Raw genomic sequence first — 41,564 nt, forward strand, 5'->3', positions numbered from 1 at the left:
CCGCCTGCGAATTGACAAAGAACGACCCGTCCATCTGCGGGACGTCGCGACCGCGACTCCCCCTCGGCCCCTGATTCCTGCGTCCTGATTTTCCACGTCTCGCTCGCCCCGACAGGGGGAGATGACGCTCATCCCCTCCCGGATGGCTGTGGCGGCGAGAAGCCTCCCTTAGTCTTCCCGATTTGACAGGCACGAGTCGCCTGGAGCATCATCCCACTGGCACGGACGCTCAACGAGGATCTGCCAGGGGAGGCTGTAGGTGGAAGCTCGCGGCGTCACGCCTGCGGCGGGCCGCTCATGTCACGGCGACGGATCGCTGCCGTTCTGATGGGGTGATCGATGAAGGACGACGCGAACGACGTGGCGAAGACGCTGATCGAGGGCGCACTGACCGCCTTCCGCTCCAGCAAGAGCCTCGCCGACAAGGCGGTGGCCCAGCTCACCGACGAAAAGCTGCACATCGCCCTCGACGAGAACACGAACAGCATCGCCGTGATCATGAAGCACGTCGCCGGGAACCTGCTCTCGCGCTGGACCGATTTCCTGACCTCGGACGGGGAGAAGCCCTGGCGGGACCGGGACGACGAGTTCATCGACTCGCTGAAGACCCGAGACGAATTGATGGCCTGCTGGGAGTCCGGCTGGCAACGGCTGTTCGATTCCCTGTCCGCCCTGACCTCCGATGACCTGGGCAAGTCGGTGGCGATCCGGGGCGAGCCGCATTCCGTACCCCTGGCGATCCAGCGCTCGCTGGCCCATTGCAGTTATCACACCGGCCAGATCGTCCAGATCGCCCGCATCCTGGCCGGGGACACCTGGACCACGCTCACCATCCCTCGGGGGGCCTCAGCGGGGTTCAACCAGCGGGTCTGGGGCCAGGGACACTACCAGACGCCGGGGCCCGACGCGCGATGACGGTACAGGCCACGAAATCCTCAACGCCATGGCGGCCTGAGATGGTTCATCTCAGCTCCCGCGATTCGGCTCCGCTCCCCGGAGCGTCCGGCATTTTGATGCGGAAGAGCCCGCCCCGGATGACGGCCCGGTAGACGATCTGGACGACCGCCCCGACGAGGTGCGTCGCGGCCACGATGACGACTTGCCAACCTTCATATCCCGATCGCCGCACTCGCCTCTACGAGTGCGGCCTTGCTCATTCGCTTCGGAATCCTTTCTGCCCGGCTCATTGCCGCCGGCGGGATCGTCGGGTTGCTCGCATCCACCTTGCCGGCGGGTTGACACCGGCCATTCTTACCCATGCTCACTTCTTGCTTTCAGGGCCCTTTTCGTTCTCGATTGGGGTCTCGCTCGCGTTCCCCCAATCCGACCAGCCGAGGTAGTAATTCCTCGTCTTGAAGCCCAGCCGTTCGAGGACGAACGCATCGACGGAGGCCCGACCACCGCCCTGGCAGTGAGCGATGACGGGCTCTCCCGGCTTCACTCCGGCCTGCGCGAGCTTCCGGGCAAGGGCCGCATCGTCGAGAAACCGGCCATCTTTGTCGACGAGGTTGACCCATTCGATGCTGCATGAGGCGGGAATGTGACCGACTCGTCTGGCTCGCCTGTCCTGCCCCGCGTATTCGGCGTCGCTCCGAGCATCAACGATGGCATCGGACTTCGAGCCGACCGCCGCGAGCACCTCGTCCCGGGTTGCGTGCCGGTCGCCACGGAAGACGACCTTGAACGCTCTCGGCTCGACGGCCGGAACGTCGGTCGTCACGGGTCGCTTCTCCGAAGCCCAGAGGGAGAAATTCCCGTTGATGAGTCCCACTCGCTCGACGCCCAGGTAACTCAGCAGCCACCAGAGCCGAGCGGCGTCCAGTTGCCGTCGAGCGTCGTAAACAAGCACATCCGACTTCGGGCCGATTCCCAGGGGAGCGATCCACCGCTCCCACAGAGCTCGGTCCGTCAGGGCCCCGGGTTTTGCCGCCATGGCCTCGACCGCGTTCGCATCAACCCAGACCGCCCCCGGGAGGTGGCCCCTCTCGTAATCCGCCCTCGGCCGAGTATCGAGGATGCGAAGGTCTTCCTCTCCGAGACGCTTCTGAAGCTCGTCGAGAGTCACGAGCCGTGCGAGATTCGCCCCCGACGCGGGGGTCGCGGATGCGAGCACGGGAAGAAGGACCAGGGGAACCGCCAGCCGGAAACTGAACACGATACTGATCCTCCGTAACGAGAATCACGAAACGCCTCATCCGTGGCCCGAGGCTGGCCTTGGTCGAGTGCCCAGGTCTCTCTGCAACGTTCTCATCAGAACATATGCAATCTCGAGTCCGGTTGAGCCTCTATCCCGCCAGAGGTGGAAACGGGCACCTTGCCCGGATGTTAGCTGAAGCCTCTAATATTGGCTACCGATATCGGAGCGACAAGGCGTGAGCGAATTGCTGACCAGGATGTTCTTCGGGGGGTTCGTGCGGTTGCACATCCTCTACCACGCGACGAAGGAGGACATCTTCGGCGTGGAGATGATGGAGGAGCTCGCCCGTCACGGATACGAGGTCGGTCCCGGCACGCTCTATCCGATGCTTCAGAAGCTCGAAGAGGCCGGTTACCTCACCTCGCACGCCGAGGTCGTGGGGGGTAAGACTCGGAAGTATTACCGGGCAACTCGCGAAGGGGCCGCCGCGCTCGAGGCGACCAGGGCCAAGCTTCGCGAGCTCGTCAAGGAGGTCCTGGAAGACAGGCCTCCAAGACCGTCCATCGAATCAAACCGGCGAAAAGGGTCCTCCTGAGGGGCGTTGCCCCAGAGAGCCAACATGAGGCGACACGCCGCAGTCTTCGCGAGTTCCCTTCTCCTCGCCGCAGCGGCATCGGGCTGTGGTGGACCCGTTCCGGCCGCAACCACCGATGACGCGAAGCGCTCGGAGGACCTGGCAGCGGAAGTGAAGGCTCTCAAGGAGCTCGTGCCCGACCAGGCCCACATCATGGCCGACGTCGGCTATCACTTCACGAACCTCTGGTTCGCCGGCGGGGCCGAGAACTGGCCGCTCGCCGACTTCTACCTCAACGAATCGAAGTCTCATCTCCGGTGGGCGGTCCGGGCGAAACCCATCCGCAAGGATTCGGCGGGCCGGGACGTCAATCTTCCGGGCATCCTCGAGGCGTTCGAGAATAGCCAGCTCACGCAGCTCAAGGGGGCCGTGGACAGGAAGGACCGAACGGCATTCGAGGCGGTCTATCGCGAGAGCCTCACGGTCTGCTATGCCTGCCACAAGGCATCCGACAAGCCGTATCTCCGCCCCCAGATCCCGACGCAGCCCGTGGCGGGCATCATCAACTTCGACCCCAAAGCGAATTGGCCGCTCTGATTCGAGCCGCGACGTCGGTCCGTCCCGAAGGGAACCCGTGTCATGAACCCGATCGTCTTCGCCATGAGGCGGCCGCTCACGGTCATGGTGGCCGTGGTCGCCGTGGCCATGGGCAGCGCCCTTGCCCTCACGCGGATGTCCATCGACATCTTCCCGAACCTCAATCTGCCGGTCATCTACGTCGCCCAGCCTTACGGCGGCATGGACCCCGCCCAGATGGAAGGGCTGCTCACGAACTATTACGAATATCACTTCCTCTACATCTCCGGGATTCACCACGTCGAGTCGAAGAACATCCAGGGCATGGCCCTGATGAAGCTCTTCTTCCACCCCGGCACGAACATGCCCCAGGCGATGGCAGAGACCATCGGCTATGTCACGAGGTCGCGGGCCTTCATGCCGCCGGGGACCGTCTCGCCGTTCATCACCCGCTTCGACGCCGGGAGCGTGCCGGTCGGCTACCTCGTGCTCTCGAGCGAGACGAAGAGCATCGGCGAGATCCAGGACCAGGCCCTCTTCAAGGTCCGCCCGATGTTCGCGGGCCTTCCCGGCGTCTCCGCCCCGCCGCCGTTCGGCGGCAGCGCCCGGACGGTCGTCGTCCGGATCGACCCCGACCGGCTCCGCTCCTACCGGATGTCACCCGACGAGGTGATGAAGGCCCTGGTCTCCGGGAACTCGATCAGCCCCTCCGGCAACGTCCGCATCGGCGACGAGATGCCCATCGTCCCCGTCAACTCGCTCGTCAAGCAGGTGGACGACCTGAAGGCCATCCCGATCCGGCCGGGCGTGACCCCGACCGTCTATCTTCGAGACGTCGCCACGGTCCAGGACTCGACCGATACCACGACCGGCTACGCCCTGGTGAACGGACGTCGTGCCGTCTACATCCTGGTGACGAAGCGGGCCGACGCGTCGACTCTCACGGTCGTGAATAACGTGAAAGCGGCCCTCCCATCGATGCAGGCGGTCCTCCCGGACGATATCAAGGTCAGCTTCGAGTTCGACCAGTCGCCGACGGTCACGAACGCGATGACGAGCCTGGCCACGGAGGGTGCCCTGGGAGCCCTCTTCACCGGGCTCATGGTCCTCGTCTTCCTCCGCGACTGGCGGAGCGTCATCGTCGTCGTCCTGAACATCCCCTTCGCACTCTGCGGCGCCGTGGTCGCCCTCTGGCTCACCGGCCAGACCGTGAACCTCATGACCCTTGGCGGGCTCGCGCTCTCCATCGGCATTCTCGTCGACGAGGCAACGGTCGAGATCGAGAACATCCACGCGAAGATGGAGCACACGGCGAACATCCCGCGTGCGGTCCGACAGGGGAACCTCGACACGGCCGTGCCCCGGCTCCTGGCCATGCTTTCAATCCTTGCCGTCTTCATCCCGTCGTTCTTCATGCAGGGAGTGGCGCAATCCCTCTTCGTGCCGATGTCGCTCGCCGTCGGCTTCGCGATGGTCTCCTCCTACTTGCTCTCCAGCACGTTCGTCCCCGTGCTCTCCGTGTGGCTTCTCAGGCACCGTCACGAACCCGGGGAGCAGGCCGCGAGGCGGTCTCTCTTCGACCGATCCCGCGACGCCTACGGTCGCGGATTGGGATGGGTGGTACAGATCCGCTGGCTCGTGGTCCCGGCCTATCTCGTCCTCACAGGGCTCGTGACCTACGGCGTTGGAAGCCAGCTCGGCCTGGAGATCTTCCCGAGGGTTGATGCGGGACGATTCCAGCTTCGCATCAAGGCCCCGGCGGGGACTCGAATCGAGAAGACGGAACGGATCGCCAAGTCGGCCCTCGAGGCCGTGAAGCAGGAAGTCGGCGAGAAGGCCGTCGAGATTTCCGTCGGCTATGTCGGGGTCATCCCGTCGAGCTACCCGATCAACGCGATCTACCAGTGGACCGCGGGACCCGAGGAGGTCCTGCTGCGAGTCGCCCTCCGCGAGGATGCGGGCACCGATGTCGAGGCCCTGAAGCGAAGGCTCCGGGAGAAGCTCAACCGCGAGATGCCGACGGTCAGCTTCTCCTTCGAGCCCGCGGACATCGTGAGCGACGTCATGAGCTTCGGCTCGCCGACGCCCGTCGAGGTGGCCGTCAGCGGCTCGAACTACGCCGACGACCGGGCCTTCGCGGCGAAGGTCAAGGATGAGCTCGCGAAGGTCCCCTCGCTCCGAGACCTCCAGTACTCGCAGTCCCTCGACTACCCGACCGTGAACGTCGACATCGACCGCGAACGGGCGGGCATCAGCGGCGTCACCTCGGATGACGTCGCCCGCTCGCTCGTGACCGCGACCTCGTCGAGCCGGTTCGTGGTGCCCAACTACTGGCCCGACCCGAAGACCGGCATCGGCTATCAGGTGCAGGTTGAAATCCCCGTCGCCGTGATGGACTCGGTGAAGCAGGTCGAGACCGTCCCCGTGCCGCGTCCCGGCGGACCGACGCTCCTGCTGAGGGACGTGGCCAAGGTGCGACGGGGGACGATGCCCGGCGAATACGACCGATACAACATGAAGCGGTCCATCAGCCTCACCGCGAACGTCGTCGGCGAGGACCTGGGGAGGGTCGCGACCCGGGTTACCCAAGCCCTGGAACGAGCAGGGACCCCGCCCAAGGGCGTGAACGTCGATATTCGCGGGCAGATCGTGCCCATGAGGGAGATGCTCACCGGGCTCTCGGTCGGCCTCGTGATGTCCATCCTCGTGATCCTCCTCCTGCTCACGGCGAACTTCCAATCGGTTCGGCTGGCCCTCGTCACGGTCTCGACCGCCCCCGCGGTCGTTTGTGGCGTGGTCGTCGCCTTGTGGCTCACCGGGACCACGATCAATATCCAGTCGTTCATGGGGGCGATCATGGCCAACGGCGTCGCGGTCGCAAACGCCATCTTGCTCGTCACCTTCGCCGAAAGGCACCGCCGGGACCACTCGGCCAGGGCGACCGACGCCGCGGTCCTCGGCGCGAAGGGGCGGCTTCGCCCCATCCTGATGACGAGCTGCGCCATGACGGCCGGGATGATCCCGATGGCCCTCGGTTGGTCCGAAGGGGGGGAGCAGACAGCCCCACTGGGCCGAGCCGTCATCGGAGGGCTTGTCGCCGCGACACTCGCGACCCTTCTCGTGCTCCCTTCCCTCTTCGCCCTGGTCCAGGGGCGGGCCGGCCGGGACTCGGCCTCGATCGACCCCGACGACCCGGAAAGCCGCTACTACGACCATCCCGGCGGGGCGGCTCGCCCGGCCCCGGCAAACGGCGATCCCCACCAGGCGGCAGCCGTCGAGACTCGCGTATAAGAAAACGTATGACTGAAAAAAGGACGTCGAGCATGTTGATGAGAGTCCGATTTGCTGAGGCAAGCCTGGCCGTCCTCGGCGTGCTCGCGCTGCTCAACGCGGGTTGCCGCAAGCATGCCGGCGAGGTGGCCTCGAAGGGGGGGACGGCGGAGTCCTCGCCGGTGACCCGAGTCGCGACCGCAACGCCCGAGCGAGCGACCGTCCGGCGCACGACGGAAGAGCCCGGGCAGATCGAGGCGGCCGAAACGACCCCCATCTACGCCAAGCTCGGGGGCTACGTCGAGAGCGTTGCCGCGGATATCGGCGACAAGGTGAAGAAGGGCCAGGTGCTGGCCGTCCTCCGGGTGCCGGAGACGGAGGCCGACCTCAAGCAGAAGCGCGCGATGATCGAGCAGGCCGAGTCCGAGAAGAGGCAGGACGAGGCGAGCGTTGACGTTGCGCAGGCCGGAGTCGCGAGCGCCGAGGCGAAGGTCGCCGAGATTCAGGCGGGCATCCGGAGGGCCGACGCCGATTTCGCTCGCTGGCGGGCGGAATTCGCCCGCATCGAGCAGTTGTTTCGCGAGCGCGCCCAGACGGGGAGTCTCCTCGACGAGACGGAGAACAAGCTGAAAGCCGCCGAGGCGACACGCGAGGAGGTCCGGGCGCAGGTCAAATCGGCCGAGGCCGCGCTCGCCGAGGCGAAGGCTCATCTGGTCAAGGCCCGCTCGGACGTCCAGACCGCGACGTCCCACATCGACGTCGCTCGTTTCGAGGCCGAGCACGCCGAGGCGATGGCCGGATACATGAAAATACGCGCCCCTTTCGACGGGGTCATCACCAGGCGGGCCGTCGATACGGGTCACCTCACGACACCTGGAGCGAGCGGAGAGCTTCTCTTCATCATCGTCCGTTCCGACATCGTCACGATCACCGTCGGGGTCCCCGAGAACGACGCCCCGTACGTGAACCCGGGCGACCGTGCCCTGGTCCGGCTGCAAGCGATGGAGGGAAAGACCTTCCAGGGGGAGGTCACCCGGACCGCGTGGGCCCTCGATGCGACGACGAGGACGCTCCAGACGGAAATCGATCTGCCGAATGCCGATGACGTCTTGCGACCGGGACTCTACGCCTACGTGACCATCGTCTCCGAGGAGCACAAGGACGCGCTCACGGTGCCCGCGACGGCCATCGTCGCGGAGGGCGGGCGGAATTTCTGCGTGATCGTCGAAGGCGGCCACGCGACGCGGCGAGAGGTGAAACTCGGGCTCAGCGACGGCAAGCGGACCGAGATCGTCTCCGGCATCCGCGAAGGCGAGCTGGTTGTCGAAGCGAACGCGGGTTCGCTCGCGGATGGTCAATCGGTTGGACGCATCGAGCCCCCCGGTCAAGCTACCAGGCCGAAGAGCTGACGCAGTCGGAACAATCGGAGCACCCCTGGCATTCCCGGTGAACCCCTCTCAAGCCTTCCAACCGCCAAAAACGAACATAAGGACACCGGAACGCTGTCACTGGCCACGGAGGGCCGCATGACCCCCAGCACGCGGAGATCGGTCGGGCTCATCGCGGCCTCCGTCATGCTCCTCGTCCCGAGTGCCGCGGAGGCCCAGGAGGGGCAGCAACGCGCACTCCCGGCCACGGAGGCACCGGCGAACGCTCGCCTGCAGACGGGCGCACTCCCTCAGGCCCTTCCCGACCATGAACCGCTCCCTGCCCTGACGACGGACGCTCAACCGGCGGCGAAGGCCATGGAAGCGCCTCTCGTGCCGGGGCAAGCCATTCAGCCGATTGACCTTTCCAGTGCCCTTCGGCTCGCAGGCGCTCGCGACCTGGACATTGCCACGGCCCGGCAGCAGGTCTTGCACGCCCTTGGTGAACTGGACGAAGCACGGGGGCTCTGGCTGCCCAGCCTTTTCACCGGCCCCACCTACTACCGACTTGATGGGCAGGTCCAGGCGATCGACGGACGGATTCAAACCGTCCATCGCGATTCGCTGTCGCTCGGCAGCACGGCCACCCTGGCCAACAGCTTCCCTGCCCCGCCTCCGGGGAGCGGATACCCTCCCCTGAACAGCCTCAGCGGCGTGCTGAGACTCTCCGACGCGCTCTATGGGACTCGGGCCGTGCGGCGTGTCATCGCCGCGAATGAGGCTGGCGTCGAGGTCGCGACCAACAACTCGTTGCTGGCCGTCGCGGAGACGTATTTCGACCTCCAGCTCGCCGCGGGAAGCCTGGCCATCGCCCGCGAGGCGGCGGGCCATGCCGAGGTGTTGGAGGGCCTCACGGGCACGTTCGCCCGGTCCGGGGCGGGACTGGAAGCCGACCACCGCCGGGCTCGGACCGAGCTACGATTGCGCTCGGGAGCGATTCGCTCCGCCGCCGGCCGGTTCGAGGTCGCATCCGCTCATCTCGTCCGCCTGCTCCTGCTCGACCCCCACGTCGTGGTCGCGCCGGTGGAGCCGGCGGAGCTGGTCATCCGGCTCATCGCGGACGACATCCCGCTCGACGACTTGATCTGCCAGGGCTGGCGGAGCCGGCCGGAGCTGGCCCGGGCCAAGGAGCTCGTCGAGGCGTCCGTGCTCAGGCTCAAGCAGGCGAAGCTTCGCCCGTTCGTCCCGAGCCTCGCCGTTTCCTACTCCGGGGCGGGATTCGGGGGCGGTCAGAACTCGACGATGGCCAACATGGGTGGCCGAGGGGACCTCGCCGCCAGCCTGTTCTGGGAACTGCGCGGGCTCGGCCTTTCGGACAGGGGCTTCCGCCGAACCGCGGAGGCCCAGCGGCAGACCGCCGACATCGACTTCGTCCGGGTTCGAGCCCAGGTCGCCAATGACGTAGTCGCGTCCTACAAGGAACGCGTCGCGGCATCGGGGTGGATGGAGGAGGCGAAACAATCGGTCACCGAGGCGAACGAGTCGTTGAGCCTGAACGAGACGAGCATCCGCCGTGGAGGCGGACTGCCCGGAGCGACCCGCCCGATCGAGGTACTCCAGCCCATTCAGGCTCTCGCCCAGGCACGGGCTGATTACCTCAACGCCGTCCTCTCCTACAACCGGGCCCAGTTCCGCCTGTATCGCGCCCTCGGCCGCCCGCCGATGTCGGCCGGGGTTTCACCGCCCCCGGCCCCCGATGCCGCTCCCGCCCAGAACCCGGGTCAATGAGCTCCTGGCCAGGTGATGCGCTGTGCTCGTCCCTGGGACGTTCGGCCAGCACTCCCAACGGACGATCGTCCCCACCGCGAGTCGCAACGATCGAACATCGTGACTCTCTCGACGGGCACGTCGACCGGGCACGTACCACGTCACCGGGATCGTCGGCTTTGAGCAACATCCGGGACATCTGACCGCGGCGAGAGCCGACGAGAATCGCAGGACGGAAGTTGGAGACGGTTGGCCTCCAAGACTCCGTGAGAGGAATCGGCCGACGCCAGGATCGCGAGAACGGTGCGCTCGGGCAAAGTGGTCCAGGCGTCGCAGGCCCGGGATTGATGACAGCCGACCGGGCGTCTGAGGAGGTCGAGGGTACGATACCCGCCTCCCAGGCTCTTCGGTAGCAAGGCCGGACCGAGTCGAGTTCGGCCGCCGTGCTGGACAGCGGCTGTATGATCGGGGACAGTCGTAGCGGTTGTCTTTCCTTCACGGGTCGGCATACGTGCTCTGGCGGGTGGTTCGGGCGATACGGAGGCCGCTCGTGAGCAAGTCTAGGAAATCCGGGGAAATCAAGGGCATCGAACTCACGTTCGAGGGCCTCGTTCGCTCCATCCGTGGTGTCGATGATGACCTCGCCGCCCAGGCCAGCCGTGCTGTTAACCTTGGCCTCACCCTCCGTAACTGGCTCATCGGCTGCTACATCGCCGAGTACGAGCTTCGTGGCAGCGATCGGGCCGCCTACGGTGAGCGTCTGCTCGACACTCTCGCGGCCGAGCTCGGCCGCCTGGCGGTCAGCAACTGCAACCGACGCCAGCTCTACCGCTACTTGAGGTTCTATCGAACGTACCCGGAGATTGTGCGTGCGCTGTCCCCACAATTCCGCGCCCTCCTTCCCACCGGAGCCGGCGACCAGCAGAAAGTGGGGACGCCGCCCCCACGATCAGCGGCGACCGCGGAGACCCTGCTGAGTCGGCTGTCCTACAGCCACCTCGAGCTGGTCGTCGATCTGGACGACGCCGCCAAGCGCGAGTTCTACGTCGCGGAATGCCTCCGCGGTGGCTGGTCGGTGCGCGAGCTGAAGCGGCAGATCGCCTCCCTCTACTTCGAGCGATCGGACCTCTCCCGTGATAAGGCGAAGCTGAAGGAGCTCGTTGACAGCGGCACCGAACAGGCCAGCCAGCGCCTGGAGGTCCGCGACCCGTACGTCTTCGAATTCCTGGGGCTGAAGCCGAAGGAGGTGATGAGCGAGTCGCACCTCGAGGACCAGCTCCTCGACCGGCTGCAGGACTTCCTCCTGGAGCTCGGCCACGGATTCTGCTTCGAGGCGAGGCAGAAGCGGATCCTGATCGGCGATCACCACGGCTTCATCGACCTCGTGTTCTACCACCGAATCCTCAAGTGCCACGTCCTCATCGAGCTGAAGCTCGAGGGGTTCAGCCACGAGAACATCGGCCAGCTCAACACCTACGTCAGCTGGTACGCCCGCAACGTGATGACGGAAGGGGACAACCCTCCCGTCGGCATCCTCCTGTGCACGCAGAAGGACCACGCCCTGGTCGAGTACGCTCTGGCTGGGATGGACAACCGGCTCTTCGTCTCAAAGTACCAACTGCATCTCCCGGACAGGGACCAACTCCGGCTGGAGCTAGAGCGGTCGCTCAAGGTTGAGGACTGAATCCCCAAACCCTGCGCAGGCAGAAGAACCGGCCTGGGACTGGAAGCCGATCCGTGAACGGTTAAGGGGTCTGTGGACGGTTAAGGGATCTGTTTGGATGGTTAAGGGGTCTGGTGGACGGTTAGGGGGTCTGGATCCTTTCTTGCAGACGAGTGACATCCCGGCATGCTCCTCAAGAGCCTGGCGACTTCCTCGTCGGCAGGTGTTCGCGGACGGCGTCGGCAAGCTGCTGGGCGGTCGGGAGGCGGCCCTTCAGTTCGGCGGGCAATGTGGGCTGCAACTGATAGGCAGCGACGCCGATCGGGTTGGACTTGGATTTGAGGGCGAATTCCACGTCGATGTCGTCCTTCTCCGCGCACAGGATGATGCCGATCGAGGGGGCGTCACCGGGGGCCTTCTCCTTCTCGTTCAGGAGGTTGAGGTAGAAGTCCATCTGGCCGGCGTGCTCGGGCTCGAACGGGCCAATTTTCAATTCGAAGGCGACCAGGGCTTTCAAGAACCTGTGATAGAAGAGCAGATCGATGAAGTACTCCTTGCGGCCGGTGCTCAGCCGGTACTGCCGGCCGATGAAGCAGAAGCCATAACCAAGCTCCAGGATGAACGCCTGAAGGCCGTCGATCAGTCGGTCTTCCAGTTCACGCTCGCGGATCGCCCGGCCGATGCCGAGGAATCCGAAATCGTAGCGACTCTTGATCATCTCATCGGCCTGCTCGGCGAAGTGCTCGGGAAGCGCGGTCGCGAAGTTGTGAGTCTTCTTCTCCTTGACGGCGCGCTCGTACGCCTGGGCCTTGATCTGGTTGAGCAGCACGTTGCGGGTCCAGCCGAGCTGAGCCGTGGCGCGGAGGTAGTAAATTTTCGCGGCCGGGTCGGTAACCCTGGCCAGCGCGTTGGCATGATGTCCCCAGGGAACGCGGGCCAGCAATTCTCTCACAGCCTGTGAGAGTTTTTCGTCGTCGACCTCAATCCCCAATTCTCTCACAGCCTGTGAGAGAAATTCGGGAGACGAGTGCGCGAGATAGAACTGACGCATACGCCACAGGTTCTGCACGGAGAAGCCGACGACTCCGGGAAACGCACGGACCAAATCACGGGACAGTCGTTCCACGACGGCGTCGCCCCAGCCGGCCATGGCCTGCTTCTCGGCGATTGCCTGGCCGATATCCCAGTAGAGCAGCACGGTTTCGGATCCGGCGAGACGAATGATCCGAACGCGTGCCAGCTCGATCCGCTCCCTGAGCGACGCGAAAAACGCCGGATAGTCCGCAGGAGCCCGAGTCGGCGTCGTCATGAGTCCTTCTCTCAATCATCGAGAGGTCGGTTTCAGGTTCCTCAAATTCTACCCTCCCAGCATCCCCGGCGTCCTCGTCCCGAGCCACCACAGGAGACCTGCGACCACCAGGGCGTGGTCGATCTGGCCTTCGACGATCAGGCGGGGGATGTCGCGGGCCGGGACGAGGTCGACGAGGAGCTCCTCGTTCTCGTCGGGGTCGGGGGCGACGGCGGGGCGGGCGTTGCGGATGACGACGGTGGAGATCCGCGAGGTGACCAGGGAGGGGTTGGACCAGACCGTGCTGAGCAGCTCGGGCGGGTCGCCGACATAGCCGGTCTCCTCGGCGAGCTCGCGGGCACCGGCGGCGCACGGGTCCTCGCCGGGGTCGACGAGGCCGCCGGGGATCTCGAGGCTGTCACGGCCGGAGCCGGCGCGGAACTGGCGGACGAGGAGGACCTGGTCGTCGGGCGTGATCGCGACCACATGGACGGCGTCGGCCAGGTGGATGATGTAGAAATCATGCTCCTTGCCGGAATGACGGGAACGGAACCGCTCCTTCCTCAGGCGAAAGAGCCAGTTCTCCTCGAGGGTGCGGTCGCTCGAGCCGTCGCCGGGGCGGAACCAGGATGATTGGCCGGACCCGGCGGGGAATGACGATGAATCGGCTGACACCGCGATGAACCTCCCCTTCCCTTCTCTCAGGACGCGAGCAGGACGTCGTTCACGAGCATGGCCACGCCGTCCTCGTGATGATCTCCGGTGATGAGCGCGGCGACCTCGCGGACGGACGGGGGGGCGTGGCCCATGGCGACGCCGAGGCCGGCGTGGCGGATCATCGGGACGTCGTTGACGTCGTCGCCGACGGCGCAGATCTCGGCTCGATCGATACCCCAGAGGCCGGCCAGGTGGAGGACCGCGGTCCACTTGTTGGCGTCACGGCGGAGGATCTCGCACATGGTCCCGACGTACCGCGGGCTCCGCTGGACGAACGTCTGGACCCGAGCGTCTACCCGCGAGTGGACCGCCTGTTCGAAGAGGTTCATCTCCGGGCGAGTCCCCACCGCGCAGAGATGAAAGACCGGATCCGGATCGAGGGTCCCCTCGGTCCAGCCGGGGTTGATCTCGGCGTGGGCGTGGTTGCGCGCGACGTACTCGTCGAAGTGCGGCAGCCCGGTGGGATAGCGCGGGATCACGAAATCGGCCTGGTCGGGAGGACGATCGGTGAAGGCGACCGGGTCGAGCTCGTGCTCGCGGAAGAGGTCGAAAAGGTCGCGGACGAGGGGGCCGTCGAGATCGGCTCGCCAGAGGGTCGCATGGTCCCTCGGGTCCTTCACGACCGCCCCGGAGTTGCAGACGATGGGGGTGTCCACCCCGAGCAGGTCGGCGATCTCGCGGGCCCGGCGATACCGGCGGCCGGTGCAGAGGACGGGGCGGATCCCCGCGGCCTGGGCGCGGGCGATCGCGGCGGCGGTCGTCGGGCGGAGGGTGCCGTCGGCGGCGAGGAGGGTGCCGTCCACATCGAGGGCCAGGAGCCGAAACCTACCGCCGGAAAACCCTGTCATGAGTGGCCCGCCGGCGCGAACTGACCGAGGCTGCGCGCGCGGCGTGCCTGGGTGCTGTGAGGGAAGAGGGAGACCTGGTCGAGCCTCCCCTCCGAGTTGATCGGCAGCGGGCCGTACTCCGTGAGCCGCTTCAGGTGGGGGTGGGCCTTGACCTCGTCCTCGAAGGCCCGCGACACCCAGATCGTCTCGAGCTCGAGCGTGTTCGGGATGACGACGAGCCGGGCCGCCTGGGGGTCGAGCTTCCAGCAGGTCTCGACGGCGGATTCGATCACGGCCCGGTCGGTCGGCAGGGCGATCGGGACCCTCGCCCGTTCCAGGAAGCACGAGGTCAGGACGTTGATGCGGAACGGGGTCGGGTCGGTCTTCGCGACAAGGCGTTCGGTGGTCAGGTCGGCGAAGCCGACGCCGACGATGTTCCCGTGGCTCTCGTCGGAGACGTCCAGGACGCAAAGCCGCGTGACGGCGGGGCGTTCGAAGTCCGACTGGGTCTCCACCATCAGGCGGCCGATGACGTTCGGATCCATGCCGGCGCCCGAGTAGTTCTTGCCGAGCTCGCCGACGATCAGGACGTCGATCTGGTCGAATGGGAGCCGGCCCATCAGCTCCCGGGCGCGATCGAGGAGCTTCGGCTCGGTCTCGAGGAGCGCCTCGGGCTCGACGGGGACCACCTCCGCGGTCCGGTCGCGGGCGTTCTCGAGGATGGCCAGGCCGAGCGCGAATCGGGTGTTCTGGACGAGGAACCGGCCGACGGCGGGGAGGACCTCCTTCATGCCGCGGAGGCCCAGGCGGTGCACCTGGGTGGCCCCCTCGCGCTTGCCCAGGCCGATGACCATCATCTTGAGGACGCCGGACTCGTACGTCGCGTGGAAGTCGGTATGCGGCTTGACGCGGTTGAGGAGGACGATCCCGTCGGCCTGGTGGGCGTTGCGGTCGAAATGGATCGGCAGTCCGACCGGGTTGGTGCCGAGGATCACCGAGTCCATGTCGGTCTTCACGGGCACCCCCATGGCCGGCTCGGTCACGCCGTACCCGGCCAGCAGCTCGCGCTGGCCGTCGGCCGTGGCGCCCCCGTGCGAGCCCATGGCCGCGACGATGAACGGCCGGAAGCCCAGCTCCTTCAGGGTGTCCACCGCAGCCCTGGCCATCCCGGCGATGCCGGCGATGCCCCGGCTCCCCACGCCCACGGCCACGGAGCCTCCGGCGGGGATCCGCTCGCGGATCCGACTCTCGAGGATGCACGTTCGGACGGCCTCGGCCGGGTCCGCCAGCTCGGGTTGGGGGACCGATTGCCGCACGCAGGCCACGTCGGGGAGATCCATGATGGTCTGATTCTCTCATGCAGTGGGAGGCGGGTGCGGCGAGATCGCCCACGGCATCGCCCCTAGACACTCTAAGCCGAGGCCGATCTCGGGGTCAATTCGGCCGACCCTTGCGGCCAGGTGAGACCCACGAGCCGGCGCGATCATGCCTCCATCCTGCCTCAGGAATTGGCCCTGACAGGCTTGAGGAATCTGGTACGATCCAGGGTGGAAAGGAACTCCGAGATCGGCTCCCCGCCGACGGCTTCAACATGGAGGTTGAGCTCATGAACCGGCCCTATGCGCTCGGTGATCTGGTGCGTTTCAAGCTGACGACCGGGCAGTTCACCGAGGGGGTGATCGTCCACAAGATCGTCGAGAAGAGGCAGCCGACGATCTTCCTGGTGGAGGCGGCGGATCGCCGCCGGGCTTTCCGATTCGAGGCCGAGCTGGCCCTGATCGCCGAGGTGGAGACGAGGGGGATCGACGGCGTTTCCGAGGGCTTCGAGGCGGCCATGGCGGCGCCGGTCTTCGCCAGCCATGGGGCGGATGACTGAGTCGCCGGGGCGTTTGACCTCGCATCGCCTCTCCGCGCGTCGGTAAGATGGTGCGATGAGCGAAGGTCACCGAGGCGAGATCACCCTCACCGGACTGCAAGCGATCATCCGCGAGACCTATGGCGCGAAGGACGCGGCACGCGGCGACGCGGCCACGTTCCTCTGGCTCACCGAGGAATTCGGGGAGCTGGCCACGGCGCTCCGGTCCGGCACGAAGGAGGAGCTCGCGGCCGAGATGGCGGACGTGCTCGCCTGGCTGGCGACGCTCGCCAACATCCGGGGGGTCGATCTGGACGCCGCCGTGGCGGCGAAGTACGGCCGGGGATGCAGCTACTGCTCCGCGATCCCGTGCGTCTGCGACCCGGCCGAGAAGCCCTGATCCTCCGCCTTCCCCGCCGGGCAAGGCCGGAGCCCGATCGATCCTTCGACCCCGCTCGGTCGTATTCGGGATGACGAAGCGACCCAGCCGCCAGAGCCGAGTTCCGCCACCATGAGCTTGCTACCCTCGACGAGCCCCCGCCGCAATCGAATCCCCTGCGCCGTCGCGGCCCTGATCGCGACGGCCATCCTATTCCCGAGCCCGGCCGGAGCGGCCCCCGCGGTCGAGATCCAGAACGTGCGCGTGGGCCTGGGGGGCGAGGACACGCACAACCGGAACTCCTTCAAGGTGGGTTGCTGGACTCCCGTCCGGATCCAGCTCCACGCCGGGGCGGAGCGGTTTACCGGCCAGATCGAGCTGCTCGTCCCGGATGACGACGGGATCCTGACGTCCTACCGGATCCCGGCGGAGCTTGCCCCCGGCGCGACGAATACGTTCACGACCTACGCCCGGCCGGGCGGGCGCGAGGCCGAGTTCACCCTGAGGCTCCTCGACGCCCAGGGCAATCGGGTCCTCGAGGCCAGGGAGGAGCAGTTCCTCCGGACGCCGCCGCAGGCGCTCCAGCCCGCCGAGATGCTCCTCTTCACGCTCGGCCAGCCGATGGGGGTGGAGCAGATCCAGCACCTGCCGGGGTTCGGCCCGAACGCGCCGGGGGTTGCCGGAGGGACGTCGAGCCTGGCCATCCAGCGGATCGAGTCGCCGGAGACCTCGCTCCCCGGCCGCTGGTACGGCTACGACGCCGCCCGGGCGATCGTCCTGGATACGAATGATCGCGAGGCGATGAAGGCCCTGGAGGGGCTCCGCGGGGAGTCGCTGGTCGACTGGGTCCGCCACGGCGGGCACCTGGTCGTGGCCGTCGGGAGCAACTGGCAGGCGGTCCGGGACAGCGTGCTGGGCCCGATCCTCCCCGCGACTCCGAACGGCCAGCAGTCGCTCAAGTCCCTGGAGGCCCTGGAAGTCTTCGCGTCCTCGACCCGGCCGTTGATGCCCGTCGGCACGCCCCCGGTGCTCGTGACGAAGCTCGAGGGGGCGGATTCGAAGCGGGGCAAGATCCTGGCCTTCCTGGGCAATCTCCACCTGGTCGTGCGGGGCGCGTACGGCTTCGGCAGGGTGACGTTGATCGGCATGGACGTGGATCAGAAGCTGCTCTCGGAGTGGCCCGATCGGGGGCTGTTCTGGGCTCGTGCCCTCGACCTTCGCAACGAGCAGGTCGGGGGCGAGACGGCCGCCGGCATGATGGGGGGAGGGAGGATTTCTCACTCCGGGGTGACCGACCTTTCCAGCCAACTCCGGATCGGCCTGGAGCAGTTTCCCGGGGTGAAGCTCGTCCCGTTCGGCTGGGTGGCGTTCTTCATCTTCCTCTACATCCTCCTGATCGGGCCCGGGGATTACCTGTTCCTCAAGAAGGTCGTCCGGCGGATGGAGCTGACCTGGATCACGTTCCCCTTGATCGTCCTGGCCGTCAGCCTGGCGGCTTACCTGGCGGCCTACAAGCTGAAGGGGAATGACCTGCTGGTCAACAAGGTGGACGTGGTGGACGTCGACCAGGAGGCGGGGCTGCTCCGGGGCCGCTCCGTGGCGACCCTGTTCAGTCCGCAGAATCGCGACTACGGGGTGGGCTTCGTCCCGATCGCGCCCGACCGCGAGGGGGAGATCGCCGTGGATGCCGGGCCGAGCCCGGCCGACGGGCCGCCGCGGCCGCGGTCGGGGACCGAGCTGGTGACGAGCTGGTTCAGCGTCCCGGAGGCCCAGTTCGGCGCCATGGGGGGCGGCAACCGGCGCTTCAATCTGGTCGGAGGCTCGTACTCGTACGAGCCGGCCGGCATGCTCGAACGCCTCGAGAACGTCCGGATCCCGATCTGGAGCACGCGGTCGTTCACCGCACGGTGGTTCGCCCGGACCGGCCCCCTGGTCGAATCGAGCCTGCGGCCGATCGGGACCGACCGCCTGGCCGGCACGATCACGAATCGACTCGGCTATCCCCTCGTCGACGCGCTGCTCGCCTTCGGCAAGCAGGTGTACCTCCTCGACGAGATCGCCCCCGGCGCCACGGTGAAGGTGGAGTTGATGGGCGACCGGAACCTGGCGGGCGAGCTTCGGAGCCGGGCGGGGAGCTTCATGCCGGAGCGACACGGCAACGACCGGCCCTCGATCAACCGAGGCAACCTGATGCTCTCCGCGATGTTCCACGAGAGCGAGTCGGGGCACGCCAATGGCGTCCACCTGGGGAATGCCCTGCTCAACGAGCTGGACCTCACGGGCCAGCTCGCGCTGGATCGGCCGATGCTGGTGGCGCGGATCAAGCGGCCGGGTGCCCAGGTCGCGCTCGAGAACGTGCCGAACCGGCCCAGGATCGATCAGACCACCTTGCTGCGAATCATCCTGCCGCTGTCCGTGAAGAAGGCCGCGCCGGCCGCCGCGGGCCTCGCGGCCGGCGATGGCGGCTCGATCGCGAACCGAGACTGAGGCGGGCCGGCCGGGCGAGCCCCGCGGCCGCCTCGCCATGATCCAGACACTATCTCCGCACGACCGACACCGAGGCGTCCCGCGATGCTCGTGACCAACGACCTGACGAAGATGTACGGCGACCTCTACGCCCTCAACCGCCTCAACCTGACCCTGAACCAGGGGGACGTCTACGGCTTCATCGGCCCCAACGGGGCCGGGAAGACCACGACGATGCGAATCCTCGCCACCCTGCTCAACCCGAGCTGGGGAGAGGCCACGGTCTGCGGCTACTCGATCTACACCGGGTCGAAGGAGATCCGCCGCGTCATCGGGTACATGCCGGACTTCTTCGGCGTCTACGACGACATGAAGGTCATCGAGTACCTCGAGTTCTTCGCCTCCGCCTATCGGATCAAGGGGGCCGCGCGGCGGAAGATCTGCGAGGAGGTCCTGGAGCTGGTGGACCTGACCTACAAGCGGGACGCGCTGGTGACCAGCCTTTCCCGCGGCATGACGCAGCGCCTCGGGCTGGCCCGGACGCTCCTCCACGACCCGCAGGTCCTGCTCCTGGACGAGCCCGCCTCCGGCCTGGACCCGCGGGCGCGGATCGAGATGCGGGCGCTCCTGAAGGAGCTCAGGGCCATGGGGAAGACGATCCTGGTCTCGAGCCACATCCTGCCCGAGCTGGCGGACATCTGCAACAAGATCGGGATCATCGAGCAGGGGAAGCTGCTGGTCAACGGCGAGGTCACGGAGGTCATGAAGCAGGTCCGCAGCGACATCGTCCTGAACGTCGCCGTGAGCGACCGCCAGGTCGACGCCGCGAACCTGCTCGAGGCCCAGCCGGAGGTCGAGACCGTCGAGGACAAGAACGGGGTCCTGATCGTCAAGCTCCACGAAGGGGTCCACCAGTACGGCTTCCTTGCCAACCGTCTGGTCAACCAGGGATTCGAGCTGACCCTCTTCAAGGAGGATGAGATCAACCTCGAGACGGCGTTCATGCACCTGACCAAGGGGATCACGAGCTGACCGCCGTGTCGCACCAATCGCCGACCGGGAACGACCTCGCATCGCGCGGCGCGGAGACGAAGCGCGCGCTCTATCACGAGGCGGTGAACGCGACCTGGCTGGGGTTCACCGTGAACGTCGCGCTCGGCGTGGCCAAGCTCGTGGGCGGCCTGATCGCGCACTCGTTCGCCCTGATCTCGGATGCCGTGAACTCGCTGGGCGACGTGTTCACGTCCCTGGTGGTCCTGCTGGCCTTCCGCGTGGCCCAGAAGCCCGCGGACGCGGAACACCCCTACGGCCATACGCGTGCCGAGGCGATCGCCGGGTCCAACGTCGCGGTCCTCGTCCTCGTCTCGGCGCTGCTCGTGGGCTGGGAAGCCCTGACCAGCGAACACGACAGCCCGCTCCCGCCCCTGTGGACCCTGTTCATCGCCGGGACCAACGTGGCGGTCAAAGAGCTCCTCTACCAGTACAAGATCCGGGTCGGCCGGCGCACCGGCTCCAGCGCGGTCATCGCCAACGCCTGGGACCACCGGGCGGACGCGCTCAGCGCCCTGGCGGTCTTCCTTAGCCTGGCGGCGATCCGGCTGGGCGGGGCCGGCTTCCTGATCGTGGACAAGCTGGCCGCGCTGTTCGTCGTGTTCGTGATCGTCAACACGGCGGCCAAGCTCCTCTGGTCGAGCGCCCAGGAGCTGATGGACGCCCAGGCCGATCCGGGGTTCGTCGAGGAGATCCGCGATAGCGCCGCCGAGGTCGACGGGGTCCGCCGCGTGGACAAGCTCTGGGTCCGCAAGTCGGGCCTGGAATTCCTCGTCGACATCCACATCCAGGTGGACGCGACGAGGACCGTGGACGACGGCCATCGCATCAGCCACGTCGTCAAGGACCGGCTCCTCGCGCGATTCGGCAACGTCCGCGACGTCCTGGTCCACCTGGAGCCCTATCCGCACGCCCACGAAGCCTAGCCGCCGGAGCCGTCGGAGGCGTGACCGAAGAGGGGCGCGGCCGGTCGACGGGCGTCCTTGCCGCGGCTGGGGCGGTTCCCATGGCGAGGACGGATTGGTAGAATCGGGCCCTGGAAATGGGCCGAAGCTTCTCCGAGGCCCGGCGTCGGCCGGGCCCCGAGGATGCATCCAGGCGGGCCACCGGGGGGTGGCGATCGTGCGAGCACCCGGGAGCCGCGGGCGATGGCGGATGATCCGATTTCGAGTGGAGAGCCGGGGCGCCGGAAGAAGGTCTATATCGAGACCGTCGGCTGCCAGATGAACCTGCTGGACAGCGAGCTCGTGATCGCCCGCCTCCGCGACGAGGGCTATGAGCTGACGACCGACATCGACCAGGCCGATACGATCCTCTACAACACCTGCTCCGTCCGGCAGCATGCCGAGGACAAGACGTACAGCGCCCTCGGCCGGATCAAGCACATCAAGAAGCGAAGGCCGGAGGTCGCCGTCGGGGTCCTCGGGTGCATGGCCCAGAAGGACCAGGGGGCCATCCTCAGGCGGGCCCCGCACGTGGACGTGATCATCGGCCCGGGGCAGATCGGCCGGGTGCCGGAGCTCCTCGAGAAGGCGAAGGCGGAGGGGGCGCCCCAGCTCGCCCTCAGCCTGGCCCGCACCGCCGGGTCGCGAGAGACCATCTCGGCCAGCTTCGAAGGCTACGACCCCGACCGCGAGCCGGCGATGAGGCCCAGCCCCTTCCAGGCCTTCGTCCGGGTGATGATGGGCTGCGACAAGTTCTGCACGTACTGCATCGTGCCGTCGGTCCGCGGCCCGGAGCAGAGCCGGCCGCCGGCCGCGATCGTCGCCGAGGCCCGCCAGCTCGCCGCCCAGGGGGTGAAGGAGATCACGCTCCTGGGCCAGACCGTCAATAGCTACAAGTTCCGCGAGGGGGACGGCCGGACGACGCGGCTGTCCGACCTGCTCTACGCCCTGGACGAGATCCCGGGCGTGGAGCGGATCAAGTTCATCACGAGCTTCCCCAACGACATGACGGACGACCTGCTCCAGGCCGTCCGCGACCTGCCCACGGCCTCGCGCTACATCCACGTCCCCGCCCAGAGCGGCTGCGACGAGGTCCTCCGCCGGATGAAGCGGATGTACTCGTCGTCGTTCTACGAGGAGATGCTGGCCCGGATGAAGGAGACGATCCCGGGCGTGGCGGTCTCCAGCGACTTCATCGTCGGCTTCTGCGGGGAGTCCGAGGAGTCGTTCGAGCGGACCGTGGGCCTGGTGGAGAGGTCCAGGTTCAAGAATAGCTTCATCTTCAAGTACAGCCGGCGGCAGGGGACGAGGGCCGACGCACTCTTCCCGGACGACGTCCCCGAGGAGGTGAAGAAGCGGCGGAACAACGACCTGCTGGCGATCCAGACCGCGATCAGCCTGGAAGACAATCGCAGGCTCATCGGGACCACGGACGTGGTCCTGGTCGAGGGCCCGAGCCGATCGACGGCGCGTCGCGAGGGCTGGGACGGGATGAGCCAGTGGATGGGGCGGACCGCCTGCGATCGGATCGTGGTCTTCGAGGGGAGCGAAGGGCTGGCCGGCCGCTTCGTCCGGGTCAGCATCGAGGACGCGAGCGCCGTGACGCTCTTCGGCCGGGTTTCGGCCGAGGACCGTGCCGGCATCCCGGCGTGAAGGGAGTGGCGATGACGAGCCAGCTCCGAGAGCTGGTGCTCTGCTGGATGGCCTGGGGGGGGATCGACGAGGGGCTCGCACCCGGCGCGGAGGCGCTGGAGGCGGGGTTCGGCGACGTGGACTCTCCCACCCGTGCGGGCGCCGAGCCCAGGGCGATCGACGGCTGGGAGCATCGCCACGCCTACCGGCTGCCTCCCGGCCTGCGCGCCTGGCTGATGCTCTCCAACGGCCTGTACCTGGACGGCCCCCTGATCCACCCGATCTCGGCGATCGGCCCGATGGTCGTCTTCTCGAGGATGGATGACCTGCTGGTCCAGCCCGAGAGCTGGTTCGAGATCGGCAACCCCAACGTGGAGACGGTCTGCATCGACCTGGCCTATCGCTGGCCGGGAGGCGGCTCTCCGATCTTCACGTCGGGCGATCCGGGCTCGGGCTCGCCACCCCGGATCATCGCCCGCAGCTTCGAGGAGTGGTTCCTGGAATTGCTCCGCCAGGGGGGGCGCGAGTACTGGCTGGCCCCCGACTTCATCGGCCTGGGAGACCCCTGGCAGGCGCATCGGCGATTCACCCCGCCGCCGGAGCTGCCGGAGCGACTGAGGCCATTCGCCGGCCCGGCCGCGCGGCTCATGCACGCCCGCGCCGACGACCGCGAGGCCGCCGAGTCCCTGGGGCTGAGCGCCGAGGACGTCGAGCTCCTCTTCCGACACCTCCAGCACGTCTCCCCCGATCTCTCGCCGAAGTGAAATCATGAATCAATGGTCGCCCGCCTATCGTGACGACCCTGAGCTCCTCAGGGGCTGGTTCAGGGCGCTCGGCATCCGCGACACCGAGCATGCCCGCGGCGTCTTCCAGGACCTGATGGCGCACGCCGGCCCCGACGGCCTGGAGCTGGTGGATCGGATCGCCGTCCAGCTCCTGGACGTCCTGCCGCGGAGCCCGGAGCCGGCCATGGCCCTGGCCAACCTGGAGCGGTTCATCGCCGCCCGGTCCGACCCCGTGCCGACCCTCCGCACGCTGGCGGAGAACGCCAAGACCACCGAGGTCCTGCTCCAGGTCTTCAGCACCAGCCAGCATTTCAGCGAGCTGTTCATCCGCGATCCGTCCCTGATCGACTGGCTCCGCCGCGGGGCCGGTCGCCGCGATCGGGCGGCCCTGATCGAGGACCTCTGGAACGAGCTGGGCGTGGCGGCCACGGACCGCGACCGTTCGCTCGTCATCCGCCGCTTCCGGCTCCGCGAGTCGCTGCGGATCGGCTACAACGACATCGTCCGCGGCTTCCCCCTGGAGCTCATCACCCTGGACCTGTCGAACCTCGCCGATGCCTGCACCGAGGCCGCGGTGCGGCTGGCGCGGGCCTCGGCGGAGGAGCGATTCGGTACGCCCCGCCGCAAGGACGGCGCCCCGGCGAGGTTCGTGGTGCTGGGCCTGGGCAAGCTCGGCGGCCGGGAGCTCAATTACAGCTCGGACATCGACCTGATCTTCCTCTACGACGAGGGCGGGAGCACCGACGGCCCCCGCGTCGTGTCCAACGCCGAGTTCTTCGCCAGGATGGGGACCGAGGTGGTCCGCCTCCTCGCGGAGCACACCGAGCTGGGCGTGGCCTATCGCGTTGACATGCGGCTCCGGCCCGACGGCGAACAGGGGGCCCTCGCCAGCTCGTTCGACGCCACCATGGGCTATTACGTCACCCGGGGACGCACCTGGGAGCGGCAGGCCCTGATCAAGTGCCGCCCGGTGGCCGGCGATCTCGACCTGGGCGGGACGTTCCTCGAGGCGATCACGCCATTCGTCTATCGCCGCTACCTGGGGGCCGCGGAGATCTCCGAAATCAAGGCCCTCAAGCGGCGGATCGAGCAGCGGACCGTGAGCGCGGGGCGCGACCGGTTCGAGGTGAAGACCGGACACGGCGGGATCCGCGACGTCGAGTTCGTCGTCCAGTTCCTCCAGCTCCTCCACGGCGGCGAGTACCCCGTCGTCCGTTCCGCGAACACCCTGACGGCGATCCACAACCTGGAGCAGGTCGGGAGCCTGACGACCGACGAGCGGAGCATCATGGACGATACCTACCGCTTCCTCCGCCGCCTGGAACACCGGCTCCAGATCCTCTTCGACCGCCAGACCCACGAGATGCCCCGGTCCCTGGACGCGCTCCGCACCCTGGCCATCCGGATGGGATATCGGCCGGCGGCCCCGTTCGAGGACTGGGGGGATCCGGCCCGGAGGTTCTTCGCCGACTACCGCAGCAAGACCGAGCTCAATCGCCGGATCCTCAATCACGTCCTCCACGATGCCTTCCTCGACGAGGATGACGACTCCGCCGTCGACCCCGTGGTCGACCTGGTGCTGGACCCGGACCCGACCGAGGATCACATCGCGGAGGTCCTGGGGCGGTATCCCTTCCGGGACCTGGCGACGGCCTACCACAACCTCATGGCCCTGGCCCGGGAGGACTTCCCCTTCCTATCGCACGCGAGGTGCCGCCACTTCCTGGCGGCGATCGCCCCCCGACTCCTCCAGGCCGTGGGCCGCACCGCGGATCCGGACATGACGCTGACGAACCTGGAGAAGGTCTCGGCCTCGCTGGGGGCCAAGGCGATCCTCTGGGAGCTGTTCAACTTCAATCCCCCCAGCCTCAAGCTCTACGTGGACCTCTGCGCGACCAGCCAGTTCCTGTCGCAGATCCTCATCAGCAATCCCGGGATGATCGACGACCTGATGGATTCGCTGGTCGTCGACCGGCCGGTACCCGGGTCGGCGGTCAAGGCGGAGCTGGCGGAGCTCACCTCGGGGGCGACCGCCCTCAGCCACATCATCTGGAGCTTCCGCAACAAGGAGTGGATCCGGATCGGGACCCGGGACATCCTGGGCCGCGAGCCGATCCGCCAGGTCACGCGGGAGCTGGCCGAGGCGGCCGAGGCGATCGTCGGCCAGGTGGCCCGCGACCAGTGGCAGCAGAGCGTCCTGAGGCATGGGATCCCCCAGCGGAGCAGCGACGGCCGCCGCGACCGCTGGGCGATCCTGGGCCTGGGCAAGCTCGGCGGCCGAGAGCTGAACTACCACAGCGACCTCGACCTGGTCTTCCTCCACGAGGAGGACGGGAAGAGCGCCGGCCCGGAGCGGGTCATCTCCAACGACCAGCTCTTCGCCGAGGCGGCGCAGCGCGTCCTCCGGGCCCTGTCGGGGGACGCCTCGACCGGCGCCGTGTATCACGTGGACACCCGGCTTCGCCCCTACGGCGCCTCCGGCCCCCTGGCCGTGACCCTCTCGCGGTTCCGCGAGTACTTCGAGGTCTCGGCCCAGACCTGGGAGTGGCTGGCGCTCACCCGGGCCCGGGTCATCCATGCGACGGGGGGGTTCGGCCGGGCGGTCGGCGACATGCTCCGCGGCCTCTTCGCCCGCCGTTTCGACCGCGCGGCCGTCGCGGCGGACGTGATCGCGATGCGACGGAAGCTCGAGCGGGCCAGCTCACGGAGCGTCATGAAGCGGGGCATCGGCGGCCTGGTGGATGTGGAGTTCATCGTCCAGTATCTCATGCTCATCCACGCCGCGGATCAGCCCGAGCTGGTACGGCCGAACGTGTGGGAGGCGCTCGATGCCCTGGGTCGCGTCGGCCTCGTGCCGGACCCGATGCTGGCCCACCTCCGCGAGGCCTACGACTTCCTCCGCACCGTCGAGGGCCGGCTGCGGCTGATCTACAACCGGGCCGGCGCCGACCTGCCCGACGATCACGACGAGCTGCTCGGCCTGGCCCGCCGGCTCGGATACGATCGGCCCGGAGTCGGCGACCCGGTGGCCGTCTTCCTGGCCGATGCGGCCCGGCACGGCGTCCGCGTCCGGTCGGCCTTCGAGGCCCTTGTGGGGCCCGGCACGGCCGGCGGTTAGCTCAGGGCCCCGACGGCCTCCTCGGTCGCCAGTTGCCCCCCAGGTCCAGGATCTCGTGCGGGTGGAAGTTGGCCTTGTAGGCCAGCGAGGCGCATTCGGCCACCCAGTAGCCGAGGTAGACGTGGGGCAGCGCACGCCTCCTGGTCTCTTCGATCAGGGTGAGGACGTTCCAGGTCCCCAGGCCGCGGCGCGAGTCGGCCGGGTCGTGGACGAAGTAGATCGCCGACAGCCCGACGGGCAGCGGATCGACGAAGCCCAGGCCGGCGAGCCGGCCGTCGATGCGGAAGGCCCATTCCTCCGTCGGGATGGGATTGTCCACGAACGACTCGGCATAGCTCAGCGGATCAACCTGGCGCTCCCGCCATCCGCGGGTCTCGGCCCGGTGGTCGTGGAACCGCTGGTACAGGTCGAGCCGTTCCGGCGTGATCCGGGGGGGCCCGATCTCCAGGCTCACGCTTCCTTCGTTGAGCTTGCGGTTCCTCGACTGGCTGCGATTGGGGTGGAACCGGCTCGCGTCCACGCGGAGCGAGCGGCAGGCGTCGCAGAGCCGGCAGCGGGGCCGGAAGAGCATGTGCCCGAACCGCCGCCAGCCGGCGAGCATCACGGTCGCGTACTCGTCGGCCGTCAGCTCGGAGACGTAGTCGTACTCCATCCGGGCCATCCGGCCCGGGAGATAGCTGCAGGGCTCGTCGGGGGCGAGAATCCGGAAAGTCGATGGCAATGGATTGGACCTTCGGTCCTCGTGTGCGGTCGATGGAGCCAGGGTGTCCGCGGGTCGCTCGATTATACGACCGCGATCCTCGCTCCGCCCGATCGACCGCCGCGAAGGCGTCGGGATCCTCGTCCAGGAGTCGCGTCAGCCGGGCGAGGAGCGGAAGAACCGCGCCATCGCGGCCCGGCCGCGCGCCATGCCACCGTCGCGACCGAACAGCGCGTCGCGGAGGCCGCGGGCCCGATTCTGCAGGCTCCAGCCCAGGCTCGCCTGCATCTCCGCGATCGCGGCCTCCTGGTCCCGGACGAGGCCGGAGAGCCTGCGTCCCTCCTCGATCCCGAGCCGGACCCGCTCCTCGGCCCGGTCGAGCTTCTCCTCGAGCTGCCCCTTCTCCGCCGCGATCCGCCCCATTTCGGACGCGATCCGCCCCTTTTCGGACGCGATCCGGACGATCTCCGCGGCGTACCGCCGATTCTCCTCGCCCACCGAGTCGAGCCTCGCCACGAGGTTGTCGCACTCCTCTCGGAGGATCCGATAGGCCTCGTCGGCCGCCCCGAGCGCGTTGATCCCGGTCAGGACCTCGTCGAGGCGAGCATGGACCCCCTCCTGGAGCGAGCGGATCCGCGCGAGCTCGCGGCCCTGCTCCGCCGCGACGGCCTCGACCACGGCCCTGACGGCGTGATCCAGCACCGCCTCGCCGAGCCGAGAATAGGAGGCGCGAATCTCGTCGCGCGCCGGGCGATCCGAGCCCTCTTTCAGCAGGCCCGACAGGCGGTCGGGGACCCGGCCCACCGCGACGACGCCCAGGCCGTAGCTGTGGGTGAACTCGAAGGCCGGATGCCGATCGGAGAGCTCCGAGAAGAGCCGATAGACGCCGAATCCCCGGTCCCGGACGTCCGTGTCGTGGAAGAGGACGACGGCATCCTCGGAGAGCTTGGGGGACCAGGTCTCGAAATCGTGCTTCACGGCCTCGTAGGTGTGCAGGCCGTCGATATGGAGCAGGTCGATCGAGCCGTCCGGGAAGCGATCCACGGCCTCGTCGAAGAGGCAGCGATGGAGGGTGGAGAAGTGGGCGTAGTGGTTCCGATTGCGGCAATCGACCGCCTCGTAGATCTCGTCCCCGTAATGGCCGGCCTGGTCGTCGCCGCGCCACGAATCCACCGAGTGGCAGAGCGTCGGCAGGGCCAGGCGGCTCACCGCCTGACAGAAGGCGAAATAGGAGTTGCCGGAGTGGGTCCCCAGCTCGACCAGGCAGCGCGGGCGGATCGCCTCGACCAGCCAGAAGGCGAAGGGGATGTGGCCGACCCAGGCATGAGGATCGGCGACGTGCTCCGGCGCCCAGAATGAGGCCGGGGAGAGATGGGAAGGGTGCTCCATGATCGCTACTCGACTTTCCTGCCCCGGGCCCTGTCATTTCGATACGTCAATCTTCACGCGATTGATCTTCGGCCTCGTCGCCGACGCTCGGCCCGCCGCCCCGTCAAGATTCGAGGCGACGTGCAACGGCATCGCGGTGCGAGACCGCGTGCGGGCCATGCCCGGCCGCGTCCGCCGCATGTCGCTCGACGCGTGCCGTCCGGCTCCTCCTCGGCGACGCCGGCAGGGCCCTGAGGATCGTCCGCGGCCCCCGCGATCGGGGATCGTCCGCCAGGGGATCGAACGGGTCCCCCCCGGCGATGCGGGCCCGGTGACGCTCGAGGAATCTCAGCTCGTCCTCGCGCGTGGGCCGCCCCAGCACGCCGTGGTGACGCTCCGTCCCCACGCCCGCCATGCCGAGCACCGCGTAGACGTCCAGGATCACCTTGTACCCCGCCTCCGCGGCCCTGAGGCAGTAGTCCGCGTCGTGCAGGCCGGCCTCGAATCGGGGGTCGAATCCGCCCAGCTCTTCCAGGACCGAGGCCCTCGTGAGGAGGCACGCGGCGCTCACCGCGGAGACGTCATGGCTGGCGAGTAGCTCTCCCACGTTGCCCGGGTTGCGGCCCGCGATCCAGTGCCGAAAGGGCGAACCGCGTCGGCAGGCCGTCACGCGGCCATCGCCGCGGATGGAAAGGCCCGCGTGCTCCACGTCCTGGCGCTCGTTGAGGAGTAGCGGGCCGACAACCCCGACGTCGGGGCGGTCGGCGAAGCCGAGCATGTGCTCCAGCCACCCCGGGTCGCTCGCGCGGATCGAGTCGTCGAGGAGGAGGTAATGCGTGTAGCCGCCGCCGAGTTGGGCGATCGCCTCGCTGACGCGGGCGGCCGCCCCCTGCCCCTTCGGCGCGTCGAGCGTGATCACCTCCGCGAGCGACCGGTCGACGGTCCGCTCGAGGCCGGCGAGGCACTCATCCAGCCGCCGCGGATCGGAGGGAGAGACCAGGATCGCGATCCGGCCCCCCGCCGCGGCCGGGTAGCGGATGTCGCGATGATTGAAGTGGATCCGGTCCTGGATCTCCGCCCGCTGCTCGGTCCTGAGGAAATGGCGCTCCAGGGCCGCACGCGAGGCGTCCGTGCACTCGTCCATCTTGCGGTGCCCCAGGCTGCCGGGATGGGTCCGCCAGCGGTAGAGGACCTCCGGGACGTGGCAGATGCTCTCGCAGGCCTCGACGAGCCTGAGGTTCATGTCCACATCCTGAGAGATCGTCATGCCTTCATGAAGGCCGCCCAGGGCCCGGACGATCTCCGCGCGGGCCGCGACCAGGTGGACGAAGTAGGGGTGCCCCAGGTAATGGTCGTACGAGAAGTCGGGCCGGAGGTCGACCCGGATGACCTTCTCGAGCCGCTCGCCGGCGATCGCCTCGTCGCTGTAGAGCATGTCCGGCCGATCCCGGAGGATGGCCTCCGCGAACGCCTGGAGGGCGTGGGGCTCGAGCGCGTCGTCGTGATCCATGAAGACGATGTAGTCCCCGGCCGCGGTCGAGATCCCGCGATTCGTCGCCGCCGCCACGCCCTTGTTCGCCTCGGCGTGGACCACGACCATCCGCGAGTCGCGCGACGCCCGCTCGTCGAGGGTGTGGCGCACGTGGGGCGACGGGCTGGCGTCGTCGACGCAGATCAGCTCCCAGTTCGGGTAGGTCTGATCGCGGACGCTATCGATGGCCTGCCGGAGCCAATCCTCGCGCGGCTCGTAGACGGGCATGACGACGGAGAACCGCGGCGCGTCGCCCGGCCATGCCCGGCCCCGGAGGGCGGCAAGTTGGCCCGGAGACGGCGTGGAGCGGCGGAACCGGAGGGCGGCGAGCCGGGGCTGCAGGTTGAGCGAGGGGATCTGGTCGCAGAGGTCCTGGAGCAGGCCGGTTGCCCCTCCCTCGCGGAAGGAGCGCGCGAGCCGCCGCGCCGCGGCCGGGTCACGCCTGAGATGTCCCGCGATCGTCCGGGCGGCTCGCCCCCCCGCCACCGTCCGGCGTGCCAGCCGGGCGACCCCGGCGGAGGCGGGGCCCAGGACGGGTATGGGCTTGATCGCGAGGCGTAGCGCGGAGTAGACGGTCGCCCGCGAGTTCAGGCGACGGAGCGACTTCGCCGACCGGACGGCCGCCGAGCGGGCGCGACCGTAGGCCGGGCCCAGGAGGCGCTTCATCACCCCGACGACGCTGTCGGCGACCCGATAGCGGAGGGGTGCCCTGCCGTGGTGGCCGGCCGGCACCAGGGCGTAGCCGCCCGGCGACGCCGCGTCCTGGGGCGCCGAGGGCAGCCACGGATGTCCGACCGCGTGATAGAGGTGCCGCATACGCCACTCGGCGATGATCCCGCCGTGGCGCTCGTGCAAGCACGTGAACTCGATGTCCTCGTTCGCCGAGCCGCGTGAGATCGATTCGTGATGCGTCCCCTCGACGCTGCCGAGGTAATAGTGGCGATAGCCCGCCGCCAGGGCCCGGAGGCAGATGTCCGCGTCGCCGAACCCGTTCGGGAAGAACCGCTCCTCCAGCCGCCCCAGGGACTCGAACGTCTCGCGGCGGGTCATGGCGCAGGCGAATGTCACGCACATGCTGACCCGTTCGATGTCGACGAACTCCTCGGCGGCGTTGGCGTGTGCGATCAGCGTGTAGCCGGAGCCGTGGACCCGCTCGATGAACCGCACGCCGCCGTGCTGGATCCCCTGGCCGCCGGGGTAATGGAGCTTGATCCCGACGAACCCGGCGGTGCGGTCCGCCAGGAGCTGCATCGCCATGACCTGGAGCGCGCATGGCGTGGACAGCTCGACGTCGTTGTTCATGAACAGCAGGAGGTCCCGATCGAGGCCGAATCGCTCGATCGCCGCGTTGTTCAGCCGGGCGAAGTTGAACGCGCCATGGTCGTCGAGCAGCTCGTATCGGACCGACCGGCGTCTCGCCAGCCACTCCACCAGGCGGGGGCGGGTCTCCGGCCTCGACGAGTTGTTGTTGACGAGGACCACGAGGACGTCGAGGGCATGCTCCTGCACCTCGATCGACTCCAGGCCCTGGATCGTGGTTTCCACCTGGTCCTTGAAGGGGATGACGATCAGGAGGCGGGGCGTCGGCACGCCCGGGAGGTCGGTGATCCAGACGCTGGAGGCGGCGAGCGGATCGGCCTCGGTCGCGACCTTTGCGGTCCAGGAGGCGCCGGGGAAGGCCCGGGGCACATGATCCTCGAGCAGCCGCCGTCGCCTCGCGGCCAGCGTGGCCGGATTCCCGAGCGCGCGGGCGGCGGAGCCGACGCGTCGGTAATAGCCGAAGAGGGCCGCGTGCCGGGCGTTGAGGCGGCCGCTGCGGGCGATTCGCAGCCAGAGGTCATGCTCCTCGACCCCTTCGAGCGCCTCGCGGAAGGCCGGTCCTCCTCCGGAGCATTCCTCCACCAGGTCCCGCCGGACCGCGACCAGCCTGCCGAGGTAGGGCAAGCGGAGGAGCGTGAACGAGTCGAAGGGGGGTTTCAGCAGGATCCTCGTCGGCGCGACCCAGTCCGAATCGATCTCCATCTCGTTGGTGAAGACCAGATTCACGGCCGGGTCTTCGTGCAGGTGCCTGGCGAGCAGCCCCAGGGCCATCGGGTGGAGGACCCCGTCGCCATCGATCGGGACGAGGCATCCGCCGGTCGCCGCGGAGAGCCCGAGGTTCTTCGCGTGGCTGGCGCCCCGCGCGATCTCCGAGGCGATCACGCGGATCCGCGGGTCGCGTCGCGACCAGGCCCGGGCCAGCTTCAGGTGATCGCGGCGGCTGCTGCCGTCGTCGACCAGGATCAATTCCCAGTCGGGGTACGACTGGCAGCGGCAGGAGAGGATCAACTCCTCGAGGTGACGGGGGGAGGCGTCCCGCAGGGTCGCCAGGAGCGAGAACGTCGGCCGCCCGGCCATCTCCTCGAACCGAGCCCGCTCCATCCGCAGTCCGCGGAGCAGCGACGGGATCTCCTGCTGGTAGGCATCGAAGATCCACGCGTGGGTCCGGAGGAACTTGCCTTCCTCCGCGTGCTCTCCGAGGAGGTCCGCGAAGCCGTCCGATGGGCGTGCCTGGCTAGCCAAGTCTCTCTCCTCATCTGCTGGACTTGCGGCGGTGCGGCCGCCATGGGAGTCCGAAGCGTCCGCAGGGGCCGGGCCGGGCCGCGGGCGGACGCGGCGAGCACCCTGTCGTCCTCCCCCGTTCTCGCCTGCTCCGACGGGTCGGCGGGGAATCTCGCCGGTGGCGCGGCGGCTGGCAAGGTCGCCCCGACGCTCGAGGCGAACCTCGAGCGCGTCGATCATCTGAACATGGCTGTCGCAGGCCCGGACCCGCTTGGGCCGCGCGGCGGGGTCAGTCGCCGCGGGCGATCAGGCGACAGCCCGTGCACTCCATGCCGGGTCCGTCCGGCGGTGAGGTATATTCGCCCGCGGGCGATGAGGCAACCCCGAAAACCGGCGGAGCGGGCCCGCTCTCGCAAGCATCACCTCACGTGATGACCTCGCCCAACCTGTTCTCCTTGACCTGCACGGAAGTCGCGTTAATCTCACCGGATCATCATGTGGCTCGAGACCCAATCGGAGCCACCCTCGCCCCGCTCCCCCCGGTCGCGGAGGTTGCGGGAGGGGAGCGAGGCGGATGCGGGCCGATGCTCCCGAGGGATCCGGCAGGCGTCCGATACGTCATCGGCGCGGGGTCGCCCCGGGATTCCAGGAAGAAAACGGGGCAAGGATGAACGAGAGCGATCAAACCGTCGTGTCGCCATCGCGCCTGCCGGGCCTTCGCGGCCGCGCGGGGACGACCCTGAAGCGAGGAATGAGGAGGCTCTTCCCGGGCCGTTCAGGGCCCGGACCCGACGTGGGGCACACGCCCGCGGTTCCGCCCCAGCCCGAAGCCGAGGCTCCGCCCCAGGTCGCCAATCCGAACCCGCCGGAGGCGGGCATCCTCACCGAGGAGATGCTCCGGCTCAACGGCGAGGCCGCGTCCGCGGAAGGGGTCGTCGCCGCGGTCCACCCCCAGGACTTCATCTACTGGTTCATCTGCCGCCATCCCAACCTCACCCTGCCGGCGGCGACCTCGTACTACTTCTCGGACGGGGCTTCGTCCGCCAGGAAGCTGGACGAGATCGTCTCGGAGCTCGGCTATCCCGCGGACGGGCCGGTGAAGCTCCTGGAATTCGCCTCGGGCTACGGCTGCGTGACGCGTCACCTCAAGCAAAACCCGCGATGGGACCTGACGAGCTGCGACATCCATCGCGAGGCCATCGAGTTCCTGGAAGGGCCGATCGGCGTCCGCACGCTCCAGTCCACCAGCCAGCCCGAGCAGTTCGCCGCGCCGGTGGCGTACGACATCGTCTTCGCCCTCTCGTTCTTCTCCCACATGCCGCGATCTTCATTCGGACGCTGGCTGAAGGCGCTCTATTCCACGCTCAAGAGCCCCGGCTACCTGATCTTCACCACCCACGGCGTGAAGAGCTCCGTGGCCTTCGGCATCACCCCCGAGGATATCCCAGCCGACGGATTCCTGTTCCGGGCCAACAGCGAGCAGGACGACCTGGACACGGTCGAGTACGGGTCGACCCTCTCCACGCCCCAGTTCGTGATCCAGGAGCTCTTCCGATCGGTCGGCGCCCCGATCGCCCGGTTCCGCGAGGCCGCATGGTGGGGCCACCAGGACCTCTGGGTCGTCAAGAAGGTCGACTGACGACGGCTGTCTCTCCGAACAACAAGAGCCGGGTGACGCATCGAAGTGCGTCACCCGGCTCTTCGGCTTTGGGGCCCGAGGGATTTCCTGGCGATCACGCGGACTGGCGAGCCGGCGGCACGTCCGAGCCGGCGGCGGGGGTCGTGGTCCGGATCGAGGCGCGAAGGGCCCGCGAGCAGACCCGGGCGGCCTTGGTGGCATCCAGCCGCCGCTTGAACAGCCGGCTGGCGCGGCGGCCGTGGTCGGCGGCCAGCCCGGGGTCCTTGAGGTATCGCAGCATGGCCGCGGCGAGCGAGACGGTCAGGCTCCCTCCCCCCTCCTGGTCGGAGAGGATGGCACCGGCCCCCTCGGCCTCGACGGAGATCGAGTCGTCGAGCGGCCCGGCCGCGATGATCGGGATGCCGTATCCGAGCGCGAATGCGGCTTCCAGGCGGATCGCCTCCGCCGAGTCGCCCCCCAGCGACAGGAGGACGTCGCAGTCGGCGAGCGCGGCGAGCCGATCCATGCGACCTCCGCGGAGGACCAGGGCTCGGGACTCGCGGATCACCTCGGGCGGGATCGAGCCGGCGGCCTGATCCGCCACCAGGACGAGGCGAGCCCGGCGACCGGACCGGTCCTCGGCCGGGAGGGCGTTGAGGATCTCGGCCGCGACGACGGCGCGGTGCCAGGCCGGATCGGGCGAAGGGGGCCCGACCGTGACGTGGAAGCGGACGTCCCCGTCGTCCCCCTCGTCCCGTCGGCGAGTCGAACCCGGGAGCCGATCCGCGAGCAACCCCATCGGCAGGGGGATCCGCGGCGGGCGATCGTCCGACTCGATCCGGTCCGCGCCGCCGGGGCATGCGTCCGGATCGAAGAAGAGGCCGGACGCCGCGGGGCCGTCCCCGGAAGGGAGATCCGGCGCGGAGGCCGAGTCCTCGGCGCGACCGAACCACGGTATGGCGGCGTTCGCCGCGAGGATACGGGCCAGGCGGCCGGCACCCTCGCCCTGGGCGTGGATCGCGTCGATCCGATGGAACTCGACGAGCTCTCCCAGCAGCCGGAGCCTTCGCTCGCCGCTGTCGGCGAGGAGGGCCTGGCCCTCCGCCCAGGCGGACCAGGTGCTCGGGCCCGGCGTGCCCTCGAGGTAGACGACCCGAGGGTCGATCATCGCCTCCATCCCGGCGTCGATCCGAGACGGGCTCACGTTGCACAGGAAGACCTCGTGCTCCTCCGCGAGCGCGGCCGCGAGGTGGATGGTCGAGATGTTCCCGGCGGTCGCGGTCATGTCGCCCAGGATGATGAGGACCCGAGGCCGGCCGGCCGGGGAGTCGGGGCCCTCCAGGAGTCCCCGCAGGCGCTCCAGGGGCAGCCTCACCGCCGCATGATCGCTCAGCCGCGGGGGCTCGAGCCCGAACTCCCTGGCGAGCGATCCGTACTCCATCATGCTCCGCGCCAGGCTCCCCGCCATCGCGTTCCGGGAGAGCGGGTACATCTCGAAGATCCGCGCCTTCACCTGCAGGGTCTCGGCGGCATACATGTCGCACCGGACCGCCTGGTGCGTCATGGTCTGCTCGTGGCGGCGATAGAGGTTCATCACGTTGGGCAGGTAGGCGATCTTCCCCGACCGGATCTGGAGCGCGTAGAAGAGCCAGTCGCCGGCGAAGCGGTAGCGGGAGAGCTCGTCCGCGAAGTCGAGCCGTTCCGGGCGGCGGAAGACGACCGCGCTGGCGTTGGGCACGGTGTTCTTCTGGCTGAGGGCGAGCTCGACGTCGTCCTCGGCCGTCGCCATGTAGCGGCGGTGCCAGCGGGTCGTCGAGATGTCATCCGTGTGGGCGAGGAACGTGTCGGCCAGCCGCTGACTTTTCGAATCGATCAGGGCGGACTGACAGTAGGCGAGCTTCACCTCGGGGTCGTAGAACTCCGGCACGAGCCGCTCGAGGAAATCGGGCGTGCAGGAATCGTCGGCCTCGGCGATCCAGACGAGGTCACCCGTCGCCATCGAGAGGCCCTTGAGCCACTGGAGGAACGGGCTGCCGTTGTTCTCCTCGTTGACGACGATCTGCATCGGGACCGGGGACTCCTCGGCCAGCCGCCGGGCCACCGCGACGCTGTCGTCGGGCGAGGCGTTGTCGAGGAAGATGATCTCGCAGGGCCGCCGGGACTGGTTGAAGATCCCCCGCAGCCGCTCCTCCAGGTAGGGCGCGTGCCGGTAATTCGGCACGATGACGGAGACCTTCAGCGGCGTCTCGACGTGGTAGCCGTAGTCGTCCCGCAGGGTCCGCACGAATCGGCCCATGAACCGGGGCCAGGTGAACTCGCCGCGGATGATCTCCCGGCCGCGACGGCCCATGGCGGCGGCGCGCTCCGGGTCGCGGAGGAGTCCCAGGATGGCGTCGGCCATCGCCTCCACGTCGAGATACGGCACGCAGACCCCGGCGTCCTGAAGCGCCTCCGGGGCACCGCCGGCCCCCTCGAAGGCCACCGCGGCGAGGCCGCTCTCCATGGCCTCGAGGTTCGCGAACGGGCAAGGATCCTCGCGCGACGTGAGCGCGAAGACGTCCGCCGCCATGAAGTAGGGGACCATGTCGTCGCGGGGGCCGGCGAACAGGAGCCGGCCCGCCGGCAGGCTTCGCTCGATGTCCTGGATGAGCCAGTCCTGGAAGAACGCGTAGGGTCCGCTGCCGATCCAGAGGAAGCGCGCCTCGGCGGCGGGCTCGCCGGGGGACGCCTTCTCGAGCACGCGGCGGCAGACGCGCGAGAACAGGTCAGCCCCCTTGCGGAGCTCGACGGTGCCGCAGGCGAGGACGATGGGCGCGCCGTCGGGGATCTCCAGCTCCGCCCGGACCCTTCGACGGAAGTCCTTCCGCTGCCACTCCAGGTCGCGGGTCCTCGCCTCCAGTCCGTAACGGAAGGTCATGACCCGTGCCGGGTCGACCTCGTATTGCTCGACCAGGACCCGGCGGACGGCCTCCGCCGGGACGATGATGCGGCGGCTCCCCGCGGCGATCCGATCGGTGGCGGTGCGGCCGCCGAAATACTCGATCGAGAGCTGCAGCTCATGGATCCAGGAGAGGACCGGCACGCCGTGGGCCGCGAAGGCCGCGTGGTATCGGTGCATCACGATCGTGTTCAGGATCGCCACGCCGGGGCCCGCGTGGTCGCGGAATCGACGCGCCAGCTCGTCCGGTATGGCCTCGGCGGGGATCCCCGCGGCGATGAGGTCGGAGTGGAACAGGATCGGGGCGACCTCGGCGAACTCCCCCGCCAGCTCTCCCCCGTCCTGCGAGTAGATCCAGCATTCCACCCCGGGGAGCCGGGACAGCTCCCTGGCCAGTTGCACGAAGCAGGCCGGCGCTCCGGTTCGGGTCGCGGAGTGCGAGCCGAGGAGGACCTTGTAATGGCGGCTCCGGCCGTCGCGCGCATGGGCGGCGTGGTAGCGCCAGGGGAGGTCCTCGAAGCGATTCAGGACCGGCGGGGGGGGCGGCTCGACGGGCATCGCGGCCACGGGCGGCGTCGCGGCCGCGGGCGGGTTCGCGGCCCTTCGAATCTTCCGCGCCACTTTCCGGGCGGCCCGGCCCGATGCGACGACCGTGCCGTCGGTCGCGGCCATCTCGAGGAATCTCGAGAGTGCATGCCAGCAACGGCCCGACAGGTGACCCTCGCGGAATAGCCGGCGACGGAGCACACGCGCCTTCTGAAGGAGGATCGACTCCGGCGCCGGTGGCGGCGGCGGTGCGGCCGGAGCAATCGACGCGCGGGTCGCTTCGAGGGCCGCGTGCATCCCCTGCAAGGCCGCGGCCTGCCCCCTGCCCGCCTCACCCAGGCGCGAGTTCTCGAGCCTGAGCTTGAGGATCTCCTCGCGGAGCGCGACGACCGCCGCCTGTTGCAGCACCTGGCCGCCGTCGAGCCCGGGAAGCCGCCGATCCGAAACGGCGTCGCCGCCCCGGATTCCCTCGGAACTGCCTGCAACATCCATGTTTAGCGTGCCTCCAATCCGAGCCGCGGGATTCGCCGCGCGATTCGAGTCCAGGCGGACCGGCGTTGCTCCGTGGCCCCGCGGAGCGCTGGGAAATGGCTCGTGTGCGAGCGAATGCGATGATGGTCCGGGTCGGGATCCTCGACCGTTCCGCCCGGACTTTGACAAGACTGCCCGAGGCTGTCAATCCGAAGGGCGGGAGGCTTGCCGCATCGCCTTTGGGCTGTTAACGTTCACGAACTGAGGGGATCCCGGAACGCCTGGCAGAATGCGCCTTTCATGACGTCTCATCGACCAGAATTCGACGACTTCGCCCGCGTAAGTGGCGGTTCGCGGTGTATTCCCGTCTATCGGCAGCTCACCGGCGACAGCCTGACACCGGTCTCGGCATTCGGCCGGATCGAGCGATCGGCCCCGTCCTTCCTCTTCGAGAGCGTGATCGGAGGCGAGAAGGTCGGCCGCTTCAGCTTCCTCGGCACCGAGCCGTTCCTCAGGTTCGAGGCCAGGGGGCGCGAGGTCGCCGTGGAGGACCTGGTCGACCCGCGGTCGTCCCGCTCGTACAGCTCCGAGGACCCGCTGGCGGACCTCCAGCGGCTCGTGGACCGTTATCACGCCGTCCATCTCCCCGGGCTGCCGCGGTTCGCCGGTGGGGCCGTCGGCTATGCGGCGTACGACGCGGTCCGGTACACGGAGAACCTGCCGTCGGCACCGAAGGACGACCGCGGACTGCCGGACCTGTCGTTCTCGTTCTTCGACCGCATGGTCATCTTCGACCACATCCGCAAGACGGTCCTGGTCGTCGCCCAGGCCCACGTCGAGCCCGGCGCGGATCCGAGGGCGGCCTACGACCTGGCCTGTCGCCGGGTCGACGAGCTGGTGGAGCGGCTTTCCTCGCCGGCCGCGGAGCTGCCGCTCAAGGACCTGGATACCGAGGGGCCGGTCCGGCTCGAACCGAGGTCGAACCTCACCCGCGACGGCTACGAGCAGATCGTCCGCCACTGCCAGGAGTACATCAGGGCCGGCGACATCTTCCAGGTGGTCCCCAGCCAGCGTTTCGAGCTGGAGACCTCGGCCACCCCGTTCAACATCTACCGGGTGCTCCGGGTCGTGAACCCGAGCCCGTTCCTCTTCTATCTCACCTTCGAGGACTTCTCGCTCATCGGCAGCTCGCCGGAGATCCTCGTCCGGGTCGAGGACGGTGAGGTCACCATCCGGCCCCTCGCCGGCACCCGGCGGCGGGGGAAGGACGAGCACGAGGACGCGGCCCTCGCCGAGGAACTGCTGGCCGACCCGAAGGAACGGGCCGAGCATATCATGCTGGTCGACCTGGCCCGGAACGACGTAGGGCAGGTCGCGGATTACAACACGGTCGAGCTCTCCGACGTGATGAGGGTGGAGCGCTACTCGCACGTCATGCACATCACGTCGAACGTCACGGGCAAGCTGCAGGCCGGCAAGACGGCCTTCGACGCGCTTCGTGCCGGCCTGCCCGCGGGGACCGTCTCCGGCGCGCCCAAGGTCCGCGCCATGGAGATCATCGACGAGGTGGAACCGACCCGCCGCGGCCCGTACGCCGGGGCCGTCGGCTACATCGACTTCACGGGCAACATGGACACGTGCATCGCGCTGCGGACCCTCGTCCTGAAGGGGAAGACGGCCTACATCCAGGCCGGCGCGGGGATCGTCTTCGACAGCCATCCCCCCACCGAATTCGAGGAGACCGTGAGCAAGGCTCGCGTCCTCCTGAAGACTATCGAGATCGCCGAATCGCAGCTCTGAACGAGGCGGACTCCACGGTCCCGGAGGGCTCTCGACTCGTCCCGATCATCCGCCGAGATGGGGCTCGATCCAGCGGGAGACGTCCTGGAACACCTGGAGCCGGCCGATCTCGTTGAACGGTTCGTGGAGCATCTTGGGGTAGAGGAGCAGCGTCTTGTCGACCGCGCCGACGCGGTCGTAGAAATCGCGGGTGGCCAGCGGGCTCACCACCGGATCCTGGCCGCCCACGATCATCAGGAGCGGGTGGCGGAGCTCCGGGGCCCGTTCCATGAGCATCTCGCCCCCCTCGACCATCCCGAAGAAGAGCTTCGGACTGATGCGGTTGTGCCGCAACGAGTCGGTGCGATACATCTCCTTCATCGCCGGGTCGCGGGTCATGCTGTCGATCGGGAGGTCGGAGCGGAGGGTGACCCAGGGAGCGACCGAACGGAGCATCTTGCCGAGCCGGAGCTTGGCCGGCGGGACCGGCATGGCGATCCGGATGAACGGGTTGGAGGCGATCACTCCCGCAAGCGAAGACGACGACTCCAGGGCATAACGGAGCACGACCTGCCCGCCGTTGGAGTGTCCCAGGACGAACGCGGGAAGGCCCGGCCGTCGGCCCCGCGCCCACTCGACCACGGCCGCCAGGTCGCCGACGAGGTCCTCGTAGCGGCGGACCACGCCGCGACGCCCGGGACTCATCCCGTGCCCCCGGAAGTCGACGGCCACGAACTCGAGCCCGAGCGGCATCCCGACCGCCTCCGCGATGGGCGCATAGGTCCCGCCGTGCTCCCCGAGCCCATGGGCCACCACCACGACGCCCCGCGGCGACACCACCGGCCAGGTGCGAACCCGAAGGGCGACCCCATCGCGAGAGACCACGGTATCGTGGCACGATTCAGACAAGGTTGCAGGCATCCTTCCCCCCGCCTGGCTCGGACCGTTCACAAGACCTATCCGGATCTCCCCTCTCCGGCTCCGGGCGCAATCTAGCGACGGTCCCGCCGGTCGGCGAGGTCAGTTCGGCAACGATCAGGACATTTTCCACCCCCCGGGGGGGCCGACCGGTTGACGATGCGGACAAAATCCGTTGAATTAACGGGTAGATCAATTGCTGCATGATTCCAGTCGTCTCGCGCAACCTTCTTGAAAGACTCGCTGCGTCATGAAGGAGCATGCATTGACTTCAGACCCAGCCCGATCGACGAGCGGAGAGGCGGGGAACCCTCGCGTCCTGATCGTTGATGACAACCGCGACCTGGCCCTGAGTCTGGCGCGGCTGCTCCAGCTCATGGGCTACGAGGTCCACACGGTCTTCGACGGCCATGATGGGCTGCGGGCCGCGCGGGCGATTGCTCCCCACGCCATCCTGCTGGATATCGGCCTCCCCAACATGGACGGCTACCAGGTGGCCCGGGCCCTTCGGGAAGAAGGGTTCGACGAGACCATGATCATCGCGGTCTCGGGCTACGGGCAGGAGGAGGATCGCCAGCGGTCGCGGCAGGCGGGCATGGATCATCACGTCACCAAGCCGGTCGACGTGAAGACGATCGCGTCCCTCATCGGCAAGCCGGAGTGAGGCGACGTCCCGGGGGTATTACCTCGGCAAGGAAGAAGCTCACCGTAATAGGGTTCTTACCGCCGACAGGGAAGC

At 68.3% G+C, this 41,564-nt stretch carries 28 protein-coding genes and 1 pseudogene; 18 read left to right on the forward strand and 11 right to left on the reverse strand.

The window, feature by feature from the left end:
* The first annotated feature begins 339 nt into the window (after positions 1-339).
* On the forward strand, positions 340-915 hold the full coding sequence (locus G6O54_RS29190; RefSeq protein WP_165231598.1) for a DinB family protein: 576 nt from the start codon (positions 340-342) through the stop codon (positions 913-915).
* 346 nt (positions 916-1,261) lie between these two features.
* Here the strand turns inward: G6O54_RS29190 and G6O54_RS38145 are convergent, their stop codons facing one another.
* Both G6O54_RS38145 and G6O54_RS38150 read right to left on the reverse strand, forming a co-directional pair.
* Positions 1,262-1,720 (reverse strand): sulfurtransferase, encoded by a 459-nt coding sequence (locus G6O54_RS38145; RefSeq protein WP_250847152.1) that lies wholly within the window; start codon positions 1,718-1,720, stop codon positions 1,262-1,264.
* Between the two features lie 24 nt (positions 1,721-1,744).
* Positions 1,745-2,155 (reverse strand): annotated as a pseudogene (locus tag G6O54_RS38150) (rhodanese-like domain-containing protein); the annotation flags it as partial.
* Positions 2,156-2,372: 217 nt separating this feature from the next.
* Here G6O54_RS38150 and G6O54_RS29200 point away from each other — a divergent pair.
* From G6O54_RS29200 to G6O54_RS29225, 6 genes are all read left to right on the forward strand, one after another.
* Positions 2,373-2,732 (forward strand): PadR family transcriptional regulator, encoded by a 360-nt coding sequence (locus G6O54_RS29200; RefSeq protein ID WP_205679074.1) that lies wholly within the window; start codon positions 2,373-2,375, stop codon positions 2,730-2,732.
* A 150-nt stretch (positions 2,733-2,882) separates the two neighbouring features.
* Positions 2,883-3,308, forward strand: a complete 426-nt coding sequence (locus tag G6O54_RS29205) for a hypothetical protein (RefSeq protein WP_165231600.1) — start codon at positions 2,883-2,885, stop codon at positions 3,306-3,308.
* A 42-nt stretch (positions 3,309-3,350) separates the two neighbouring features.
* Positions 3,351-6,578 carry an efflux RND transporter permease subunit gene (locus G6O54_RS29210; protein WP_165231602.1) on the forward strand — a complete coding sequence of 1,076 codons (3,228 nt, stop codon included), beginning with the start codon at positions 3,351-3,353 and terminating at the stop codon, positions 6,576-6,578.
* Positions 6,579-6,616: 38 nt separating this feature from the next.
* Positions 6,617-7,966, forward strand: coding sequence for an efflux RND transporter periplasmic adaptor subunit (locus tag G6O54_RS29215; RefSeq protein WP_165231604.1), 1,350 nt, complete (start codon positions 6,617-6,619; stop codon positions 7,964-7,966).
* Positions 7,967-8,083: 117 nt separating this feature from the next.
* The gene (locus tag G6O54_RS29220) at positions 8,084-9,712 is read left to right on the forward strand and encodes a TolC family protein (RefSeq protein ID WP_165231607.1); all 1,629 of its coding nucleotides are present in this window, start codon (positions 8,084-8,086) and stop codon (positions 9,710-9,712) included.
* A 529-nt stretch (positions 9,713-10,241) separates the two neighbouring features.
* Entirely contained in the window at positions 10,242-11,375 is a 1,134-nt protein-coding gene (locus G6O54_RS29225) for a PDDEXK nuclease domain-containing protein (protein ID WP_205679075.1), read from the forward strand.
* Between the two features lie 172 nt (positions 11,376-11,547).
* Here G6O54_RS29225 and G6O54_RS29230 read toward each other — a convergent pair whose 3' ends face one another.
* From G6O54_RS29230 to G6O54_RS29245, 4 genes are read right to left on the reverse strand one after another with little or no spacing between them, the layout of a single operon-like run.
* Entirely contained in the window at positions 11,548-12,663 is a 1,116-nt protein-coding gene (locus G6O54_RS29230) for a PDDEXK nuclease domain-containing protein (protein ID WP_165231609.1), read from the reverse strand.
* A gap of 48 nt (positions 12,664-12,711) precedes the next feature.
* Positions 12,712-13,317 carry an NUDIX hydrolase gene (locus G6O54_RS29235; RefSeq protein ID WP_250847150.1) on the reverse strand — a complete coding sequence of 202 codons (606 nt, stop codon included), beginning with the start codon at positions 13,315-13,317 and terminating at the stop codon, positions 12,712-12,714.
* 26 nt (positions 13,318-13,343) lie between these two features.
* Positions 13,344-14,207 carry an HAD family hydrolase gene (locus G6O54_RS29240; RefSeq protein WP_165231612.1) on the reverse strand — a complete coding sequence of 288 codons (864 nt, stop codon included), beginning with the start codon at positions 14,205-14,207 and terminating at the stop codon, positions 13,344-13,346.
* The gene (locus G6O54_RS29245; RefSeq protein ID WP_165231614.1) at positions 14,204-15,526 is read right to left on the reverse strand and encodes a nickel pincer cofactor-dependent isomerase, group 22; all 1,323 of its coding nucleotides are present in this window, start codon (positions 15,524-15,526) and stop codon (positions 14,204-14,206) included. The genes G6O54_RS29240 and G6O54_RS29245 overlap by 4 nt, the downstream gene beginning before the upstream one ends.
* A gap of 266 nt (positions 15,527-15,792) precedes the next feature.
* On the opposite strand from G6O54_RS29245, the gene G6O54_RS29250 reads away from it, so the two are divergent.
* The 8 genes from G6O54_RS29250 (at position 15,793) to glnE (ending at position 26,415) form a co-directional block, all read left to right on the forward strand.
* Complete coding sequence (locus G6O54_RS29250; protein WP_165231616.1) at positions 15,793-16,062, forward strand: hypothetical protein; 270 nt, start codon at positions 15,793-15,795, stop codon at positions 16,060-16,062.
* A 55-nt stretch (positions 16,063-16,117) separates the two neighbouring features.
* Positions 16,118-16,441: a MazG nucleotide pyrophosphohydrolase domain-containing protein gene (locus G6O54_RS29255; protein ID WP_165231618.1), complete on the forward strand. Its 324-nt coding sequence runs from the start codon at positions 16,118-16,120 to the stop codon at positions 16,439-16,441.
* Positions 16,442-16,552: 111 nt separating this feature from the next.
* Positions 16,553-18,907 carry a DUF8725 domain-containing protein gene (locus G6O54_RS29260; protein ID WP_205679076.1) on the forward strand — a complete coding sequence of 785 codons (2,355 nt, stop codon included), beginning with the start codon at positions 16,553-16,555 and terminating at the stop codon, positions 18,905-18,907.
* 84 nt (positions 18,908-18,991) lie between these two features.
* The gene (locus G6O54_RS29265) at positions 18,992-19,918 is read left to right on the forward strand and encodes an ABC transporter ATP-binding protein (RefSeq protein ID WP_165231620.1); all 927 of its coding nucleotides are present in this window, start codon (positions 18,992-18,994) and stop codon (positions 19,916-19,918) included.
* A 5-nt stretch (positions 19,919-19,923) separates the two neighbouring features.
* Complete coding sequence (locus G6O54_RS29270) at positions 19,924-20,862, forward strand: cation diffusion facilitator family transporter (RefSeq protein WP_205679077.1); 939 nt, start codon at positions 19,924-19,926, stop codon at positions 20,860-20,862.
* 222 nt (positions 20,863-21,084) lie between these two features.
* Entirely contained in the window at positions 21,085-22,533 is a 1,449-nt protein-coding gene (gene miaB / locus G6O54_RS29275) for a tRNA (N6-isopentenyl adenosine(37)-C2)-methylthiotransferase MiaB (RefSeq protein WP_165231621.1), read from the forward strand.
* Positions 22,534-22,544: 11 nt separating this feature from the next.
* Positions 22,545-23,276: an SMI1/KNR4 family protein gene (locus G6O54_RS29280; RefSeq protein ID WP_165231622.1), complete on the forward strand. Its 732-nt coding sequence runs from the start codon at positions 22,545-22,547 to the stop codon at positions 23,274-23,276.
* 4 nt (positions 23,277-23,280) lie between these two features.
* On the forward strand, positions 23,281-26,415 hold the full coding sequence (glnE, locus tag G6O54_RS29285; protein WP_165231623.1) for a bifunctional [glutamate--ammonia ligase]-adenylyl-L-tyrosine phosphorylase/[glutamate--ammonia-ligase] adenylyltransferase: 3,135 nt from the start codon (positions 23,281-23,283) through the stop codon (positions 26,413-26,415).
* 1 nt (position 26,416) lies between these two features.
* Here glnE and G6O54_RS29290 read toward each other — a convergent pair whose 3' ends face one another.
* The 3 genes from G6O54_RS29290 to G6O54_RS29300 all read right to left on the reverse strand — a co-directional run bounded on the left by G6O54_RS29290 (position 26,417) and on the right by G6O54_RS29300 (position 32,576).
* A complete protein-coding gene (locus G6O54_RS29290; protein ID WP_205679078.1) occupies positions 26,417-27,136 on the reverse strand; it encodes an arginyltransferase in 720 nt (239 codons plus the stop codon).
* Between the two features lie 135 nt (positions 27,137-27,271).
* On the reverse strand, positions 27,272-28,504 hold the full coding sequence (locus G6O54_RS29295; protein ID WP_165231625.1) for a class I SAM-dependent methyltransferase: 1,233 nt from the start codon (positions 28,502-28,504) through the stop codon (positions 27,272-27,274).
* A gap of 103 nt (positions 28,505-28,607) precedes the next feature.
* A complete protein-coding gene (locus G6O54_RS29300) occupies positions 28,608-32,576 on the reverse strand; it encodes a glycosyltransferase (protein ID WP_165231627.1) in 3,969 nt (1,322 codons plus the stop codon).
* A gap of 670 nt (positions 32,577-33,246) precedes the next feature.
* On the opposite strand from G6O54_RS29300, the gene G6O54_RS29305 reads away from it, so the two are divergent.
* Complete coding sequence (locus G6O54_RS29305; protein ID WP_165231629.1) at positions 33,247-34,194, forward strand: class I SAM-dependent methyltransferase; 948 nt, start codon at positions 33,247-33,249, stop codon at positions 34,192-34,194.
* Between the two features lie 94 nt (positions 34,195-34,288).
* On the opposite strand, the gene G6O54_RS29310 is transcribed toward G6O54_RS29305, so the two are convergent.
* Entirely contained in the window at positions 34,289-38,149 is a 3,861-nt protein-coding gene (locus G6O54_RS29310; RefSeq protein ID WP_165231631.1) for a glycosyltransferase, read from the reverse strand.
* 279 nt (positions 38,150-38,428) lie between these two features.
* Here G6O54_RS29310 and trpE point away from each other — a divergent pair, with 279 nt between their 5' ends.
* Positions 38,429-39,928, forward strand: a complete 1,500-nt coding sequence (gene trpE, locus G6O54_RS29315; RefSeq protein WP_165231634.1) for an anthranilate synthase component I — start codon at positions 38,429-38,431, stop codon at positions 39,926-39,928.
* 45 nt (positions 39,929-39,973) lie between these two features.
* On the opposite strand, the gene G6O54_RS29320 is transcribed toward trpE, so the two are convergent.
* Entirely contained in the window at positions 39,974-40,816 is an 843-nt protein-coding gene (locus G6O54_RS29320; protein WP_250847151.1) for an alpha/beta hydrolase, read from the reverse strand.
* Between the two features lie 274 nt (positions 40,817-41,090).
* On the opposite strand from G6O54_RS29320, the gene G6O54_RS29325 reads away from it, so the two are divergent.
* Positions 41,091-41,489: a response regulator gene (locus tag G6O54_RS29325; protein ID WP_165231640.1), complete on the forward strand. Its 399-nt coding sequence runs from the start codon at positions 41,091-41,093 to the stop codon at positions 41,487-41,489.
* Positions 41,490-41,564: the final 75 nt, after the last annotated feature.

Source organism: Aquisphaera insulae (genome assembly GCF_011064615.1).
Classification (GTDB): domain Bacteria; phylum Planctomycetota; class Planctomycetia; order Isosphaerales; family Isosphaeraceae; genus Aquisphaera; species Aquisphaera insulae.

Excerpts from the sequence above, each read along its gene's own strand:
- G6O54_RS29190 (WP_165231598.1), top strand. The coding sequence starts at position 340 with ATGAAGGACGACGCGAACGACGTGGCGAAGACGCTGATCGAGGGCGCA.
- G6O54_RS29210 (WP_165231602.1), top strand. The coding sequence starts at position 3,351 with ATGAACCCGATCGTCTTCGCCATGAGGCGGCCGCTCACGGTCATGGTG.
- G6O54_RS29215 (WP_165231604.1), top strand. The coding sequence starts at position 6,617 with ATGAGAGTCCGATTTGCTGAGGCAAGCCTGGCCGTCCTCGGCGTGCTC.
- G6O54_RS29220 (WP_165231607.1), top strand. The coding sequence starts at position 8,084 with ATGACCCCCAGCACGCGGAGATCGGTCGGGCTCATCGCGGCCTCCGTC.
- G6O54_RS29230 (WP_165231609.1), bottom strand. The coding sequence starts at position 12,663 with ATGACGACGCCGACTCGGGCTCCTGCGGACTATCCGGCGTTTTTCGCG.
- G6O54_RS29240 (WP_165231612.1), bottom strand. The coding sequence starts at position 14,207 with ATGACAGGGTTTTCCGGCGGTAGGTTTCGGCTCCTGGCCCTCGATGTG.
- G6O54_RS29245 (WP_165231614.1), bottom strand. The coding sequence starts at position 15,526 with ATGGATCTCCCCGACGTGGCCTGCGTGCGGCAATCGGTCCCCCAACCC.
- G6O54_RS29250 (WP_165231616.1), top strand. The coding sequence starts at position 15,793 with ATGAACCGGCCCTATGCGCTCGGTGATCTGGTGCGTTTCAAGCTGACG.
- G6O54_RS29255 (WP_165231618.1), top strand. The coding sequence starts at position 16,118 with ATGAGCGAAGGTCACCGAGGCGAGATCACCCTCACCGGACTGCAAGCG.
- G6O54_RS29260 (WP_205679076.1), top strand. The coding sequence starts at position 16,553 with ATGAGCTTGCTACCCTCGACGAGCCCCCGCCGCAATCGAATCCCCTGC.
- G6O54_RS29265 (WP_165231620.1), top strand. The coding sequence starts at position 18,992 with ATGCTCGTGACCAACGACCTGACGAAGATGTACGGCGACCTCTACGCC.
- miaB (WP_165231621.1), top strand. The coding sequence starts at position 21,085 with ATGGCGGATGATCCGATTTCGAGTGGAGAGCCGGGGCGCCGGAAGAAG.
- G6O54_RS29280 (WP_165231622.1), top strand. The coding sequence starts at position 22,545 with ATGACGAGCCAGCTCCGAGAGCTGGTGCTCTGCTGGATGGCCTGGGGG.
- glnE (WP_165231623.1), top strand. The coding sequence starts at position 23,281 with ATGAATCAATGGTCGCCCGCCTATCGTGACGACCCTGAGCTCCTCAGG.
- G6O54_RS29295 (WP_165231625.1), bottom strand. The coding sequence starts at position 28,504 with ATGGAGCACCCTTCCCATCTCTCCCCGGCCTCATTCTGGGCGCCGGAG.
- G6O54_RS29310 (WP_165231631.1), bottom strand. The coding sequence starts at position 38,149 with ATGGATGTTGCAGGCAGTTCCGAGGGAATCCGGGGCGGCGACGCCGTT.
- trpE (WP_165231634.1), top strand. The coding sequence starts at position 38,429 with ATGACGTCTCATCGACCAGAATTCGACGACTTCGCCCGCGTAAGTGGC.